This window comes from Nocardioides luteus, assembly GCF_014648595.1.
Classification (GTDB): Bacteria; Actinomycetota; Actinomycetes; order Propionibacteriales; family Nocardioidaceae; genus Nocardioides; species Nocardioides luteus.
The window spans coordinates 16,019-72,617 of sequence record NZ_BMRK01000016.1; the positions used below are offsets into that span (position 1 = coordinate 16,019).

The 56,599-nt window shown below is 71.0% G+C and carries 51 protein-coding genes and 1 tRNA gene (1 of these 52 only partly in view); 18 read left to right on the plus strand and 34 right to left on the minus strand.

Translation table 11 applies throughout. The features are described from left to right. From IEY81_RS18090 to IEY81_RS18110, 5 genes are all read left to right on the plus strand, one after another. Positions 1-1,008: polyamine ABC transporter substrate-binding protein (locus IEY81_RS18090; RefSeq protein WP_229787973.1), on the plus strand; the 1,008-nt coding region annotated here is incomplete at its 5' end. Beyond that, a complete protein-coding gene (locus IEY81_RS18095; RefSeq protein ID WP_229787974.1) occupies positions 1,001-1,960 on the plus strand; it encodes an ABC transporter permease in 960 nt (319 codons plus the stop codon). The genes IEY81_RS18090 and IEY81_RS18095, both read left to right, overlap by 8 nt. Then, positions 1,957-2,790, plus strand: a complete 834-nt coding sequence (locus IEY81_RS18100) for an ABC transporter permease (protein WP_189119893.1) — start codon at positions 1,957-1,959, stop codon at positions 2,788-2,790. Before IEY81_RS18095 ends, IEY81_RS18100 begins: the two co-directional genes overlap by 4 nt. A 166-nt stretch (positions 2,791-2,956) precedes the next feature. Next, positions 2,957-3,619 (plus strand): TetR/AcrR family transcriptional regulator, encoded by a 663-nt coding sequence (locus IEY81_RS18105; protein ID WP_189119894.1) that lies wholly within the window; start codon positions 2,957-2,959, stop codon positions 3,617-3,619. A gap of 95 nt (positions 3,620-3,714) precedes the next feature. Continuing rightward, complete coding sequence (locus IEY81_RS18110) at positions 3,715-5,412, plus strand: phytoene desaturase family protein (RefSeq protein WP_189119895.1); 1,698 nt, start codon at positions 3,715-3,717, stop codon at positions 5,410-5,412. Positions 5,413-5,484: 72 nt separating this feature from the next. Here IEY81_RS18110 and IEY81_RS18115 read toward each other — a convergent pair whose 3' ends face one another. Further along, positions 5,485-7,023 (minus strand): AMP-binding protein, encoded by a 1,539-nt coding sequence (locus IEY81_RS18115; protein ID WP_189119896.1) that lies wholly within the window; start codon positions 7,021-7,023, stop codon positions 5,485-5,487. 117 nt (positions 7,024-7,140) lie between these two features. Here IEY81_RS18115 and IEY81_RS18120 point away from each other — a divergent pair, with 117 nt between their 5' ends. Genes IEY81_RS18120 through IEY81_RS18130 form a run of 3 tightly spaced genes read left to right on the plus strand, consistent with a single transcriptional unit; the run spans position 7,141 to position 9,531 of the window. Continuing rightward, positions 7,141-7,425, plus strand: coding sequence for a hypothetical protein (locus IEY81_RS18120; RefSeq protein WP_189119897.1), 285 nt, complete (start codon positions 7,141-7,143; stop codon positions 7,423-7,425). Continuing rightward, positions 7,412-8,881 (plus strand): sensor histidine kinase, encoded by a 1,470-nt coding sequence (locus IEY81_RS18125; protein WP_229787975.1) that lies wholly within the window; start codon positions 7,412-7,414, stop codon positions 8,879-8,881. The genes IEY81_RS18120 and IEY81_RS18125 overlap by 14 nt, the downstream gene beginning before the upstream one ends. Further along, positions 8,866-9,531, plus strand: a complete 666-nt coding sequence (locus IEY81_RS18130) for a response regulator transcription factor (protein ID WP_189119899.1) — start codon at positions 8,866-8,868, stop codon at positions 9,529-9,531. The genes IEY81_RS18125 and IEY81_RS18130 overlap by 16 nt, the downstream gene beginning before the upstream one ends. Before the next feature lie 46 nt (positions 9,532-9,577). On the opposite strand, the gene IEY81_RS18135 is transcribed toward IEY81_RS18130, so the two are convergent. Beyond that, the gene (locus IEY81_RS18135) at positions 9,578-10,450 is read right to left on the minus strand and encodes a serine/threonine-protein kinase (protein ID WP_189119900.1); all 873 of its coding nucleotides are present in this window, start codon (positions 10,448-10,450) and stop codon (positions 9,578-9,580) included. A gap of 8 nt (positions 10,451-10,458) precedes the next feature. Further along, the gene (locus IEY81_RS18140; protein ID WP_189119901.1) at positions 10,459-10,839 is read right to left on the minus strand and encodes a hypothetical protein; all 381 of its coding nucleotides are present in this window, start codon (positions 10,837-10,839) and stop codon (positions 10,459-10,461) included. Positions 10,840-10,989: 150 nt separating this feature from the next. Here IEY81_RS18140 and IEY81_RS18145 point away from each other — a divergent pair, with 150 nt between their 5' ends. Continuing rightward, positions 10,990-11,424, plus strand: a complete 435-nt coding sequence (locus IEY81_RS18145) for a hypothetical protein (protein ID WP_189119902.1) — start codon at positions 10,990-10,992, stop codon at positions 11,422-11,424. Here the strand turns inward: IEY81_RS18145 and IEY81_RS18150 are convergent. The 14 genes from IEY81_RS18150 to IEY81_RS18215 all read right to left on the minus strand — a co-directional run bounded on the left by IEY81_RS18150 (position 11,405) and on the right by IEY81_RS18215 (position 26,851). Beyond that, positions 11,405-12,337 (minus strand): lysophospholipid acyltransferase family protein, encoded by a 933-nt coding sequence (locus IEY81_RS18150; protein WP_229787976.1) that lies wholly within the window; start codon positions 12,335-12,337, stop codon positions 11,405-11,407. The genes IEY81_RS18145 and IEY81_RS18150 overlap by 20 nt on opposite strands. A gap of 232 nt (positions 12,338-12,569) precedes the next feature. Continuing rightward, the gene (gene larAH / locus IEY81_RS18155; RefSeq protein WP_189119904.1) at positions 12,570-14,150 is read right to left on the minus strand and encodes an NPN-dependent hydroxyacid isomerase, LarAH14/15/16 family; all 1,581 of its coding nucleotides are present in this window, start codon (positions 14,148-14,150) and stop codon (positions 12,570-12,572) included. 24 nt (positions 14,151-14,174) lie between these two features. Further along, on the minus strand, positions 14,175-15,365 hold the full coding sequence (locus IEY81_RS18160) for a zinc-dependent alcohol dehydrogenase (protein WP_189119905.1): 1,191 nt from the start codon (positions 15,363-15,365) through the stop codon (positions 14,175-14,177). Between the two features lie 216 nt (positions 15,366-15,581). Next, positions 15,582-17,864 carry an HAD-IB family hydrolase gene (locus tag IEY81_RS18165; RefSeq protein WP_229787977.1) on the minus strand — a complete coding sequence of 761 codons (2,283 nt, stop codon included), beginning with the start codon at positions 17,862-17,864 and terminating at the stop codon, positions 15,582-15,584. A 90-nt stretch (positions 17,865-17,954) separates the two neighbouring features. Beyond that, positions 17,955-18,584, minus strand: coding sequence for an isopentenyl-diphosphate Delta-isomerase (idi, locus tag IEY81_RS18170; protein WP_189119906.1), 630 nt, complete (start codon positions 18,582-18,584; stop codon positions 17,955-17,957). Further along, positions 18,581-19,480, minus strand: coding sequence for a phosphatase PAP2 family protein (locus IEY81_RS18175; protein ID WP_189119907.1), 900 nt, complete (start codon positions 19,478-19,480; stop codon positions 18,581-18,583). The genes idi and IEY81_RS18175 overlap by 4 nt, the downstream gene beginning before the upstream one ends. After that, a complete protein-coding gene (locus tag IEY81_RS18180; RefSeq protein ID WP_189119908.1) occupies positions 19,477-19,977 on the minus strand; it encodes a glycosyl-4,4'-diaponeurosporenoate acyltransferase CrtO family protein in 501 nt (166 codons plus the stop codon). Before IEY81_RS18180 ends, IEY81_RS18175 begins: the two co-directional genes overlap by 4 nt. Further along, positions 19,977-21,161 carry a glycosyltransferase family 2 protein gene (locus IEY81_RS18185; RefSeq protein ID WP_189119909.1) on the minus strand — a complete coding sequence of 395 codons (1,185 nt, stop codon included), beginning with the start codon at positions 21,159-21,161 and terminating at the stop codon, positions 19,977-19,979. Before IEY81_RS18185 ends, IEY81_RS18180 begins: the two co-directional genes overlap by 1 nt. Continuing rightward, positions 21,158-22,570: a cytochrome P450 gene (locus IEY81_RS18190; protein ID WP_189119910.1), complete on the minus strand. Its 1,413-nt coding sequence runs from the start codon at positions 22,568-22,570 to the stop codon at positions 21,158-21,160. The genes IEY81_RS18185 and IEY81_RS18190 overlap by 4 nt, the downstream gene beginning before the upstream one ends. After that, positions 22,567-22,932 carry a lycopene cyclase domain-containing protein gene (locus IEY81_RS18195; RefSeq protein ID WP_189119911.1) on the minus strand — a complete coding sequence of 122 codons (366 nt, stop codon included), beginning with the start codon at positions 22,930-22,932 and terminating at the stop codon, positions 22,567-22,569. The genes IEY81_RS18190 and IEY81_RS18195 overlap by 4 nt, the downstream gene beginning before the upstream one ends. Positions 22,933-22,939: 7 nt before the next feature. Further along, positions 22,940-23,293, minus strand: coding sequence for a lycopene cyclase domain-containing protein (locus IEY81_RS18200; RefSeq protein ID WP_189119912.1), 354 nt, complete (start codon positions 23,291-23,293; stop codon positions 22,940-22,942). Positions 23,294-23,301: 8 nt separating this feature from the next. Further along, positions 23,302-24,918 carry a phytoene desaturase family protein gene (crtI, locus tag IEY81_RS18205; protein WP_189119913.1) on the minus strand — a complete coding sequence of 539 codons (1,617 nt, stop codon included), beginning with the start codon at positions 24,916-24,918 and terminating at the stop codon, positions 23,302-23,304. Then, entirely contained in the window at positions 24,915-25,811 is an 897-nt protein-coding gene (locus tag IEY81_RS18210; RefSeq protein WP_189119914.1) for a phytoene/squalene synthase family protein, read from the minus strand. Before IEY81_RS18210 ends, crtI begins: the two co-directional genes overlap by 4 nt. Beyond that, positions 25,808-26,851, minus strand: coding sequence for a polyprenyl synthetase family protein (locus IEY81_RS18215; protein WP_189119915.1), 1,044 nt, complete (start codon positions 26,849-26,851; stop codon positions 25,808-25,810). The genes IEY81_RS18210 and IEY81_RS18215 overlap by 4 nt, the downstream gene beginning before the upstream one ends. A gap of 40 nt (positions 26,852-26,891) precedes the next feature. On the opposite strand from IEY81_RS18215, the gene IEY81_RS18220 reads away from it, so the two are divergent. Continuing rightward, on the plus strand, positions 26,892-27,809 hold the full coding sequence (locus IEY81_RS18220) for a DICT sensory domain-containing protein (protein ID WP_189119916.1): 918 nt from the start codon (positions 26,892-26,894) through the stop codon (positions 27,807-27,809). 70 nt (positions 27,810-27,879) lie between these two features. Beyond that, positions 27,880-28,380 carry a hypothetical protein gene (locus IEY81_RS18225; RefSeq protein ID WP_189119917.1) on the plus strand — a complete coding sequence of 167 codons (501 nt, stop codon included), beginning with the start codon at positions 27,880-27,882 and terminating at the stop codon, positions 28,378-28,380. A 205-nt stretch (positions 28,381-28,585) separates the two neighbouring features. Here IEY81_RS18225 and IEY81_RS18230 read toward each other — a convergent pair whose 3' ends face one another. From IEY81_RS18230 to IEY81_RS18250, 5 genes are read right to left on the minus strand one after another with little or no spacing between them, the layout of a single operon-like run. Further along, on the minus strand, positions 28,586-29,080 hold the full coding sequence (locus tag IEY81_RS18230) for a GNAT family N-acetyltransferase (RefSeq protein WP_189119918.1): 495 nt from the start codon (positions 29,078-29,080) through the stop codon (positions 28,586-28,588). Continuing rightward, entirely contained in the window at positions 29,077-31,146 is a 2,070-nt protein-coding gene (locus tag IEY81_RS18235; protein WP_189119919.1) for a penicillin acylase family protein, read from the minus strand. Before IEY81_RS18235 ends, IEY81_RS18230 begins: the two co-directional genes overlap by 4 nt. Continuing rightward, positions 31,143-33,419: a GNAT family N-acetyltransferase gene (locus IEY81_RS18240; RefSeq protein ID WP_189119920.1), complete on the minus strand. Its 2,277-nt coding sequence runs from the start codon at positions 33,417-33,419 to the stop codon at positions 31,143-31,145. Before IEY81_RS18240 ends, IEY81_RS18235 begins: the two co-directional genes overlap by 4 nt. Beyond that, positions 33,416-34,768 carry a lysine N(6)-hydroxylase/L-ornithine N(5)-oxygenase family protein gene (locus IEY81_RS18245; protein WP_189119921.1) on the minus strand — a complete coding sequence of 451 codons (1,353 nt, stop codon included), beginning with the start codon at positions 34,766-34,768 and terminating at the stop codon, positions 33,416-33,418. Before IEY81_RS18245 ends, IEY81_RS18240 begins: the two co-directional genes overlap by 4 nt. Next, on the minus strand, positions 34,765-36,216 hold the full coding sequence (locus IEY81_RS18250) for a pyridoxal phosphate-dependent decarboxylase family protein (RefSeq protein ID WP_189119922.1): 1,452 nt from the start codon (positions 36,214-36,216) through the stop codon (positions 34,765-34,767). The genes IEY81_RS18245 and IEY81_RS18250 overlap by 4 nt, the downstream gene beginning before the upstream one ends. A 106-nt stretch (positions 36,217-36,322) precedes the next feature. On the opposite strand from IEY81_RS18250, the gene IEY81_RS18255 reads away from it, so the two are divergent. Continuing rightward, positions 36,323-37,630, plus strand: coding sequence for an MFS transporter (locus IEY81_RS18255; RefSeq protein ID WP_189119923.1), 1,308 nt, complete (start codon positions 36,323-36,325; stop codon positions 37,628-37,630). Here the strand turns inward: IEY81_RS18255 and IEY81_RS18260 are convergent. Further along, the gene (locus IEY81_RS18260) at positions 37,620-38,225 is read right to left on the minus strand and encodes a DUF4232 domain-containing protein (protein ID WP_189119924.1); all 606 of its coding nucleotides are present in this window, start codon (positions 38,223-38,225) and stop codon (positions 37,620-37,622) included. The genes IEY81_RS18255 and IEY81_RS18260 overlap by 11 nt on opposite strands. A gap of 58 nt (positions 38,226-38,283) precedes the next feature. Further along, complete coding sequence (locus tag IEY81_RS18265; RefSeq protein ID WP_189119925.1) at positions 38,284-39,198, minus strand: type II CAAX endopeptidase family protein; 915 nt, start codon at positions 39,196-39,198, stop codon at positions 38,284-38,286. 144 nt (positions 39,199-39,342) lie between these two features. Here IEY81_RS18265 and IEY81_RS18270 point away from each other — a divergent pair, with 144 nt between their 5' ends. Together IEY81_RS18270 and IEY81_RS18275 are read left to right on the plus strand one after the other, a co-directional pair. Next, positions 39,343-40,596, plus strand: a complete 1,254-nt coding sequence (locus IEY81_RS18270; protein ID WP_189119926.1) for a sensor histidine kinase — start codon at positions 39,343-39,345, stop codon at positions 40,594-40,596. Next, on the plus strand, positions 40,593-41,252 hold the full coding sequence (locus IEY81_RS18275; RefSeq protein WP_189119927.1) for a response regulator: 660 nt from the start codon (positions 40,593-40,595) through the stop codon (positions 41,250-41,252). The genes IEY81_RS18270 and IEY81_RS18275 overlap by 4 nt, the downstream gene beginning before the upstream one ends. Before the next feature lie 37 nt (positions 41,253-41,289). Here IEY81_RS18275 and IEY81_RS18280 read toward each other — a convergent pair whose 3' ends face one another. Next, positions 41,290-42,213 (minus strand): LysR family transcriptional regulator, encoded by a 924-nt coding sequence (locus IEY81_RS18280; protein ID WP_229787978.1) that lies wholly within the window; start codon positions 42,211-42,213, stop codon positions 41,290-41,292. A gap of 84 nt (positions 42,214-42,297) precedes the next feature. On the opposite strand from IEY81_RS18280, the gene IEY81_RS18285 reads away from it, so the two are divergent. After that, the gene (locus IEY81_RS18285) at positions 42,298-43,521 is read left to right on the plus strand and encodes an MFS transporter (protein WP_229787979.1); all 1,224 of its coding nucleotides are present in this window, start codon (positions 42,298-42,300) and stop codon (positions 43,519-43,521) included. Here IEY81_RS18285 and IEY81_RS18290 read toward each other — a convergent pair. Together IEY81_RS18290 and IEY81_RS18295 are read right to left on the minus strand one after the other, a co-directional pair. Next, positions 43,478-45,565, minus strand: coding sequence for an MMPL family transporter (locus tag IEY81_RS18290; protein ID WP_189119929.1), 2,088 nt, complete (start codon positions 45,563-45,565; stop codon positions 43,478-43,480). The genes IEY81_RS18285 and IEY81_RS18290 overlap by 44 nt on opposite strands. 181 nt (positions 45,566-45,746) lie before the next feature. Further along, complete coding sequence (locus tag IEY81_RS18295) at positions 45,747-46,997, minus strand: PucR family transcriptional regulator (protein ID WP_189119930.1); 1,251 nt, start codon at positions 46,995-46,997, stop codon at positions 45,747-45,749. 173 nt (positions 46,998-47,170) lie between these two features. Between IEY81_RS18295 and IEY81_RS18300 the strand changes: the two genes are divergently transcribed. Both IEY81_RS18300 and IEY81_RS24535 read left to right on the plus strand, forming a co-directional pair. Beyond that, positions 47,171-48,040 (plus strand): hypothetical protein, encoded by an 870-nt coding sequence (locus IEY81_RS18300; protein WP_189119931.1) that lies wholly within the window; start codon positions 47,171-47,173, stop codon positions 48,038-48,040. Continuing rightward, a complete protein-coding gene (locus tag IEY81_RS24535) occupies positions 48,033-49,808 on the plus strand; it encodes a GMC family oxidoreductase N-terminal domain-containing protein (RefSeq protein WP_189119932.1) in 1,776 nt (591 codons plus the stop codon). Before IEY81_RS18300 ends, IEY81_RS24535 begins: the two co-directional genes overlap by 8 nt. Before the next feature lie 94 nt (positions 49,809-49,902). Here IEY81_RS24535 and IEY81_RS18310 read toward each other — a convergent pair whose 3' ends face one another. After that, the gene (locus tag IEY81_RS18310) at positions 49,903-50,487 is read right to left on the minus strand and encodes a hypothetical protein (protein ID WP_189119933.1); all 585 of its coding nucleotides are present in this window, start codon (positions 50,485-50,487) and stop codon (positions 49,903-49,905) included. 178 nt (positions 50,488-50,665) lie between these two features. Between IEY81_RS18310 and kilB the strand changes: the two genes are divergently transcribed. Then, positions 50,666-51,070 (plus strand): plasmid transfer protein KilB, encoded by a 405-nt coding sequence (kilB, locus tag IEY81_RS18315; protein ID WP_189119934.1) that lies wholly within the window; start codon positions 50,666-50,668, stop codon positions 51,068-51,070. Between the two features lie 123 nt (positions 51,071-51,193). On the opposite strand, the gene IEY81_RS18320 is transcribed toward kilB, so the two are convergent. From IEY81_RS18320 to IEY81_RS18345, 6 genes are all read right to left on the minus strand, one after another. Then, positions 51,194-51,266 (minus strand) — tRNA-Val (locus IEY81_RS18320). Between the two features lie 185 nt (positions 51,267-51,451). Beyond that, entirely contained in the window at positions 51,452-51,916 is a 465-nt protein-coding gene (locus tag IEY81_RS18325) for a redoxin domain-containing protein (protein ID WP_189119935.1), read from the minus strand. Beyond that, on the minus strand, positions 51,913-53,586 hold the full coding sequence (locus IEY81_RS18330; RefSeq protein WP_189119936.1) for an AMP-binding protein: 1,674 nt from the start codon (positions 53,584-53,586) through the stop codon (positions 51,913-51,915). Before IEY81_RS18330 ends, IEY81_RS18325 begins: the two co-directional genes overlap by 4 nt. A 90-nt stretch (positions 53,587-53,676) precedes the next feature. Next, the gene (locus IEY81_RS18335) at positions 53,677-54,090 is read right to left on the minus strand and encodes a DUF3052 domain-containing protein (RefSeq protein ID WP_189119937.1); all 414 of its coding nucleotides are present in this window, start codon (positions 54,088-54,090) and stop codon (positions 53,677-53,679) included. Positions 54,091-54,219: 129 nt separating this feature from the next. Further along, positions 54,220-55,779: a TIGR03767 family metallophosphoesterase gene (locus tag IEY81_RS18340; RefSeq protein WP_189119938.1), complete on the minus strand. Its 1,560-nt coding sequence runs from the start codon at positions 55,777-55,779 to the stop codon at positions 54,220-54,222. Between the two features lie 111 nt (positions 55,780-55,890). After that, a protein-coding gene (locus tag IEY81_RS18345) for an alpha-mannosidase (RefSeq protein WP_189119939.1) crosses the window boundary here: on the minus strand, positions 55,891-56,599 show its 3' portion. Its footprint extends 2,270 nt past the window's final position; 709 of the gene's 2,979 nt are visible here — the last part of the coding sequence; the start codon falls outside the window, past its right edge; it ends in the stop codon at positions 55,891-55,893.

Here is a 56,599-nt window from a genome sequence, read left to right on the forward strand (position 1 = left end):
GGCGGTGCGGTCGAGAAGTCGCTCTCGATCTACACCTGGGGCGACTACGACGCCCCCGAGGTGATCGACGCCTTCGCCAAGACCGGCCCCAAGGTGACGCTGGACTCCTACGGCTCCAACGAGGAGCTGATCTCGAAGCTGGTCGCGGCCAAGGGCACCAGCGGCTACGACATCGTGGTGCCGACCGGCGTCTACATCCCTCAGCTGATCGAGAACGAGATCATCGTCCCGTTCAACAAGGACCTGATCCCCAACATGGCCAAGGTCGACCCGCAGTTCCTCGGCCAGGACTGGGACCCGGACAACGAGTTCTCGGTCTGCAAGTGCTGGGGCACCACCGGCTTCGTCTACGACACCACCGTCATCAAGCGCGACCTGGCCACCTGGAACGACTTCATCGACGCCATGCAGAGGGAGGCCTCGGGCAAGACCTCGCTCCTCGACGACCCGCAGGGCGTCGCGGGCCTCTACTTCTGGGCCAACGACATGGACTGGAACACCGAGGACATGGCCGACTACGACGCCTTCGAGGCCGAGGCGGTCGAGAGCTGGGCACCCCACATCGCCGGCTTCGACTCCTACCCGTCCACCGGCGCCATGCAGCAGAACACCTTCGCACTGATGCAGAACTGGAACGGCGACGCCCGGCTCGGCATCCTCGAGCACAAGCAGCCCGACCGCTGGAAGTGGGTCCTGCCCGGACCGAGGACCGAGCTGTGGATGGACAACTGGTGCATCCCGACCGGCGCGCCCCACCCCGAGGCCGCGCACGCGTTCCTCGACTTCGTGCTGGAGCCGGAGAACTCCTTCCTGGAGATGGACTACATCGGCTACCACACCGGCACGCTCGGCATCGAGGAGATGGCCAGGAAGCGCAAGGTCGAGCTGCCCGAGATGATCTTCTTCACCGATGAGCAGCTCGCCACGATGGAGAACGGCGCCGTCAACGAGGCCCAGGACCGGCGTACGGAGGTCTACGACAAGCTGAAGGCGGCCGCCAGTGCGTGAGCGGCCAGTGCGGGAGCGAGCCGCCAGGAGGCTGCCGGGATGGGTCCTGGCGGTCCCCGCCTGGCTGTGGCTGACGGTCTTCTTCGTGGTGCCGTTCCTGCAGGTCGCCTGGTTCAGCCTCGGCGAGAAGCCCGGCATGTTCGGCACCCACAGCAACGAGGTGATGTCGTTCGACCGCTACGCGGAGGCGTTCAGCTCGACCTTCTTCACCATCTTCCGGGCGACACTGTGGATGAGCCTGATCGGCACGCTCGCCTGCCTGCTGGTCGCATTGCCCGCTGCGTACTTCATGGCATCGAAAGTGCCCGCCCATCGTCGCGGGCTGCTGGTCGCGCTGGTGATGGTCCCCTACTGGACCTCGTTCCTGATCCGGACGATCGGCTGGAAGGTGATCCTCTCCTCCGAGGGCGCCCTGGCCGGCTTCCTCACCGAGGTCGGTCTCGTCTCCGACCCGCACGCCCTGCTCAACACCCGCGGGGCGGTGCTGCTGGGCCTGATCTACAACTACCTGCCGCTGATGATCCTGCCGCTGTACGTCGCGTTCGACCGCGTCGACGGCGCGCTCGGTGAGGCGTCGAAGGATCTCGGCGCCGGCCGGGTGCGGACGTTCTTCCAGGTCACGCTGCCGCTCGCGCGTCCAGGGATCATCGCCGGCATCGTGCTGGTCTTCATCCCGATGATGGGCGACTACGTCACCCCGGCCGTCCTCGGTGGCGCCAAGGGCACGATGGTCGGCTCGCTGATCGCCAGCCAGTTCCTCACCGCTCAGAACTGGGCGCTCGGCTCCGCCATGGCGGTGGTGCTCATCCTGCTCACCATGGTCGTCGTCGTGCTCGCCATCTCGCTGCTGTGGGGCGTGGGATGGCTCGTCCACCGCCGTAGTCGGCTCGTCATCGGCCTCGCTCCGCCGCCGGAGACACGGGTGCGGGCGAAGGAGGTGGCGACCGCATGAGCAGACCCTCCGGCACCAACATCGCGCTCGGCGCCTGGACGGCGCTGGTCTTCCTCTTCCTGTTCGCACCGATCCTCGTGATCGGCATCTACTCCTTCAACGGCGGCCGGCTGCTCAGCACCTGGGGCGGCTTCAGCCTGGAGCCGTTCACCGCGATCGTGGACCGGCCGACGGTACGCCACGCCGTGGTCGTCTCGCTGCAGACCGCGGTCGTCGCGGCCGTCCTGGCCAGCGCGCTCGGCACCCTCGCGGGGATGGCGATGGCCCGCTTCCCCGGACGCTGGACGGGGCCGTTCACGGTGCTTTTGCTGCTGGTCTCGGTGACACCGGAGATCGTCGACGGCATCGCGCTGCTCCCCTGGTTCGTGACGCTCGGCCAGGACTGGTCGCTGCTGCCGTTCAGCAACGGCTACGTACGTCTCGTCATCGGTCACTCGCTCTTCGCGACCGCGGTCGTCACCTACATCGTGCGTGCCCGGCTGGTCGGGCTGGACTCCTCGCTGGAAGAGGCCTCGGCGGACCTCTACGCCCGCCCGGTCGCGACCTTCTTCAAGGTGACGCTGCCGCTGGTCGCGCCCGCGGTGCTGGCCGGCGGGCTGCTGGCGTTCACGCTGAGCCTGGACAACACCGTGATCTCGTCCTTCATCAACGTCTCCGGCACGACCTCGTGGCCCGTCTACGTCTTCTCCGCGGTGCGCTCCGGTCTCCGGCCCGAGATCGCCGCCGTCTCCACCCTCCTGCTGGTCGTCACGCTGCTCGCCCTCGGCGTGGTAGCGCGGGTGCTGAAGCGTTCTGGCGCCTCGGTCACCGACACGATGGCCGCCGCCTGATGGCTGCCCCCGGTGGTCGAACCGGTCGAGACCCCAGCCCCACACCGGAGGTCGAGACGGTCGAGACCCCACCCCCACACCGGAGGTCGGGACGGTCGAGACCCCACCCCCACACCGGAGGTCGAGCCTGTCGAGACCCCCACGCCCCAAGCCCTACGCTGACCGGATGAACGACGCCCGAAAGCCGAAGGACACGGCCGGTGACGCCGCGGCCCGCGGGTCCCGTCGACGCGAGCGCACCCGCGCCCGGCTGCTCGACGCCGCCGAGCAGCTGCTCTCGCAGCACGCCCCCGAGGAGATCCGGATCGAGGACGTCGCCGCCCTGGCGGGGATCTCTCCGGCCTCGGTCTACGTGCACTTCGGCACCAAGGACGGGCTGATGGCAGCCGTCACCGAGCGAGTGCTGACCGTGGCCACCGAGACCCTCCGGGCCGCGTACGCCGCGCAGACGACGCCGCTCGAGCGGTTCGCAGGCGTGGGGTCCGCCTACCTCAAGCTGCTGCTGGAGCACCCGACGGTGGTGAAGTACCTGTCGGTCACCGGCGAGCGCGGCCCCCGCTCAGCGGTGGAGGATCAGGTCGTCGAGCGCTTCAGCGAGCTGCGGGGCGAGTTCGAGCAGAGCATCCGCGAGGCGGTCGACTCCGGCGCGATCCGGAAGGTCGATCCGGAGCTGCTGTCCTACTTCCTCTTCGGCTCCTGGAACGGCGTAGCCGCGCTGGCGCTGCGCCGGGACGCCCTGGCCGTGGCGCCGGAGCGCGTCGAGATGGCTGTGATCGAAGCCGGCCTGGTGCTGCTCGAGGGTCTGATCCAGGCTCCGCCTCCTGCCTGACGGGCGACAGATTCCGGCAGCGGGTCTTGGCGGGACCGGTCGGAGGGAGTTAACTGGAGTCCGACTCCAAATCACTGCTCCGAAAGCGACCGTTGATGACGCAGACCGCGACTCCCCCCACTCAGGGCCACGAGGCCGCCGACGAAACCTGGGACGCCGTGGTGGTGGGCGCCGGGCCGGGCGGCCTCACCTGCGGCGCCTACCTGGCCGCCAACGGCAAGCGGGTCCTGGTGCTCGAGGCCAACCAGGTCGTCGGCGGCAGCACCCAGGTCTTCCGGCGAGCGGGCAACAAGTTCGAGTTCGACGTCGGCACCCACTACGTCGGCGAGTGCGGCCCCGGCGGCCGGATGCAGACCGCGCTGACCGGCCTCGCGCTGACCGAGCGGATCAAGTGGCTGCGCCAGCGCCCCGAGGGCCACTGCCAGGTGATGATCCCCGGCACCACCTTCCAGACGCCGACCGGCTGGGACACCTACCTCGACCGGCTCGTCGCGGCCTTCCCCGGCGAAGAGGCCGGGCTGCGCCGCTGCGTACGCATCATGCGGATCATCGCCGCCGGGGAGCGGCCGCGGCTGCGCCCCTATCATCTGCTGCGCTGGGGCATCCGGCCGATCACGAAGCTGATGGACGCCTGCGGCCTGAGCGCAGACGCGCAGGCCGTGATCCTCGCCGAGAACGGCGACTACACCTGGCCGCCCTACCGCACGCCCACCGCGATGCACGCCGGCTTCCTCCACCACTACCTCCAGGCCGGCGCCTACTACCCGCGCGGCGGCGGGCAGGTCATCGGCGCCCACCTCACCGACGTCATCACCACTCACGGTGGCCGGGTGCGCACCAAGGCCCGCGTCGAGCGCATCCTCATCGAGGACGGACGAGCGGTCGGCGTACGCCTGGCCGACGGTGAGGAGATCCGTGCCGAGGCCGTCGTCTCCGCCGCCGACTTCAAGAAGACCTGGGCCGACCTGGTCGGCGACGAGCACCTGACCCGGCGCCTGCGCCGCCGGCTCCGGGACCTCGAGATGACGCTGCCGATGTTCGCGGTCTACGTCGCCCTCGACGTAGACCTGCGCGAGCGCGGCACGCCGCCGCTGGCGTGGGTGTGGCCCACCAACGACGTCGACGGCTACTACCGCGAGGTCGAGGCGGGCCGCGCGCCCGAGCAGATGCCCGTCGGGATCAGCTGCCCCACCGCCAAGGACCCAGAAGGTACGCACTCGGCGCCGCCGGGGTACTCCACGCTCGAGCTGGTCAGCTGGGCACCGAAGGGTCACGAGTTCTGGAACGTCTCGGGGGACCCCACCGAGGGTGCCGCGTACGGCCGTGACGAGCGCTACCTCGAGCTCAAGGAGCAGCTCACCCAGCGGGTGCTCGACACCGCCGAGCTGATGATCCCGGACATCCGCGAGCGGATGGTGTTCTGCGAGGCCTCCACGCCGATCACCCAGGAGCGCTTCACGATGACCAGCGACGGCTCCTGCTACGGCATCGCGCCGCTCATCAAGAACCTCGGCCCCTTCCGGCCGCGGGTCACCACCCACATCCCCGGCCTGTTCCTCGCCGGCGGCAGCACCGAGCACATGTTCGGCATCAACGCCACGATCTGGGGCGGCATGGGCACCGCGGGCGCCGTGCTCGGTCGCGACCTCGTCGCCGAGGTACGCGACGGCGCGGTCTTCGTCGACGAGGCCGACCTGACCCCGATCACCGACGGCTTCGACCCGCTCCTCGCCTCGAAGCCGGGCTCGGTGATCCGTCGCGCCGCCCGGCGTCGCCCGAAGGCGACCGCCTGAGCGACATCTCGGGGCAGATGCGCCGACTCGGCGTTGCCTGCTGGGGCAGATGCGCCGAGTCGGCGAGGGGGGTCAGTTGACCTTGCGCACGCGGTCGCCCCAGTAGGGCTCGCGGAGCTTGAACTTCTGCAGCTTGCCGGTGGCGGTGCGGGCGAGGGTCTCGCGGAACTCGACGACGGTGGGCGCCTTGTAGCCCGCCGCGCGCTCCTTGCACCAGGCGATCAGCTCGGCCTCGGTCGCGGTCGCGCCCTCGGCGAGCACGACGAGGGCGAGGATGGTCTCGCCCCACTTCTCGCTGGGGATGCCGATGACGGCGACCTCGGCTACGGCGGGGTGGAGGAAGAGGACGTCCTCGACCTCGGCGCTCGCGACGTTCTCGCCGCCGGTGATGATGACGTCCTTGATGCGGTCGGAGATGGTGAGGTAGCCGTCGTCGCCGAGGCTGCCGCCGTCGCCGGTGTGGAACCAGCCCTCGGCGAGCGCCTTCTCGGTCTCCTCGGGCTTCTCCCAGTAGCCCTCGAGCACCACGTTGGAGCGGGCCAGCACCTCGTTGTTGGGCGAGACGTCGAGGCTCACCCCGATCGCGGGCGCACCGGCCCGGGTGAGCTTCGCGGCGCGCTCCATCGGGTCGAGGTCGTCCCACTCCGCACGGGTGCGGTTGATGGTCAGCAGCGGGGAGGTCTCGGTGAGGCCGTAGATCTGGATGAACTCCCAGCCGAGCTCCTCCTGGACCCGGACGACGGTCTTCGTCGGCGGCGGGGCGCCGGCCATGATGATCCGCACCTTGTCCCGCCCGGGAACCTCGCCCTCGGTCTCCTGCCACTGCGGCAGCGCGTCGAGCACGGCGGCCGCCACCGCGGGAGCGGCACACATGTAGGTGACTCCGTGGTCGCGTACGCGGCGCAGGATCTCCATCCCGTCGACCTTGCGCAGCACGATGTGCTGGATGCCGAGACCGGTCGCGGCGAACGGCATGCCCCAGCCGTTGGCGTGGAACATCGGCAGCGTGTGCAGGTAGACGTCCCGGTCGGTCAGACCGGCGTGGAGCCCGAAGGTCATCGCGTTGGTCCAGATGTTGCGGTGGGTGATCTGCACACCCTTGGGCCGCGCGGTGGTGCCGGAGGTGTAGTTGATCGTCGCGGTCGCGTTCTCGTCGGGCTCCCACGGCGTCGGCTCGACACCCTCCGCGTAGAGGTTGGCGTCGTCACCGAGCACGAAGCGGTGCTTGGCGGTCACCTCGGCGAGCGCCTCGTCGACCTCGGGGTCGACCCACAGCACCGAGGCGCCGGACTGCTCGACGATGTAGGAGACCTCGTCGGGCCGGAGCCGGAAGTTGACCGGGACCAGGATGCGCCCGTAGCCGGAGACGCCGTAGAACGCGGTCAGCAGCCGCGCGGAGTTGTGGGAGACGATCGCGACCCGCTCCCCCACGCCGACGCCGAGCTCGTCGAGCTTCGCCGCCATCCGCTTGGCGAGCGACTTCATCTCGGCGTACGTCACCTCCCCGAGGGAGGCGGCCGGCTGGTCGGGCTCGTCGACGACGCCCACCCGATCGCCGTAGACGGATGCGGCACGGTCGATGAAGTCGTTGACGCTGAACGGAACGAACACGGGCTACCTCCAGTTGCATGTCGTGACCAGCATCACTGTAGCCATGTGCGCGGCATCGATGAGAGGTCTCTCATGAACCCCCGCACCCGCCTGCCGATCGGGCATCATCGAAGCGTCATGACCCGCATCCTGAAGCTCCTCGTCCCGCTCGCCGTCCTGGTGGTCGTCGGCATCTATCTGGCCGACTCCTTCGCCGGCGCGTCGGAGAACGACCCGCCGCCCCGGGAGCCGGTCGTGCTGCCCTCGCAGAGCGGTTCGCCGTCCGCGCCACCGTCCTCGAGCCCGGGATCCTCGACGAGCACGGATCCCTCGGGTGTCCCGGTCGTCACTCCCGATCCCGTCGACGATGATGATGACGACGGCGACGATGACGACCACGACGACCTCGATGACAACGACTGACCCCGAGCCTCCGGTGACCACGAAGCCCCCGCTGCGGCGGGGGCTGTCCGTGCGTGCCCGGATCACGGCCTCGGTCGCGCTGCTGGTCACCCTCGCCCTGGCGGGCGCGGGTCTCATCGTCTACGCCGTCGAGCTCAGCCGGGTCGATGCCGCGACCATCCGGGAGATGGAGCAGGAGCTCGACGAGTTCTCCCGGCTGCGCGACGAGGGCGTGAACCCGGAGACCCGGGCGCCGTACGACGTGGAGACCCTGCTGCTGACGTTCCTGCGCCGCAACGTCCCCGACGACGACGAGCTCCTCGTCGCCTGGGTCGACGGGCGGCCGCGGGCGCACTTCCCCGAGGACCCGCTGGTCGGCACGCAACGGTTCAGCCGAGCCGTCGCCGACGTGGTCGCCGAGGGTGGGACCACCTACCTCGACACCGCCGACGGCGAGGTACGCATCACCAGCCAGCCCGTGCGGCAGGACACCGATCGCGGCACCACCGAGGGTGCCCTGCTCGTCGTCTCCTACCTGGAGGAGGACCGGGCCGAGCTGCGCAGCACCATGCGCACCTACACGATCGTGGCGGTCCTCCTCGCGCTGCTCGTCACCCTGGTCGCGGCCTGGCAGTCGGGGCGGCTGCTGGCACCGCTGACCCGGCTGCGGCAGGCCACCGGCGCGGTCAGCGCCAGCGACCTCTCCGCCCGGCTGCCGGAGTCGGGCAACGACGACATCTCCGCGCTGACCAGGAACTTCAACGACATGCTGGCCCGGCTGGAGCAGGCCTTCTCCGACCAGCGGCAGTTCCTCGACGACGCCGGCCACGAGCTGCGTACGCCGCTGACGATCATCGGCGGTCACCTCGAGCTCCTCGACGAGTCCGACCCGGCCGAGGTCGAGCAGACCCGGCGCCTGGCGCTCGACGAGGTCGACCGGATGAGCCGGCTGGTCGGCGACCTGATCCTGCTGGCCAAGCACGACCGCCCCGACTTCCTCACCCTGGAGGAGGTCGACGTCGACATGCTCACCGAGGACATCGTGGCCAAGGCGAGCGCGCTCGGTGACCGCGACTGGCACCTCGACGAGGCCGTCCACGCCACCTGGCGCCTGGACCCGCAGCGGGTGACCCAGGCGATGCTGCAGCTGTGCGACAACGCCGCCGGCCACACCGCGCCCGGCGACCGGATCGCGGTCGGCTCGGCGATCGTCGACGGCATGCTGCGGCTGTGGGTGCGCGACACCGGCGCCGGCGTACCCGTCGAGGAGCGCGGCCGCATCTTCGAGCGGTTCGCCCGCGGCAGCGAGACCGGGTCGGGCGACCGCCCGGGGCTCGGCCTCGGCCTGGCCATCGTCTCGGCCATCGCCGGCGCCCACGGCGGCACCGTCGGGGTCGAGGACGCGCAGCCGACCGGCGCATGCTTCACGATCACCCTGCCCGCACGTCACGGAGGAGAGGCATGGCCCGCATCCTGATCGTCGAGGACGAGGACCGCATCGCGGCCTTCCTCGCCAAGGGCCTGAGCGCCGACGGCCACCAGGTCAGCACCGTCGGCGACGGGCTGCAGGGGCTGGAGGAAGCGCTCAGCGGTGCGTTCGACCTGATGGTGCTCGACATCGGCTTGCCGACGATCGACGGCTTCGAGGTGCTCGACCAGCTCCGCGCGCAGGGCTCGCGGATGCCGGTGGTCGTGCTGACCGCGCGCGACTCGGTCCACGACACCGTCTCCGCGCTCGAGGGCGGCGCCGACGACTACCTCGCCAAGCCGTTCCGCTTCGCCGAGCTGCGAGCCCGGATCAACGTACGCCTGCGGCAGCAGGACCGCACCGACGCCGAGGTGGGCGAGCTGCGCTCGGGCTCGGTGGCCCTCGATCTGCGTACGCGGCGGCTGCGGGTCGACGGCCGCGAGACCGACCTCTCCGCGCGGGAGTTCGCGCTGGCCGAGGTGCTGCTGCGCAACCCCGGGCAGGTGCTCTCCCGCGCGCAGCTGCTCGACCTGGCCTGGGACATGGACTTCGACCCCGGCTCCAACGTCGTGGACGTCTACGTCGGCTACCTGCGGAAGAAGCTGGGCTCGGCCCGGGTGGAGACCGTCCGCGGGATGGGCTATCGCTTTCAGCCCTGAGGGGTACGACGGGGAGTTCGACAGAACTCCCCGTCGTACCCCGGTATCAGTGGATCCGGAGGCCGCCGAGGGAGGCTCTGGGGAGGCGGTCCACGGCTGGGGAGACGGTCTCGGCCACCTCGGCCGGGGTCGGGCGGTCGTCCGGGGCCGGGGCCAGGCAGGCGTCGATGATCTTCGTGACCTCGGGCGGGGTACGTCTGGGGAGTGCCGCTGCCCGCTCGACCAGCTGTGGGTAGCGCTCGGTGCGGTCGGCGGCGGCCGGGTCTCCGTGCGGGAACGGCCGCTCGCCGGCGACGGCGTGGAAGAGGGTCGCGCCCAGTGCCCACACGTCGCTGGCGGGGCCGACCTCGCCGCGATCGCCGGGCAGGCACTGCTCCGGCGACATGTACGCGTCGGTGCCGATCTCGTGGCGCAGTGCGGCCGCCGCAGCGACCGACCGGGCGACGGAGAGGTCGATCAGGCGGGCCGGGGAGCCCATGATCAGGTTGCTCGGCTTGATGTCGAGGTGGACCCAGCCCGAGCGCCGCAGGTAGTGCAGCGCCGAGGCGAGGTCGAGCGCGAGCGGCAGGTACTGCTGCTCCGGGAGGCGCCCGTGCCGGCGGATCAGCGTGGAGAGCCGCGGGCCCTCGACGTGCTCCATCACCACGTAGGGCCGCTCGGCGTCGAGGTCCTCGCGCAGCCCGCGAACGAGGACCGGGTGACGCAGCCGCGTCAGCGCGTCGGTCTCCCGGCGCAGCGCGTTGCGGCTGGTCTCGCTCTCGACCAGGTGCGGTCGCAGCACCTTGGCCACGACCGGGCCGTAGGTGATCTCGTCGAAGGCCAGGAACGCCTCGTACGACGACCCGCCCCCGAGCAGCCGCATCGCGGTCAGCTCGGGGGTGATCGCGTCACCCTGGACCAGGCCCCAGGTGTCGGTCATCGCTCTGTTCAGCCCCTGGTGTCGTCGCGCGTGTTGTCGCGGGTGTTCTTGGTGCTGTCCCGCGTGTTGTCCCGGGTGTTCTTGGTGTTGTCGCGCGTGTTGTCGCGCGTGTTGTCGCGCGTGTTGTCGCGCGTGTTGTCCTTGGTCGCCCGGGAGACGCCGGTGCCGTTGGTGGCGGTATCGGCGGTGGCGTCGTCGCGCGTGACATCGGCAGCGTCGTCGGCGTCGTCATCGTCCACGTCGTCGACGGTGGTCACCAGCGTGCTCGACTTCTCCTCGCGCTTGGCGTAGCCGTCGTCGTCGACAGCGGCAGCGCTCTGGTAGGTGAGCACGCCCGCGGCGAGCACACCGACCAGGCCGGTCCCCAGCAGCATCGGAAGCTTCTTCATCATTCGTCCTCTCGCTTCTGCCCCGGGCGTTCCCGGGGCCGTGCAAGAACCATCCCGCCCGCCGGTGAGGTGATCGTGAGACGACCATGAGAGCTCTCTCATGAGCGAGCCGGTTCGGGCCCTGGGGCCGGTGGTGGTAGGAACGTCCCCGTGCAGAGCAGGGAATGGCGCGAGATCGCGCTCAAGGTCGGTGTGCTCCTGCTGATCGGTGTGCTGATCTCGGTCGCGGGATACGGTTACTCCCGTTCACGCTTCCGCGAGCACGCCGTCGAGTCGGCGGAGAAGGCCGCCGGCGGGTTCGTGAAGACGACCAGCTGGACGAAGGTCGAGGCCGAGCCGGAGCTGGTGGACCAGTGGGAGCAGGCCTGCCCCTCCGTCCAGACCGCGCCCGCCGAGGAGACGGCCGACGCCCGCGGTCATCTGGAGAAGGTACGCATCAGCTCGACCGAGCTCACCGAGACCGGTGCCACCGTCGAGCTGACCCCCGACGGCGGCCGGTCCGTGTTCACGCTGGTGGTGAAGCGATCCGGTGAGGGCAAGGACGAGGAGTGGCACGTGACCGAGGTCAGCTGCGCCACGCCCTGAGTCTGTCCGGCTCGGTGTCGGGCGACTCGGTGGCGGCCCAGACCTTGCGCCACTCGGCGATCTCCTCACCGGCCGGGTCGGGCGTCCGCGCCTCCGCGGCCCGGCGCATCGAGGCGTACCAGTCGGTCGCGTCCTCGTCGAGCAGCCTGGCCACGGCGGCCCGGATCCTGGGCGCGAACTCGCGCATCGACTCACCCTCTGCCGGACGGAGCGGCTCGCCGAAACGTACGGTCAGCTGGCGGCGGCCACCGGACCGGTCCTTGCCGGGCCAGCTCACCCCGCGCGGCATCGCGGCGTAGGTGCCGCGGTGGGCGATCGGGACGACGGGGACGCCGTACTCGATCGCCAGGTAGGCCGCGCCGGAGCGGAACCGGCCGACGGTACCGTCCTTGGAGCGGGTGCCCTCGGGGAAGACGACCAGCGACCAACCCTCGGCCAGCACATCGCCCGGCGCGTTCGCGAGCGCTCCGCCGCGGCGGTCGATCGGCAGCGTGTTGAAGACCAGCGAGGAGCCGACCGCGCGCCACCAGGTGTCGAAGAAGTAGTCGGCTGCGGCCGCCACAGCCGTACGCCGCCGCCACTGGTCCGGCAGGCTCAGCAGGATCAGCGGGGTGTCCAGGTGGGAGGCGTGGTTGGCCACGAAGATCACCGGACCGTCGAGCTTGTCGAGCACGTCGAGCCCCTCGACCTGGGTCTTCACCTGCGAGCGGAAGACCGCCTCCAGCCCGGCCTGCGCGACCTCTCGGACCGCCCGCGCGGGTGGCCTGCGCGACCACTCGTTGTCGAAGACCGTCGTCGTCGCCGGAGGTACGAACGGCTCCGCCGACCGCGGCACCTGCGCTCGGCGCCCCCACCGCCAGCCCCGCTTGAACAGGCGTACGTCGCGGACGGTGTCCTTCCAGAAGCTGCTCACTCTGCGCACCTCCCGTGCACCGGTGGTCGAGCTTGTCGAGACCTCCCATGTGCCGGACCGACCACGCGAACCGCCCCCGCTGGTCGAGCCGGATTCGTGAGGAACGAACGGATCCGTGTCGAGACCAACACGGTCCTCTCGGCGCTCGAATCGACCGTGTTGGTCTCGACACGCTCGCTGGCGCTCGCGGCTCGACCGACGACAGCACCCCCGGCTCGACCGACGACGGCGCTCATCGGACGTCCGCCAGCAGGTGCGGAGGGTTGCGCAGGTAGGTGATCGACGGCGACGGTCCGACGGTGGACGAGGCCATCTCCAGCGCGTCGCGCAGAGTGGTGGCCGAGCGGAACCCCATCCGCGCCGCGGCCTTCGGGTTGCCGCCGACCCAGATGACGTCGCCGAGGTGATCGAGGGCGTGCGCGATCCAGTACCACATGTAGAAGGGGTGGACGCCGTGGTAGGCGTTCGAGGTGCGGTAGAGGTGGACGTACCAGGGATCGGTGGCGAACTGCTCCTCGAACTTCGGCCCGATCAGGGCCGGGTCGGTCGTGTCGGCCAGCACCTCCTCGTAGAAGTCGACGTAGGAGGGATGGGTGAGGGTGTTGAAGCCCTCGTCGAGCGGGTGATAGAGGATCGCGACGCCGCCCTCGCGCACGACCGGCTGGCGCAGGTAGGAGTTGAAGTAGTAGCCCAGGCCCATGCAGGCGGCCAGGATCGGGTTCATGGTCGAGTTGACGTTGTAGGGGCCCAGGTAGGGCACGCCCATCACCATCACGTCCGACTGGCCCTCGACCTTGACCCGTTGCTGCTGGTGGACGCGCTGCACGGTCAGCTCGTGGACCGGCTCGACAGCACCCGCGGTGATGCCGGTCAGGCCGTAGTTGGAGCGCAGGTCGTGGAACATCTTGTGGCGCAGCTTCTGCGGCGCGACCGCCAGCCCCCGACGCAGGCCGAGCACGGTCGCCTGGTCGCGCAGCGACCACTCCCACTCGCGCTTGAGCAGCGTGTCGTACGGCTTCCCGAAGACCTCGTTGTCGAGCGTCGTCTCGATCTGGAAGACCTTGACGTGCTCGCCGATCAGGCGGCCCATCCGCCAGGCCGAGGAGTGCATCTCGGAATGCTTGTGGTCCATGAACGAGCGCGAGTGGACCATCGTCTTGGCGTTGTGGTGGTGCTTGATCGACTTGTAGGAGGCCAGCCCGATGCCGACGGACTTGTGGCCACCGTCCATCGCGACCAGGTTGACGTTGACGTAGACGAGCAGGTCGGAGGTGGCCGCCCGCTTGTTGATCTCGACGTCCTCGCCCTTGTCGGTCATCCCCATGTGCTCGAGGTTGGAGCGGTCCTCGGCGTCGTGGTTGTAGAGCAGCCCCTGCGGTGCGAAGGAGCGGAAGACCCGCTCCCCCACGATGTGCTTCATCTCGGCGTCGGTCATCCGGCGGTGCAGTGCGAGCGCGGCGATGATCTCGACGTCGTCGACGCCCTTCTCGGCCGCGATGGTGAGCACCTGCTCGATGATTCGGCCGCGGATGTCGGGCGCCTTCATGGTCGGCAGCGGCAGGGAGAGGTCGTCGAAGGCGATCGTCAGCCGCATCCCCGGGAACATCAGCTCGCGCAGCGGCTCGGCGTCGACCGGGTTGTCGAGCGCCTCCCGGATCGCCTCGTCGACGTCGGGCACCGTCGGCAGCGACTCGGGCGGGTAGACCACCCGGGTGCCCTGCGGGAACTCCTCCAGACGGAACCCGAGCCCCTCGTGGACGAGCAGGGGCGGCGTACGGTCATCGACCTCGAGCACAAAGCCTGGCCGTGTCATCGTGTCACTCCTTCTGGAAGGGCTTCAGTTCGTCCGGCGGGGGTCGAAGGCCACCTTCACGGTGCCGAGCCGGCCGGCTGATTGGGCATGGTCGAGGGCCTCGCGCCAGCGGTGGAGCGGGTAGGGCGCGACGGTCTTGGCGAGACGGCACATCCCGTCGTGGCCGACGAGGTCGAGCGCGGTGGCGAAGTCGCCCGACCCCCGGGAGGAGGCGTACGTCCCCACCACCTCGAGCTCGCGGAACCAGGCCGCGGAGAGATCGGCGGAGGCGGGCATCCCGGAGAGCACCACGCGACCACCTGCGCGGGTGGCGTGCAGGCAGGTCTGCAGCGACTCCTTCGAGCCGACGGCGTCGAGCGCGACGTCCACGCCGCCGAGGAGATAGGGCGAGGCCATCATCTCGGGCTCGAGCATGAAGGCGCTGGTCGCGCGGCGGATCCGGCGCAGCGTCTCGCTCGGCGCGACGACTTCCGTGGCGCCGAACTCGAGCGCCAGCTCGCGCTGGTGGGCGTGCTTGGCGACGACCACGATCTCGCCGGCGTCGGTGAGCTCGCGCAGGGCGAGCGTGGCGAGCAGGCCGACGGCTCCGGCGCCGGAGACGAGCACGCGATCGCCGGGCTCGACCGCAGCCCGGCGGGCGGTGTGCACGGCGCAGGCGACCGGCTCGACGAGCAGCGCCTGCTCGTCGGAGTAGCCCTCGGGCACGACGTGGAGCTGGGAGCGGTGCACCGAGAGCTGCTGCGACCAGCCGCCACCGGTGTCGTGGCAGAAGCCGGTCTGCAGCCCCGCGGAGATGTCGCCCACGGTGATCCGCGAGCACCGGTTGGTCTCTCCCCGCGCACACGCCTCACACGCCTCCAGCCCGCGCGCTGCGCAGGTCAGCACGGGGTCGACGACCACCCGCGTACCTGCCGCCAGGTCGCCGCACGGGTCGACCAGCTCGCCGACGATCTCGTGGCCGGGGACGAACGGCAGGCTCACCAGCGGCTGGAAGTAGAGGCTGGTGCGTCCCGACAGCATCCCCAGGTCGGACCCGCAGATCCCCGACAGCGAGACCCGCAGCCGCGCCCACCCCCCGTGCTCGACCTTCGGCGGGTCCAGCGTCACCATCCGCAACGGCGCCGCCGCCCCGGTCAGCAGCATCGGCAGCCGCCCACCGGCCACCTTCCCCAGCGCCGTCTTCGCGACGCTGCGATACATCTCCAGCGCCAGCACGTCAGCACCCCACCTTCGCCGACTCGGCGCAACTGCCCCAGAATCCATCGCCGAGTCGGCGCAACTGCCTCAGCTCAGAGCGTCGAGTCGGCGCATCTGCCCCGAGTGGTCGGACCGGTCTGGGGCAGATGCGCCGACTCGGCGTCTCTACGTGGGGCAGACGCGCCGACTCGGCGTCCGTACGTGGGGCAGATGCGCCGGCTCGGCGGGGTGGGGTCATCGGGCGCTCCGTCCGACGGGGTCGAGGGTGCGGGTCGTGTGGGCCGGCGAGCCCCAGTCGGCGATGGGCCAGTGGGACCGCTTGGCGTGCCGGAAGAGAGGTACGTCGGGGCGGACCGCGACGGGGTGGCCGACCGCGGCGAGCAGCGGGAGGTCGGAGTGGGAGTCGGCGTAGGCGAAGCAGTCGGCCGGCGAGATGCTTTCGCGGCGCGACCACTCCCGCACGAACGCACCACGGGACTCCCCCACGAGCGGCGAGGAGGCCAGGTGGCCGGTGCAGAAGCCGCGGTCGTCGACGGCGAGATCGGCCGCCTCGATGTGGTCGAAGAGCGGCAGCAGCGGCCGGGTCAGCGGCCGGATCGCGCCGGTGACCAGCACCGTCACGTGCCCGGCGGCGCGGTGCTCGCGGATCCGCCGCACCGCGTCCGGCGCCAGCCGTCCGAGGATGTGGGCGGTCAGGTGCTCGTCGACGATCGCGTCGAGCTCGGACAGGCGCGCGCCGGCGTACTCCTTGTAGACCGTACGCAGCAGCGAGCTGCGCTCGGCACGGTCCGACCACACATAGCCGGGCACCTTGCCCGCCATCCGGGCGATCTCGGCTGCCTTCCTGGTGCCGGAGAGCTCGCCGAGGCGGAGCCAGAGGTAGGTCTCGATGACGTTGGAGGACATCAGGGTGCCGTCGAGGTCGAAGAAGGCCGCGACCCGGCTCTTCTCGGCCTCTGCCCCGGTCGAGCCCTCCGAGCCCGCGGCGATCCGCGGCAGCCGCCCAGGAACCGGCTTCTTCCGCAGCTTGCGCAGCTCGTCGAGCTCGCGGACCGGCTTGGTCACCGACGGCACGTGGATGCCGTAGAGGTAGTCGTGCCAGTCGATGACGCCGGTGTCGAAGGCGAAGGTCTCCTGGTCGGCGGGCGATAGCGAGCGGTAGAGCGCGAGCGTGTTGGCGTCGACGAAGCGCAGGTCGGCCTGGGCGTACTCCTTGTAGAGGTCCAGGTAGCGCCGCAGGAACTTGAGCCGCCGCCCTTGGCGGTCGAGGGCGCGGGCCCAGCTGCGGGTGCGGTCGCTGCGCGGCGCCAGGCCGAGCAGCGTGTCGGCGATCTTGTGGACCTTCTCGCCGGTCGCCATCATCCGCTCGACGCTCGCCCCGCCGGGGAACGTCCACTCCGGCAGCCGGGCCGCGCCGCGGTCGCCGGCCGCGAACGGCTCCTTGGAGAAGTAGGCCCGGACGTTCTCGTAGAGCATCCCGAACGTGACCGGGTTGCGGTCGCCGGAGGCGAGGTGGAAGTAGGCCGGCTCGCCGTGGGCCGGCGGGTGGGCGAGGCAGGCGACGATCGAGGCGACGACGTGGTCGACGGGGACGATGTCGATCGCGGTGTCGGCGGCCGCCGGGAAGAGCGGCAGCTCGCCGCGGCCGTAGGCGAGGATCAGCGGCTCGGCCATCTTGAAGCCCTCGATCCAGCCCGGATGGGGGCGGGAGATCGCCGACTCGATGATCGCCGGGCGGTAGATCGTGGCGCGGTGGCCCGTGGCGGCGTAGGCCTCCACCACCCGCTCCCCCAGCGCCTTGGTGAAGGTGTAGCAGTCGGTCCAGCCCAGCGACCGCGCCCGCTCGGCGCCGAGGCGGACGAGCTCGTCCTTCACCCACTTCTTCCGCGCCTCCTCGGTGGCTGCAGCCGCGGTGATCAACCCGGCCCGGCCGTGCTCGCGCTCTGCCTGCTTGCGCAGCCTCGAGATCACCTCGACGCTGCGCGAGCGCTCCTCGGCGGCGGCACGCTGGGCGAGTCCCCAGGCGAGCTCGGTGTCCACGTCGACCGCGTGCTCGACCGGCCCCTCCGGGATGTGGCCGCGGCGGCGGCCGGAGACGTAGGCCGTCGAGACGTGCAGATAGTGGATGTCGCGTCCGGTCTCCTCGATCCGCCTGAGCAGCTCGCGCACGCCGACGACGTTGGTCGTGAAGCCCTCGTCGACCGGCGGGTCGAAGGAGACGTCGCCCGCAGAGTGCACGACCGCGTCCAGGTCGCCGGGGAGCGGCGGCGGGTCGGACAGGTCACCCTCGACCACGCCGACCTGCGCGTCGGCAACCGTCTCGAAGATCGGCTTGGCCAGCAGTTTCGCGATCCGGTCCGCTCCCGAGATCGACCCCTTGGGCCGGACGAGGACGCTGAGGCGTACACCGGGAACCTCGGTCAGCAGCAGGTGCAGCAGCGCCTCGCCGACGAAGCCGGTCACCCCGGTGAGCAGCACGTGCTGCCTTGCGAGCCGTTCTCTGATGTCAGAGGTCACGCCCGCGATTCTGCCAATCCGCCCAAGACCTCGCGGGGGTTCTGTTCAAATCGACACCCAACCTTCGGCACGGCTCGACGCGAGCCAGCGTCAGGGCGCGTCAGCGGTGAGCCGAGCCGCAGGCGGGAGATCGCGTACGTCCGCGGCCGCCGCCGAGACCGGGTCGGCCGGCAGCTGGTCGACCTGCTCGCGACACCACACCGACACCTGACGGCTGCCGTCGAGGACCGCGGCACGGAACGGCGCCCACGGCTCCCAGCGGGCCTCCCCCACCTCGTCGGGGTCGGCGGAGATCGTCCCGGGGGCGGTGCCGGGGACGCGGGCGACGAAGACCGGGCACATCTCGTTCTCCACGGTGCCGTCCTGCTCGGCGCGGTATCGGAACCGCGGCAGCACCAGCCGCAGCTCGGTCACGGTGGTGCCGAGCTCCTGCTCGACGCGGCGGCGGACGGCGTCCTCGAGCGGCTCGCCGGGCGCGGGGTGGCCGCAGCAGCTGTTGGTCCACACGCCGGGGAAGGTGCGCTTGTGAAGGGCGCGCTGGGTCACCAGCACGTTGCCGGCGTCGTCGAAGAGGTAGCACGAGAAGGCGAGGTGGAGCGGGGTGGCGGCGTGGTGCACGCCGGCCTTGTCGGCGGTGCCGACGGCACGGCCGCCCTCGTCGAGGAGCACCACCAGCTCAGGCGTCACGGTGTCGGTCGGGCTGCTGTCGGTCGCGGTCATGCGGACTCCCTCTCGGGGTCGATGGAGCTGGTCGGTGACGGGGTCGAGGAGCCTCGGCGGCCACGCCGGGCCACCACGAGCGAGAGGCCGACGCCGACGACCGCGACGAGCCAGCCGACGAGCACGTCGACGACGTAGTGCTCGCCGGTGTAGACGAGGGTCAACGCCATCGCCAGGGCGTACGCCGCGAGCAGGACGCGCGCGAGCCACGGCACCGACGGCCACAGGAAGAGCGCCACCAGCAGCGCGGCGCCTGCGTGCAGCGACGGCATCGCAGCCACCGGGTTGCTGCCGGACTGGCCCATCTGGACGAGCCCTCCGGCCGCGTCGAGCCCGAGGGCGTCCCAGCCGATGTGGGAGATGCGGTCGATGGCGCCGATGTCGCCGCGCTCGGCGGCCAGCCAGGGCGGCGCGGCCGGGTAGGCGACGTAGCCGGCGATGCCGAGCAGCGACATGGTGAGCACGGCGGTGAGCCACTGCCCGAACCGGTCGCGCAGCCAGAACCACGCGACCGCGGTGATCAGCGGGATGGTCACGAAATGGGTGATGTAGACGAGCGCTCCCGCGATGTCGTACCAGTGCGGGGAGCCGTCGACGAGGCGGGCCTGCAGCCAGACGCTTGGCACTGCCCCGAACAGGGCCTCGTCGGCGCGCGCCGGCCCGAGCACGTGCAGGCTCGCGCTGAGGCGGTTGGTGTCGGCGCCGTCGCCCACCCCGAGCGGGGCGGTGATCCACTGCGCCAGCCAGTAGGCGACCAGGATCGCGCTGAGCGGAGACCAGGCGATCAGCAGCTGGGCGATCGGCCCGTGACGGGAGTCGGGGGCGTCCGCGCTCTTCTTCCGCGGTGGCGCCGTGGCCGCGCCGGAGCGGGGTCGGGCGGTGGCGGGGATCGTCATGGCGTGCTCCGTCGGCGTGAGATGCGCCCCAGCAGGGCCTGGGTGCGAAAGCGGTTGTAGCGCTGGATGGCGATGAACGGCAGGTTGACCAGCACGCCGTAGGCCACGAGCAGGAACGCGGCCAGGGGCGGGTTCCAGAGGACGAAGAGCGGGCCGCACCACAGCGCCCACCAGTGGGCGAGCTCGGCACGACGGGTCTCGCGCACAAAGAGCTCGAGGCCCTCGGCGTCGAGCGCGGGCAGCTCACGCTTGCTGACTCCACCCTCGAACATGGCGCCCGCTTCGGGCAGCCGGTCCTTCCAGCGGTGGATGCGCAGGCGTCGGCGGTACCAGCGGCCGCGGTCCTCGAAGCGGCGCTCTCGCAGCCCCCAGCCGTCGCGCGACAACCGCTCGTCGCTCAGCCGGTAGGCGGCGTAGCCGGTGGCGGCGTGGAAGGCTCCCCACGCGACGATGTCGACCACGATCGTGAGGGTCTGCGGCATGACGAGCTGGAGCATCAGGCCACCTTCTCCCCGGACCGGCGCCCCGCGACGGAGACCTCGCGGCCCCGCCAGGGCACGGAACGGCGGACCGCGGTGAGGGCCAGCGAGCGAGCGAAGACGAGGTCGAAGGCCAGCAGGGTCACCGGGAACAGCGCCCACGTCCACCACCGGAACGAGCCGGCCCGGCGAAACACCCAGCGCAGCTGCAGCGCGATGACGAGGTACGCCGCGGCCCAGAGCAGAGGGCTGCCGGTGACCAGCGACCCGCCTCGTCCGGTGAGCGCGACGAGGAGCGACAGGACTGCGCCCACGGAGACAGCGTGGTGGGCGCAGATCCAGGCCACGGTCGCGGCGGTCGCCGACGGCGAGGCGTCGGCAGCGCCGGATGCGATGTTCTTGGTCCACCCGGCCACGAGCTGGTCCAGACCGCCGGGATAGCTGCGCATTCGCACCGCGTCGCCGCCGACGGCGCACCAGACCGGCAGCCCCGCCCGGTGGTACGCAGCGGCGAGGGCGGCGTCGTCGAGGATGTCGGCGCAGACCGCTTCGTGCCCGCCCGCGCGCTCGTAGTCCTCGCGGGAGGTCAGCAGGCACGGACCGAACGCCATCGGCGCACGTCTCGCGGGCTCCCCTCGGCCGCGCCGGGTGAAGGCCGCACTGGCCATCAGCGCGACGACGTTGAAGTAGGCCGAGAGCTGCTCGTAGGGACGTACGACCTCGTGGTGCGGCTGCACCGAGACGAGCCCTCCGTGGCGAGCGTGCGCGGCGAGCAGGCCCGCGAGAGCGCCCGGCCGGAGCACGGTGTCGGCGTCGAGGAAGAGCAGCAGGTCGCCCGTCGCCGCGGCGGCACCGGTGTGGCAGGCCCAGGCCTTGCCGGTCCACCCGGGTGGTGGGGTGCCCGTCTGCACCACCCGCGCGCCGCCGGCTCGAGCCACCTCTGCGGTGGCGTCGTGGGAGGCGTCGTCGACCACGACCACCTCGCGGACCCCGGGCAGCTGCTCGGCCACCGACCACAGCAGCGCCGGCAGGGTCTTCTCCTCGTCGCGCGCTGGGACCACCACCGACACCGAAGCGACGGCATTCGTCGCGTCGTCGGTGTTCGGCAGGGTGCGGAGGTCCGCCAGCAGCCGCTGCGCCCAGACCGCCGCGCCGACGAGCAGCGCCGCGAGCGCGAGGTCGAGGAGCAGGGCAGGCGTCACGGCGTACCCGTCCGCCGGACGAGGAGCGGCATGCCGCCACGGGGATGGACGGCGACCTTGGTCTCCGCCGCCGGGCGCGTCCAGCCGTCCGGGCCGCCGGGCACGTCGATGCGGTGCTCGCGCAGCAGCTCGGCGAGGACGAGGACCATCTCGCCGAGCGCGAACTCCCGTCCGATGCACAGTCGCGGTCCCTGACCGAACGGGAGGTAGCCGGTGCGGGCGGTGCCGTCGAGGAAACGCTCGGGACGGAAGGCCTCGGGCTCGGGCCAGATGTCGGGGCGCCGGTGGACCAGCCACGGGCTGATGATCGCGAGGGTGCCCGCCGGGACGTGCCGCCCGGCGAGCTCGTCGTCGCGGTGGGCGCGGCGGGAGATGGCCCAGGCCGGCGGGAAGAGGCGGAGTGCCTCGTCGACGACCGCACGCGTCCACGGCAGGCTCTCGCGGTGACCCACGAGCGGGACCGGACCGGGGTGGGCCTCGAGCTCGGCGCGCACCCGGTCCTGTGCCTGCGGATTCTCCGCCAGGAGCATCAGCGTCCATGCGAGCGCGGCCGCTACGGTCTCGTGGCCGGCGATGACCATCGTGACGAGCTCGTCACGGATCTCGCCGTCGGTCATGCCGCTGTCGAGCAGCAGCCCGAGGAGGTCGTCGCCGTGGTGGGTCGTCCGGCCCGGTCCACCGGCACGCGCGTTACGAGCCCGCCGCTCGGCGATGATCGCGGCGGTGGCGGCGTCGAGACGACGACGGGCCGAGCGCAGCCGGAGGTTGGTGCGGGTCGGCGTCCACTCGGCGCGAGGAAGGATCGAGCGGCCGAGCCGGACCACCAGGTCGGCGGAGTCGCTGGTGGCCGTCAGCAGGTCTTGGGCGTGCTCGGACAGGTCGGTGCTGAAGAGCGCACGGCCGACCGCGTCGAGGCCGATGGTGTGGGTCAGCTCGGCGACGTCCACGACGGCACCGTCCGCGATCGCGGCGGCGTGGCACCCGCCCAGGCGCGCCGAGATGGCACTGCGTGCGGCGGCGCGCACCTCGTCGCCCACCGCCTCCAGGCGCTGGTGGTGGAAGGCCGGGGCGGCGAGCCGCCGGTGCTCGATCCAGTTCGGCTCGGCCGAGGCGAGCAGCCCGGGACCGGTGACGCGCGCCAGCGCGGCGTACTGGATCGTGTCCTTGCTCCAAGAACGCGCCGAGGTCTGGAGCACGTGGCGGACGTCGGCCGGGTCGTTGAGCAGCAGCGCCGGCGCGCCGGGCACCGGGAAGGAGACGGTGTCGCCGTAGCGCTGCGAGACCTCGCCGAGGAAGGCGAGCGGGTCGGCGCGGATCGACAGAAAGCCTCGGGCCATGTCCAGCGACGTGGGCCCCGGCACCCCGATGTCGGTCGGCTGCATCGCCTGCAGGCGTGTGGTGACGCTCATCGGTGGGTCTCCTCAGCGGCGCGGTCGACACGGTCCGTCCGGGCGTGGTGGCGGCCCAGCCAGGTCCAGACGATGCAGCTCCACAGCACCAGCCCGAAGCCGAACATCAGGTCCTCGACCGGCGCGTAGAACAGGCGGCCGTCCCCGAAAGCCGTGATCCGGCCGCTGCCGATGATCACGTCGCCGGAGTAGCGCACGATGCCGCGGCCGGTCAGCCAACCGTTGGTGAGCAGCTGGAAGAAGACGATGATCGCGTAGGCGAGCCACCAGTCGCGGGTCGAGGTCAGCCGGGTGCGGAAGACCCAGCGGTCCAGCACGACGGCGAGCGGCACGCAGAGAAGCGCGATGGCGGTGTAGGTCATCGGGCGGTCACCTCGCCCGCTCGCGGGATCGCAGAACCGCAGGACGTACGCCGCGGCGGGCCGCGCGGACACCCTCGATCGTCAGCACCGACACCACCGGGATCACCACGAAGAAGCCGATCTCCTCGAGCGGCAGGCCGGCGACACGTGGCGGCAGCGTCTGGCCATCGTCGAACCACCAGTGCCCGACGTGGGTGGCCCACAGATCCCACACCAGGAACGGCGTCCCGGCCAGGCCGATGGTGAGGAGCAGTCGCCCGGGCTGCCTGAGCACCTGCAGCCGGAAGGCGGGCACGAGGGGAAGGGTGCCGGCGAGGCAGAACGCCAGCATCGCGACGTACGCCCAGTGCGGAAGGCTCATGACAGCGATCATGCCTCCATCGGCAGGCTCGAACGGTCACCGCTGAGGCGCTTCAGCACCAGCTCGGCGCTGATCAGGCACATCGGCAGGCCGACGCCCGGGACGGTGCTCGCCCCGGCGTAGAGCAGTCCGTCGACCCTGGCGGACGCGTTGCGCGGCCGCAGGAAGGCGCTCTGGCGCAGGGTGTGCTCCAGCCCGAGCGCTCCCCCGCGCCACGAGTGGTAGCGGGTGGCGAAGTCCTCCGGGCCGACCGTGTGGCGCACCCGGATCCGGTCGCGCAGGTCGGGGACACCCGCCCACGAGGCGATCTGGTCGATGGCCGCGTCGGCCGTACGCTCGACGGTCTCGGACCCGGCGCCGTCGTCGCCGCCGCTGCCGATCGAGGTGTCGGAGGGCACGGGGACGAGCACGAACAGGTTCTCGCAGCCCTCCGGAGCGACGGTGGAGTCGGTCTCGGAGGGCTTGCAGACGTAGATGGAGGCCGGGTCGGGCACTCGTGCGTCCTTGCCGAAGATGTCACCGAAGTTCTGTCCCCAGTCGCGGGTGAAGAACAGCGAATGGTGCGGCAGCTGCGGCAGCCGCCCCTCCACGCCCAGCATCGCCAGCACCGCGCCGGGGCCGGCGGACCGGCCGCGCCATGCCCGCTCGGGGTGCGTCTGCAGCCGGGCGGGCAGCAGCGCGGTCTCGAGGTGGTGCAGGTCGGCGGCTCCGACGACGACGTCGGCCTCGACGGTGCGCGACCCCTCGGGTGAGTCGTGCTCGACGCCCGCGACGACGGGTCGTCCGCCGGCGGCGTCGGTGGTGAGGATGCGGGTGACCGCCGCGCCGGTGTGCAGGCGCGCGCCGTGCTTCTCGGCGAGGTTGGCGATGACCTGGATCAGCCGGGTGAAGCCGCCCTGCGGGTAGAGCACGCGGTCGCCGAGGTCGAGCCGGCTCATCAGGTGATACATGCTCGGCGTACGGCTCGGGGAGGAGCCGAGGAAGACCGCGGGATAGCCCAGCACCTGACGGAGCCGGTGGTCGGCGAACGCGCCGGCGACATGGCTCTCCAGCGACCGCGTCAGAAGCCGGCCGAGGGCGGGCGTACGTCGGAGCACGTCGGGGTGCGCGAAGGCCGTCGGCGAGTCGAAGCTGGTGTAGAGGAACCGGCGCAGCGCCATGTCGTAGGTGTCGTCGGCCGAACGGAGGTACGCGTCGAAGCGGTCCCCCGCACCCGGCTCGAGGCGCTCGAACAGCGCGCGGTTGTGCGCGCGGTCGGGTCGCAGGTCCACCGGCTCGGAGTGGCCCTCGAAGAAGACGCGGTAGCTGGGGTCGAGCACGGTCAGGTCGAACTCGGTCTCGGCCGTGGTGCCGAGCAGCGAGAAGAAGTGCTCGAAGACCTCCGGCATCAGGTACCACGAGGCGCCGGTGTCGAACCTGAAGCCGTCCCGCTCGACGCTGCCGACGCGGCCGCCGAGGTCGCCGTTCTTCTCCAGCAGGTCGACCGAGTGGCCGCGCGAAGCGAGGAGCGCCGCGGTGGCCAGGCCGGCGATGCCGCCGCCGACGACCACCACGCGCTGCGGCGACCCGTCACCGGCCCGGCGGGACGTCGCGGTCAGCCGGCTGAGTCGTCCGGGCAGGCTCATGACCGGCCTCCGCGCAGCGAGCTCACGGCGAGGCGCAGCTTGACCGGTGCCGGGACGCGGACGCGCGTGTGACGGATCTCGTCCGCGGATGCGGCACGCAGCCGCTTGGCCAGCTCGGCGAAGGTCGCGTGGGCCGCACGGACCGCACGGCAGCTGCTCGGCGGCAGCTCGGGCACGACCGCCGCAGCCGTCCGCAGGTCCTCGTCGACATCATCGAGGATGCGGTCGCGATCTGCCTCGCAGAACTGCTCGACGTCCAGGCCGGGGAAATAGTCGCGGCGCAGCACGTCGTGGTCGTCGGACAGGTCGCGTACGAAGTTGAGCTTCTGGAAGGCGGCGCCGAGGCTCCGTGCGCCCGGGGTGAGCCGCTCGTACTGCGCGTCCCGGTCGGGCGGCGCGTCGGGCGCGGCCAGGAACGCCCTCAGGCACATCAGCCCGACGACCTCGGCCGAGCCGTAGACGTAGCGGTCGAAGCTCTCCTGGGTGTGGGTCGCGGTGTCGAGGTCGGTGCGCATCGAGGCGAAGAACGGCGCGACGATCTCGGGCTCGATCCCGACGGCGATGGCGGTGCGCGCGAAGGCGTGCACCACCAGGTTGCCGCTGTAGCCGACGCGCATCGCGTGCTCGACGTCGTTCTCGAGCCAGTCGAGCATGGTGGCGCGCGCGGTCCGGTCGAGGCTCGGGTCGGGGTTGTCGACGATCTCGTCGGCGACGCGCACGAGTGCGTAGATGTTGCGGACCTGGGTGCGTACCGGACCACCCAGCAGGCGGGATGCCAGACCGAAGGAGCTGGAGTACTCACGGATCACCACGGCCGCGCTCGACTCGGAGACGGAGTCGTAGAGGCTGGTCGGAGTGCGCGGAGGGGCGCTGCGGCCCACCAGGAGCGTCATGCCGCGACCTCGCTGTCGTCGGCCAGCACGGCCGGTCGGACCGGCACACCGTCGATCAGGTCGACCGGGATGCCCATGCCGTCGAGCACGGCGTGCGCCTGGTCGACGTGCTGCTGGGCGAGGTCCTCGACGAAGCTCCGCGAGCCGGAGGCGACCAGGAGCGCTCGCACCTCGTCGAGCTCGTCGTCGGTGAGCTCCCGGCCGAGGTAGCCACTGATCTGCGGCCACGCCGAGGTCGTACGGGCGTGGACGAGGAGCGGCGTCTGCTTGCGGGTGCGCAGGTCGCAGGTGGTGCTCTTGCCCGAGCGGGCCGGGTCGCCGAAGACGCCGATGAGGTCGTCGGCGAGCTGGAAGGCGACCCCCATCACCCGGCCGACGTGACCGAGCCGGCTGATCGTCTCCTCCTCGGCGCCGGCCAGCACCGCACCCGCCTGCAGCGGCAGGGCGAAGGAGTAGGCGCTGGTCTTCTGCGCCTCCATCGTCAGGCTCTGGGCGAGTGTCGCGGGCGCCAGGTCCAGCGAGTGGCGGACGTCGGCGAGCTCGCCGGACGCCGTCCGATGCATCGCGGTGTCGAAGAGGTCGAGCAGCCGCTCGACGACCTCGGCCGGAGCCGCGCTCAGCGCGACGGTGCGCACCGCGGCGGCGAGCGCCAGGTCGCCGGCCAGGATCGCGGCGGTGAGGCCGTACTCACCGGCCTGCTCGGCATCGGCTCCGTCGATCCCAGCCAGGGCGCGGAAGGTGCCGCTGACGTTCGGCCGCCCCCGACGTACGTGGTCGTCGTCGATGACGTCGTCGTGGATGACGAACGCGGTGTGCAGCAGCTCGACCGCCGCACCGACCTCGGCGGCCACCTCGGAGGCGTCGCCACCCAGCGCGTCGTGGGTCGCGACCACCAACGCGGGCCGGAACCGTTTCCCTCCCTCGGTGGCGGCGCAGAGCGCCTCCCACAGCAGCGCATGGTGCGCGTCGATCGCGGCTGCGCGCCGTCGACCCGCGTCGAGAATCCGTGCAAGTGCCGCATCAGTGCCGGTGCCGATCATCTGTGCCTCCCCCAGTCGCCATTCCCTGAAATCTAAATCTATGCAATACTTTGAACTAAATCTAGACAAAACGCAAAGGATCGGAGGAGGTTTGGACATCCAAGGCCGCGCATCCCTCACCATCGGCGATCTGGCACATAGGACTGGGGTACCCATTTCGACGCTGCGCAGTTGGGAGAGGCGCTACGGGTTTCCCGAGCCGCACCGTCAGCCCGGGGGCCATCGCCGCTACAGCGAAGCGGATGTCGAGGCGGTCTTGGACGTGCTGGCACGACGGCGCGGGGGCCTCTCGCTCGCCGCCGCCGTCACGCGTGCCGACGCCCCGCAGCTGCGGTCGAGGTCCGTCTTCGCCGATCTCCGGCGGCTCTACCCGCTGCTCAGGCCGCAGGTGCTCTCGCGAGGCACGCTCGTGTCGATGAGTCACGCGATCGAGGACGAGTGCGCAGCGCGCGCGGCCGATCCGATCCTCTTCGGCGGGTTCCAGCGCGAACGGTTCCTGCGTGCGTCCTACGACCGCTGGCGCGAGCTCGCGCGCACGGCCCGCTCCGCCGTGGTGTTCGCCGACTTCCCGCACGGGCCCGACCCGGCGCCGCCGGCGCAGGGACGCCTCCTGGAGATCGCGCTCGCGCCGGACTCGCCGCTCCAGCGCGAGTGGGTGGTCGTGTGCGATGCCGTCGACCTGCCGGCGTGCCTGGTCGCGGTCGAGCGTCCCGGCCAGGGTCCCGACGGAGCGGGCCAGCGTACGTTCGAGGCGATCTGGTCCGTCGACCCGCAGGTGGTCCGCGAGGCCAGCCGGATCGCCGGCGACCTCGCCGACGAGCTGCGGCCGGACTGGCGCCGCGACGACCTCCCCGCCCAGGCCGACCCGCCGGGCGCGTCCGAGGACCTCCACCGGGCCACACTGCTCTTCGACCGGATGGTCGCCTACATCGACGCCCGCCACGGACCGTCGACCTGAGGATCGCCGGTTGCGGCCTCCCGTGGGTGACCTGCGAAACTGGCCGCACCACGATCTTGAGGAGCCGTACGTGTCGAGGATGCTGCTGAGCGCCGCAGCCCTCCTCTCGGCGACCGCTCTCGCGGGCTGCGGGTCCGGCGAGCCGACCAGCAGCAGCCCCGCCCCCGGCCCCTCCACGGCCGCCACCGCCATCGAGCCCTCCGGCCCTTGCCTCTTCGACCCTGGCCAGGTCGCCAGCGCCATTCCCGGCACCTGGGAGCACACCGCCGACGCCGACGTCTGCACCTACACCAGCGACCGCGGCGCCATCTTCGTGACCACCCTGGTCGACACCTCCGTCGAGGCGGGCCTCGACGCCAGCCGCGCCGACTGCCTCCCCTCCCCCTCCCCGGTGGAGATCGGCGACCGTGCCTTCGTATGCATCGAGAAGCACACCGACGGTGACCTCGTCGTCGGCAACGTCGCCCTCGGCAGCAACCTGTGGTCCCTGGTGATAGTCCCGGACGAAGGCGTACACGACGCCGAACTAGGCGCCATGGGCCGCCTGGTAGAAATGGTCACCACCCCCTGACCCCCCGCCGAGTGGTCAGAAATCGACGCCGAGTGGTCGAAAAATGAGCTCGAGAGGTCGGAAATCGAGCGCGAGTGGTCGATTCTCCTACGCGGAGAATCGACCACTCGGCATCAATTTTCGACGTTTCGTCGCCGTTTTCTGACGCTTTCGGCGTCGATTTCTGACCACTCGGCGTCGATTTCTGACTACTCGGCGGGGTGGCTCAGAGGTCGAGGAAGGCGTACTGGGCTTGTTTGTGGGGGAGGTCGACTACCGGGCCGCGGGTGAAGCCGTAGGCGTCGAGGCGGGCGAGGGAGGGTTCGTTGGTGGCGTCGGGTTCCACGACTACGCGGCGGATGCCGGGCTTGGCGACCACCGACTCGAGGAAGAAGCTCAGGATCGTCTCCGTGCTGCCCTTGCGGGCGGGGGTGTCGGCGAGGAAGAGGTGTACGCCGAGGTCGCCGGGACGGCGGTCGTAGTAGGTGCCGAGCTCGTCGACCTCGGGGTCCCAGGTCTGGAAGAGAGCGACGGGGTCGCCGTCGAGGAAGACGAGGTACGCAGCCAGGTGCGGTTGCTCCTGGATCCAGGTGTAGATCTCCTCGATCTCCTCGCGCGGCTTGTCGACCATGCCCCAGAAGCGGGCGCGATCCTTCTGCAGCCAGCTGCACAGCAGGTCGATGTCGGCCGCGGGATCCAGGTCGCGGATGGTCAGGGTCATTGCTGCTCCTCGGTGAGCACGGACCAGTCGGTGACGACGCGGACGGCGCCGCCCCGGGCCCATGCCTCGTGCTGGTCGGTGTGGTGGGGGTCGTCGGGGGCTCCGCTGGCGCCGAGGGGTACGACCCAGCGGCTGTTGTCGCGGTCGGCGAGGTCCCAGGCGTAGCGGGCCACGGATCCTCGGACGGTCACGGTCGTGCCCGGGGACCAGGCGTTGCAGCGGACCGTGTCGGTGTCGCCGGGCAGCGGGGTCGCGGGGGCGGTGCGGGTGTGCGGGAGGTCGAACTGCTCGAGTGCGTGCAGCGGCCAGAAGCGATGCGCCTCCGGCCACGATGCGGGCTCCGTGCCAGCGTCAGGGACAGTGTCACGGACAGTGTCGTGGGCAGTGTCGTGGGCAGTGTCGCGGGCAGCGTCGCGGACGGCGACGGCTGCCGCGGTGACGACCTCATGCGGGTCGAGCCCGAAGGGCCTCTCGGCGGCCAGGATGACGTGCAACGCGGAGGCCACCCGGGCCGGCAGGGCCGACCACGGCTCGTAGAGCGGCCCGTGCTCGGAGGGCTCGCGCAGCGGCGCGAGCACGGGGGCGGCGCAGATCCGGTCGACGACCTCGGCGCGCAGCGCGGCGTACCAGGCAGCGCCGGACGAGGCGTCCATGGTGCCGTCCCACTCCGAGAGCTCCCCCGGAAGCAGGTCGGCGGGGACCAGCTCCAGCAGCCGCTCCCCCGCGGTCTGGGTGGTGTCGGCGAGCACCGCCACGGCCTGCTCCACGTCGAGCGGGCCGGCGTCGTCGAGCAGCGCGCGGATCCGCTGCGCCCGGAACGGCGGGGCGAACCCGTCGGCGAGCGCGTCGAACTCCGGCATGCACCGGTCGTTGGCCGTCACGAGCGCCCCCGAGGCCGGGGAAGTACGTCGCGGCAGCGGCGAGACCCAGCCGACCCACTCCCCCGTCTCGTCGCGTTGCGGCACCCGGCCGCCGACGGTGTGGACGACGTCGCCGTTCACGTCGGCGACCACCCAGTTGTTGACCGGCTCGACCCAGCGTGAGACCGCGGCCTCGACGTCGGCGACGGAGCGCGCCCGCAGCAGCGGCAACAACGTCCCGAAGCCCAGGTCGTCGAGCTCGTGACCGGGCGTGCGGAGCACCAGCGCCGAGCCCACCTCAGGCCCGCCGAGGACCACCGGCCCACGATCGGTCTCGAGCACCTCGACCTCGACCGGCTCCTGGCCGCGGACGCGCACGGTCTCCACCGAGCGCCGCACGGCCCCGCTCGACGACGACACGGAGCCATCGGCGGACCGCTCGAGGTCGATGCTCACCAGATCCTGATAGTCGGCCATCGCGTTGGTGATCCCCCATGCGACCCGGCCGGCGTGGGCGAAGTGCTGCACGCCCGGCACCCCCGGGAAGGTCATCCCGACCACGTCGAACTCGTCGGCAGGATCCGTGCATGCCAGCCGCACCTGGAGGTAGACGTTGGGCGCCTCGAAGAGCCGGTGCGGGTCACCGGCCACCAGCGGCAGCCCGGACGCGGTGCGGCCGCCGCCGACCGCGTACGCGTTGGACCCTCCGGCCAGCCCCTCCGTCCGGAAGAGCGCGGCCTCCTCGCCGAGCACCCGCGCGGCCCGCTCACCGAAGAGCTTCGAGGGGAACGACCCGAAGAGGATCTGCTGCACCCAGAAGACCGCGAACGGGGTCCATGGCTGCCACGTCCCGGGTGCTGGACCGAGTTCGTCCAGCTCGATGCACGACGTCTCCGCGAGCCCGGCCCGCACCCCGTCGACGTACGCCGCCAGGAACCCCTGCGTCTCCGCATCGAGCCGGCGAAAAGCCGTCTGCGCGACCGCAGCCAGCCGCACCCGACGCGCGAACCGGTCCCACTCCAGACCGGCCGGACCGAGCAGCTCGGCGGTGCGCCCCTCGCCGCGCAGCCGCTCGATCTCCAGCTGCCAGGCCCGGTCCCGCGCGGTGGCCAGGCCCTGCAGCCGGGCCACCTCGGTCAGCGAGGCGCCGCGTACGTGCGGGATGCCCCACTCGTCGCGGAAGAGACCGCTCGCTGAAACAGTCATGCGACCGGGTTGGCCAGCGTGCCGGCGAACATGAGCGACTCGGCCTGGTCGGTGATGTCGACCATCTGCAGGGTGTTGCGCAGCTGGAGCCGGTTGAGGCAGGAATGGCGGAAGCGCGGCCGGAGGAAGTCATAGCGCGCGACCGCGTCGGCCAGCTCGGGGTGGTCGGCGGCGTGGTCGACGATGCAGGCCCGCGCCTCGGCCCAGAACTCGCTCTCCGGCAGCACCCCCTCATCATCGAGGATCGCGGCGACGTAGCGCAGCACCCCGTCGAAGACGTCGGTGTGGATCGCCAGCGCCTTCACGTCGTCGGGGAACGAGCCACGGATCCGAGAGACCTCCTCGGGCAGCGGCAGGTCGCCCATGACGGCCACCTCCTCGCCGATGTCCTTCATGAACATCCGCACCGGGACGTGGTCGCGCAGCACCATCACCAGGTTCTCGCCGTGCGGCATGAACGCCAGGTCGTACGCGAGCAGGCAGTGCACCAGCGGCCGCAGGTAGGCGTCGAGGTAGCTGCGCACCCACTCCCGGGCGGGCAGGCCCGAGGCGCGGACCAGCTCGGCGGCGTAGGAGGCGCCGGCGGCGTCGCGGTGGAGCAGCGCCGCCATCGTGGCGCACCGCTCCCCCTCGGCCAGCCGCGGCACCGGCGACTCGCGCCACAGCGCGGCGATCATCTTCCGGTAGGGCGAGGGGGCGGGCAGCGCGTGGAAGACGTCGCCGGTCCAGCCGATCGAGGCCAGCTCGCGCAGCACCCCGAAGCCACGCTCCTTCAGCTCAGCGTCACCCTCGACCAGGTCGGCGACCCAGTCGTTGATGACCGGGGTCGCCCTCATGTAGGCCGGCGAGAGCCCCCGCATGAAGCCCATGTTCTGGATCGACAGCGCGGTCTTGACGTAGTGGCGCTCGGGCCGCGAGGTGTTGAAGTACGTCCGGATCGACTGCTGCGGGCGGTGGACGTCCTCACCCTCGCCGACGAGCACGATCCGGCGCGCGGCGACGTCGGCGGCGAAGGTGACCGCCAGCTTGTGGCGCCACTGCCACGGGTGGACGGGCAGGTAGCGGAAATCGTCCGGGTCGAGGCCGAGCCCGCGCAGCCTCGCCGCGAACCTGGCCAGCGTCGCCTCGCCGAGCTCGGCGGCGTACAGCGCCTCCTCGGTCTCGCCTCGGCCCAGCGCCAGGTGGGACTGCTCGCGGGAGACGGCGACCCACAGCAGACTCAGGTCGTTGCTGGTCTCCGGGGCCCAGCGGGCGTGGTCGTCGATGTCGAAGCCGATGCGGCCGTTGTTGGCGACGAAGGCCGGGTGGCCCTCGCTCATCGCGCCCTCGACGCTCTGGTGGTCGGCGTCGACGAGGTCGGCCGCGGTCAGCGTCTGGTGCTCGAGCTTCCAGCAGGCCGAGGCGATCGTGGCCGACAGCTCCTCCAGGTAGGTCGGCAGCAGCTTGTCGGGGATACCCAGGTCGGGCGCGAACTCGGCGACGAACACCTGCGCGTCCACCTCGCTCTCCTCGACGTCGCGCGCATCGCCGGTGCGGCGCACGATCGAGTCCGGGTCCACCACCCAGTGGTCGAGCTGGAAGCGCCGCGCGGTGAAGGCGTACGTCGAGGTCGGCCCGGCGAGCTCCCAGCCGCCCTCGGTGCCCTCATCGGTGGCAGTCGGCGCGATCATCCGCTCGTGGCTGAACTCCGCGATCGCCTTGGCGACCAGATGGCGGTGGGCGACGCGGATGTTCTCCGGGCGCAGGTGGGCCGCGGCGTGCATCTCGCGGGTGCAGACCGAGAGCATCGCGGTCTTCTCGCCGAGGTCGACCTCGCGCAGCTCGACGAAGCCCGCCTCGGTGTTCTTGCGGCGGATCGCCTCGTTGCGTACGTCGGGCTCGACCACCACGCGACGCACGCCGGGGCGGGCGAAGCAGTGGCGCATCACCGCCCGGAAGATCCGGGTCGTGAAGCCCGAGACCGGATCACCGGAGGTCGGCGCGACCAGCACGTGCATGCCGAGATCACCGGGCGCGAGCTCGGGGACGTCCATGATCCCGCCGAGCTCGCTGCGCGCGGGGTCATAGGTCTCGACCAGGAACGCCGGCGCGCCGTCGACCCGGCCCAGCCAGGCGTCGTGGTGGGGGTGCTCGGCGATCCGCGCGTACTCCGCGGCCACGTCGGCCGGGGTCGAGTCGGACATCATCCAGAAGGTCGAGCGCGGGTTGGTGACCCAGGCGTGGACGGTGGCGAGGTGGTGCTCGATCTCGAGGGGTTCGATCGTGATCCTCATCGGCTCTCCGTAACTGCGGTGGTCGAGCTTGTCGAGACCCGGGGCTGGATCCTGAAGCGGTCCGGCACCCCGAACTCCTGGAAGGCGACCCGCTTCTCGACCGGGTAGGGCTCCCGGCCCAGGATGGCGGCCAGGATCACCGAGCTGCGATAGGCCCCCATGCCGAGGTCGGGGGCGACGAAGCCGTGGGTGTGCTCCTCGCCGTTCTGCACCCAGATCTCGCGGTCTGCGGTGTCGACCGAGAACGTCGCGCTGGCGGCGTAGCGGCCCTGGTCGTCGAGACGTAGGCGGTCGCGGATCGGCTCGAGGAAGCCGGGCAGGCCGGCACGGTAGCCGGTGGCGAGCACCAGCGCCTCGGTCTCCATCTCGTAGTCCTCCTCCTGCTCGACGTGGTGCAGCGCGAGGTGGTAGCCGCCCTCGGTGCGGGTCACGCCGCGCACCTCGGTGTTGGTCAGCAGCGTGGTGCCGGTGACGCCACCGCCCGACTGGCCGACCGACCGGGTGTAGAGCGCCTCGTGGATCGCGTCGATGGTGTCGCCGGAGATCCCCTTGTAGAGGCTCTGCTGCGACTTCAGCAGCCGCTCGCGCTTCTGGGAGGGGAGCGACTGGAAGTAGGCGGAGTACTCCGGCGAGGTCAGCTCGAGGGTGAGCTTGGTGTATTCCATCGAGAAGAACCGCGGGCTGCGGGTCAGCCAGGCGAGCTGGTAGTCGTGGTCGGGCTGGGCGCTGAGCAGGTCGAGGTAGACCTCGGCCGCCGACTGGCCGCTGCCGACCACGGTGATGCTGCCCCGCGAGACGAGCTCGTCACGGCGGGTCAGGTAGTCGGCGCTGTGCAGCGCCGGACCGTTCTCGGCGACAGCCGCGGCCGCGCACTCGGGGACCCGTGGGCTCGTCCCGGTCCCGAGCACCAGCCGCCGAGTCAGGTGGGTCTCGCCGGAGGCGGTGGTCACGACGTACGTCTCGCCGTCGTGCTCCACCGAGACGACCTGCTGCCCGAACCGGACGGAGTCGAGCCGCTCGGCGACCCACTGGCAGTAGTGGTTGTACTCGCGGCGGTGGGGCAGGAAGTTCTCGCGGATGTAGAACGGGTAGATCCGGCCGGTCTGCTTGAGGAAGTTGAGGAAGCTGAACCGCGAGGTCGGGTCGGCCATCGTCACCAGGTCGGCGAGGAACGGCACCTGCAGCGTGGCCTCGTCGAGCATCATCCCGGGGTGCCAGTCGAACTTCTCGCGACCCTCCAGGAAGAGGCAGTCGAGCTCGTCGATCGGGTCGGCGAGGGCGGCCAGGCCCAGGTTGAACGGGCCGAGCCCGATGCCGATCAGGTCGTGGACGTGGGTGGCTGTGGTCATCGGACGGCCTCCGGGAGGGCAGGACCCAACGAGTGGCCGAGCGTACGGACCTGTTCGACGATGTCGAGCACGTCCTGCACGGAGGCCATCGGGTTGAGCAGGGTGAGCTTGAGGAACTGTCGGCCGCCGACCTTGGTCGCGGCGACGACGCTGCGGCCGCCGTTCCACATTTCCGCGCGGATGCGGCGGTTGAGGTCGCCGACGGCGTCCTCGTCCAGGTGCGGGTCGACGTAGCGGAAGACGACGGTGGAGAGCTGGGAGGGCGTGATCACCTCGATGTCGGGCTGGACGCTGAGGGCGTCGTAGACCTCGCGCGCCAGGTCGATCACGGTCTCGAGGTAGCTGCCGATCTCGTCGGCGCCCATCGTGCGCAGCGTCAGCCACAGCTTGAGCGCGTCGAAACGGCGGGTGGTCTGCAGGGACTTGTCGACCTGGTTGGGGTTCTGCGACTCCCGCGGGTTGAGGTAGTCGGCGTACCAGGAGGCGTGCTGCATGGTCGCCAGGTCGCGGACCAGCAGGGCGCTGGAGGAGACCGGCTGGAACCAGGTCTTGTGGTAGTCGATCGTGACCGAGTCGGACCGCTCGATGCCGTCGAGCAGGTGACGGTATCTCGGCGAGGCGAGCAGCCCGCCGCCGTACGCCGCGTCGACGTGGAACCAGACGTTGAAGTCCTGGCACGCGTCGGCGATGGCGTGCAGCGGGTCGATCATGCCGAAGTCGGTGGTGCCGGCGGTGGCCACGACCGCGGCCGGGACGAGCCCGTCGACGACGCACTCGTCGAGCGCCGCACGCAGCGCGCCGACGTCCATCCGGTGCTCGGCGTCGGTCGGCACGGCGATCGCCGCGTCATCCCCCATGCCGAGCAGCCGCGCGGACTTCGCGATGGAGAAGTGGCTGTCGGCGGAGGTCAGGAAGCGCAGCCGGTCGAGAGGTACGCCGCGGCGCTCCGCCTCACCGCGGGCCAGGAGCAGCGCCTGCAGGTTCGACTGGCTGCCGCCGCTGGTGAAGATGCCGTCGCGGGTCTCCTCCGGATATCCGGCGCGGTTCGCGGTCCAGTCGATGAGACGGCGCTCCATGAAGGTGCCGCCGGCGGACTGGTCGAAGGTGTCCATCGAGGTGTTGACCGCCGCGATCAGCAGCTCGCCCACGAGGGAGGGGATCACCACCGGGCAGTTCAGGTGGGCGGCATAGGAGGGGTCGTGGAACCAGACGGCATCATCGAGCCAGAGCCGCTTGACCTCTGCGAGCGCGGCGGTACCGTCGGCCAGAGGGCTGTCCAGGTCGACCTCGGCGACCGGCGCCGCGGCCTCCTCCGGCGAGATGCCGGTGGTGGGCCCGGCGAGGGAGTCGAGCTGATCGAGCAGCAGCCTGACCGCATCGGCGATTCCGCGGGTGTAGCCACGAGCATTGTCGGGGTGGAACAGATGCTCTAGTCGTGGTGCGCTCACGGGTCTCCTTCGACTGACTGATTAGGTTAGGTTAGGCAAGCCTCAGTGAGGCTACCCTAATCACACGCTCGCCGGACGACCGGCCACAGAGAGGACGATCACACCCGTGCCCCACCCGCCGACCCAGGCTCGTCGCGTCCTCATCGGCTTCGCGTTCGCCTCTCTCGGGAACGGCCTGACCCTGCCGTTCCTCTACGTGTACATGGCGCAGGTGCAGGAGCTCGGCTCCTCGACCGCCGGCTGGATGTTCGCCTGGATGGGCCTGGTCGGGCTGGCCGCGGCGCCCGGCGTCGGTGCGCTGCTCGACCGCTTCGGGCCCCGCCCGGTGCTGGTCGGTGCGCTCGTCCTGGAGGCCGTCTCCATCGGGTCGCTCGGCTTCGTCGACGGTCTGGGCCCGACGATGCTGGTGCTCGCCGGCGTCGTCGTCGGTGCCTCGCCGCTCTGGCCGGGGACCACCACCATGCTCGCCGCGATGGTGACTGCGGCCGACCGCGAGCGCGCCTACGGCTTCGCCTTCCTCGGCCTCAACGCCGGCATCGGCGTCGGCGGACTGGTCAGCGCGTTCCTCATCGACGTCGAGCGCGCGGAGTCCTTCCAGGTGCTCTACCTGTGCGACGCCCTCGCCTACCTGACCTACGCGGTGGTGCTGCTCCTGCTGGTCCGCTCCCCTGCCCGCGCCCGCGACGAGCAGGACGCGGCAGCGGCCGCCGGTTCCTGGGGCGAGGTGCTGCGCGACCGGCGGGCGGTGGCGCTGGTCGGGTGCGGTGTGCTCGCGGTGACCTTCGGCTACGGGCAGCTCGAGGCCGGCGCGACCGCCTATGCGGTCGACGTGGCCGGCGTGCCGGCGACCGCCCTCGGTTGGGCCTTCGCCGCCAACGCCGCCGTGATCGTGTGTGGGCAGGTCGTCCTGCTCCGGCTCACCTCGGGGTGGCGGCGTACGACCGCACTGGCCTGTGCGGTGCTGACCTGGTCGCTGGCCTGGACCGTGCTCGCCTCGGCAGACCTGATGCCGACCGCGGGCGCGGTGGCCGCCGTCGTGATCGGCCTGGCGATCTTCGGCCTCGGCGAGACGCTGTGGGCGCCGATCGTGACCGGGCTGGCCAACACCATCGCCCCCGACCACCTGCGCGGGCGCTACAACGCGTCCCTCGGCGCCACTCTCACGCTCGGCCAGATCCTCGGCCCGGCACTCGCCGGGTCCCTCATCGGCAGCGGCCTCGGCCACCTGTGGGCGCTGGTCGTGATCGGCGGCACCCTCACCGCCGGGCTGGTCCTGACCAGGCTCCGGTTCATGCTCACCCCGGCCGAGGACCGGGCTCCGGATCTCGTCGGAGACACCCCGGAGATGGCCGACGCGGCCGCCGAGCAGGCGGCCGCGTCGGCGATGCATCCCGGTCCCGGGGTCAACCGGTGAACGGCACTGCCTGGGTGGCGTCGGTGTGCCAGTTGGTGCCGACCGGCTCGTCGACGACGGCGGTGCTGGGCAGCTTCAGGGAGACCGGGTCGCTGTCGCCCTCACGCGCGGAGACGATGATCTCCTCGAACTCCACGCCGCCCTCCTGCGGGCCGCTGTTGGGGTTCACCCCGGCGTACGCCTTGGTGGAACCGGTCATGGTGATCGACTCGCCCACCGCCTGCTCGCTCGGCTTCACGTCGCCGGAGACGTCCGAGCCGAAGCCGGCCTCGATCGTGCTGCCCTCGAGCGTGCAGGTCACGCCGGGCTCGGCCGCCGCGGTGACGAGGTAGTAGCCGCCCGCCTGGGACTCCTCCGAGACCGTGAACCTCAGATCGCCGGTGGCACAGGCGCCCTTGGCGCCGCCCGCCTCCGTCTCCGAGGTGTCGGTCGGCTCCGTCGAGGGCGACTCGGCCGCCGTGGTCTCCGCCGACGGGCTGGGGCTGCTCTGCTCACCCCCGCTGTCGTCGGAGTCGGAGGAGCACGCCGTCGCGCCGAGCGCGAGGACCGTGGTGGCGAGGACGAGCGGCGCGAGGCGCCGGATGCTGATGGCCATGTGTTCTCTTGTCAGGGTCGGGCGAACAGGATCCACGAGATGTTCGTGACAGGTGCATTCATACCCGATGAGTAAAGAGATCTCGCTCCGGGTCGTAACCCAGCCGACCGCGTGTCGCGGCGACCAGGGCGACCGCGACGATGCCCGAGCCGATCAGCAGCGCGAGCTGGAACTGGTCGGCGTCGACGCCGGGGAAGAGCTCGCTGAAGGCCACCGAGGCGAAGTTGTTGACGCTGACGTGCAGAAGCATCGCCAGCGGCAGGCTCTGCCCGGTGCGGTTGAAGACCCAGGTCATCACGATGCCGAAGGTGAAGCAGAAACCGGCGAAGACGAGCGGCGCGAACCAGCTGACCTCCGGCCAGCCGCCCCAGTCGGTCAGGAAGAGCGGCATGTGCCACAGCGCCCAGATCGGCCCGAGCACGAAGGCGGAGCCCAGCGGACCGACGCGTCGCTGCAGCCGGGGCAGGGCGAAGTCGCGCCAGCCCGGCTCCTCGGCGAGACCGGTGGTGATCATCTGCATCAGCAGCCCGGGGACGTACGCCACCAGCACGAAGAGCCACGCCTGAGACGGCTCCGCCATCTGTCCGCCGGTGATCTGGACCGAGACGATGATCGCGGCGGGGACGCCGAGCAGGATGCCGGCGTACCAGCGCCAGCTCGCCCGCCAGCGCCACATCCCCCGCACCCAGGCGCGCAACCCGGCGCGGCCACCGACGAGCCCGGTGACCAGGGCGGCGCTGCCGATCGGGCCGAGGTACGCGCCCGGGAGCATCCCGAGCAGCTGGCCGCCGATGACGCCACCGGGGAAGGTCAGGTCGATGACTCCGAGGCCGCTGTTGGAGAGCACATAGGGCGTCCACGCCAGCCAGCTCGCCGCGAGGGCGAGCACGAAGAACGTGGGGAGCTCGTGGCGGCGTACGAATCCTCGTAGGCCGTGGTCCGGTTCGGTCACCGGAAGGGTTGTGGTGGTCATGATCGTTTCCCTTCGCCGTGTCGTTTCCTGGCGGATCTGAACCTACGAACGCGGCGGCCCCGGTCGCGCCGGGCAAAAGTGCGAACCCGGAAGTTGCATCGAAAGATGCTGGTGACCGGGACCGGCAGCGGAAAGGATGAGGGCGTGAACGAGACGAGGAGCCGAATGCTGCCGAGACTGATCGCGCCTGTGGTGGTCTGGCTGATCACCACGACGCTGCTGGTGGTGACGCCGGTCGTCGAGGCCACGGAGGCGGAGGTCAACGGAAGCCCTGCTCTCGGCAGCGTCGGCTGGTGGGCCGCGCTGGTCGTGCTCACCGCTCAGGCTGGGTTGCTCTTCTGGCGGCGCTCGCGACCGTTGACGGTGCTGCTGTGCGTCGCCGCCGCCTCGGTCGTGCTGGCGCTGACCGGCGCAGGCGACGGCACCAGCCTCGCCGTGGCTGCCGTAGTGGTGGCGGTATGGGCGGCGGTGATCTCGGTGGCGCTCCCCCGCCGGGCTCGTGCACTGGCCGGTGCGTTGGTCGGAGCGGGACTGCTCGTCGCGCTCGGGACCTGCCTGAGCCAGACGGACATCGGCGTCTCGGTCCGCACGGCGGTCCTCGCCGGCCTCGTCCAGGGCGCGGGCGTGGTCGTCGCGCCCGCTCTCCTCGCGGTGACCGTGCGAGCGCGCCGTGATGCCCGGTCGGCGCGGAGCGACCTGGCGCTCGCCGTCGACCGCGAGGAGTCCGCGCAGATCGCGGCGGCGATCGCCGAGGAGCGCACCGCGATGGCGCGCGAGCTCCACGACATCGCCGCCCACCACCTGACCGGGATCGCGGTGATGACCGGTGCGGTGGAGCGGCAGATCGACACCGACCCGGCGGGTGCGAAGGAGTCCGTACGCCAGGTCCGCACCCAGAGCACCGCGATGCTGCGCGAGCTCCGCGGCCTCGTCTCCCTGCTGCGCAGCCCCGGGCAGACCGAGCAGGAGAGCGGCCACGAGCGGCTCTCCCATCTGGCCGATCTCGTCGAGGCGGCCCGCCGCACCGGCCTCGAGGTGGAGCTCTCCACCCTCGGTTCCGAGGCGGCGGCCCGCGTCGGTCCGCTCGCCCAGCTCTCGGCGTACCGCACGGTTCAGGAGTGCCTCGCCAACGCCGCCCGGCATGCCCCAGGTGCCCGCTGCGAGGTCGTCCTGGACGCCCGCGACCCGGCGGAGGTCGTGGTGACGGTGCGCAACGGCCCGCCTCCTCGCCCGGCCCCGCCCGCCGATGCGCCGAAGCGGCACGGGCTCGGGCTGGTCGGCATGCAGGAGCGCGCCGACCTGACCGACTCCGTCCTCGAGTCCGGTCCGACCGCCGACGGCGGCTGGCAGACGCTGCTGCGGATCCCCGTCGCCGCGACCGCGGAGGTGGCCGGATGATCCGGGTCGTCGTGGCCGACGACCAGCCGCTGGTGCGCGCCGGGCTGCGTACGCTGCTGGAGACCGAGCCCGACATCGAGGTCGTCGCGGTGGCCGAGGACGGTGCCGCCGCGGTCGAGCAGGCGCTCGCGCTGCGCCCCGACATGGTCTGCATGGACATCCGGATGCCCGGCCGCGACGGCATCAGCGCCACCCGCGAGCTCTGCGGCCCCGACGTCGCCGACCCGATCCCGGTGCTCGTGCTGACCACCTTCGACATCGACGACTACGTCTTCGGCGCCCTCGAGGCCGGAGCCTCCGGCTTCCTCCTCAAGGACGCCGACCCCGACGCGATCGTCGCCGCCGTCCGCTCCGTCGCGGCCGGCCACGGCACCCTCGACACCTCGCTGACCCGCCGGGTCCTGCGCGAGGTCGTCAACCGGAGGCGTACGCAGCCGGTCACCGCCGCCCGCGCCAGCGAGCTCCTCACCACCCGCGAGCTCGACATCCTCCTCCACCTGGCCGAGGGCATGTCCAACGAGGAGATCGCGCAGGCGCTCGTCCTGGAGATCTCGACGGTGAAGTCCCACCTCGCCCGGATGATGCCCAAGCTCGGGGTGAAGTCACGCCTCCAGGCCGCGGTCTGGGCCTACCAGTCGGGGCTCATCGAGCGCTGAGCCGGGCCTCAGGCCTGGTCGCCCTCCCGGACGAGGGTCACCCGGCCAGGGGACGCAGGCCGATCTCGGTGAGCCGGCGACCACGTCGACGGAGCAGGTCCTGGAAGTCGGCGGCGAGCGTGGACGGGCGGCGGTCGAGCCAGCAGGCGCCGATGTGGCGCACGGCCTGCGGGTCGGTCAGCGGCACCTCGACGCAGCCTGCGGCGCCGTGCGGGTCGCGGGGCGCCAGGCTCACGCCGAGCCCGGCCGAGACCAGCCCGCGGAGGGTGGCGAGGTCGTCGCCCTCGAAGCCGATGGTGGGCGTGACGCCGCTGGCGGTGGCGAGCTCCTCCAGCAGCGTACGCATGCCGTAGCCGCGCTTCATGCAGATGAAGGTCTCCTCGGCCGCCTCCTCGAAACCCACCCGGGTGCGCGTCGAGAGGCGGTGACCTCGCGGCACGACCAGGACGAGCGGCTCGGTGTGCAGCCGCCACTGCCGCATGCCCGAGGCCTCCTCGAGCGGGGAGATCAGCGCGACCTCGGCGGTGCCGTCGGTGACGGCGGCCAGGCAGCTGGGGCGGGAGGTCTGGATCAGGTCGACCGACGCACCGGGGTGCTCCTGGAGGAACGCCTTGACCAGCGCCGGGACGACCCGCTCGCCGAGGGTGCTCTGGAAGGCGAGCGCGATGCGGCCCCGGGCTCCCGACTCCTGGGCCTGGACCGCCTCGATGCCTGCCGTCGCGGCCGCCACCGCCGCGGCGGCGTGCGGGGCGAGCGCCTCCCCGGCACGGGTCAGGCGCAGTCCTCGCCCCTGCCGCTCGACCACGTCCACGCCGAGCTCGCGACCGAGGCGGGTGAGCATGCGGCTCACCGTCGGCTGCGGCATCTGCAGCAGGTCGGCGGCCGCGAGCGTCTGTCCGGTCTCGGCGAGCGCGGCGAGGGCGGGGAGCAGCGGGAGTACGTGACGTGCGGTGGTGTCCACGCCGTTGATCCTATGCGTATCAGCATTCTTCCACGCTCAAAGATGCATTGGACGCAAGGTTCTTCGCTCCTTAGCGTGATGAGCGTGGACGAACGGACGAGCCTCCCCGAGCACCGCCGCGTGCTCATCGCGCTGGTCGCGCTCGGCCTGACGACGTTCGTCCAGCTCTACTATCCGCAGGCGCTGATCCCGGCGCTGAGCCGCGACTTCGCGGTCGACGCCTCGCAGGCCGCGCTGACGATCTCCGGCGCGACGGTCGGTCTGGCCGTCGCGGCGCTCGCCTGGTCGTGGGTGGCCGACCGGATCGGCCGGGCCAGAGCGATGCGGATCGCGATCGTCTCCGCGGCGCTGATCGGGCTGCTCCTCCCGTTCGTGACCTCGTTCCCGCTGATCGTCGGGCTCCGGGTCGCGCAGGGGGTCGCGCTGGGCGGCACCCCGGCGCTCGCGCTCGCCTACCTGAACGAGCAGGTCGGGCGGCGCGCAGCCCTGACGGCGGGTGCGACCTACATCTCCGGCACGGTCGTCGGCGGCCTGGCCGGACGTCTGATCGCCGCGCCGATCGCCGATCTGGCCGACTGGCGGGTGGCGGCGCTCGTGGCCGGTGCCCTCAGTGCGCTCGGCGCGGCGGTCACCGTGATCGCGCTGCCGCGCGAGCGCCGTGCCGCCGGAGCCGAGCAGCCCCGCCACGGCATGTGGCAGGGGATGCTCGTCAACCTCGCCGACCCCCGCCAGTTCGCGCTCTACGCGCAGGGGTTCCTCCTGATGGGCGCCCAGGTCGCCGTCTTCAACTACCTCGGCTACCGGCTCGAGATGGAGCCCTTCGGCCTGCCTCCCGCGCTGACCGCGGTGATCTTCCTGGCCGGTCTCTCCGGTGCGGTCTCAGCCCGGCTGGCAGCCACCTTCGCAGCGCGGTTCGGTCGCCGCCGCGTACTCCTGGCCTCGTCGCTGACCATGGTGCTCGGTGCCGCGCTGACGGTCCCCGAGCGGCTGACGTCGGTGCTCGTCGGGCTGCTGCTGTTCACCACCGCGTACTTCTCGGCGCACTCGATCGCCTCGGGCTGGGTGGGGCCGATGGCGACGAGCGGCGTCACCCAGGCGACCTCGCTCTACACGCTCTTCTACTACGCCGGCTCCAGCCTCTTCGGCTGGCTCGGCGGCCTCGCCTTCGCAGCCGGGTGGGCAGGGACGGCGGCCATGGTGATCGCGATCGTGCTGATCGCTTTCACCATCGCCCGCGCGCTCCTCCCCGACCCGGCCGAGGAGGTCAGGACGCAGCCACCGACGAGGCCGTACGCCGCTCCTCGCTGACCCGCTTGGCCGGCCACCAGAACCGCTCCCCCAGCAGGAAGGCGAGCGCCGGGACCAGCAGGGTGCGCACGATCAGGGTGTCGAGCAGCACGCCGATGCAGACGATGGTGCCGATCTGGGCCAGGGCGACCACCGGGAGCACGCCGAGCACGACGAAGACGGCCGCCAGCACGATGCCGGCGCTGGTGATGACCCCGCCGGTGACGCTCAGCGCCTCCTGCATTCCGTCGCGGGTGCCGTGCCGGTCGCGTTCCTCGCGGGCGCGGGTGGTGAGGAAGATGTTGTAGTCCACACCGAGCGCGACCAGGAACAGGAACGAGTAGAGCACCACCCGGGTGTCGAACGCCGGGAACCCGAGCACGTTCTGGAAGAGGAAGTTGCCGGCCCCGAGGCTGGCGAAGAACGTCGCCAGCACCGTGAGGATCAGCAGCACCGGCGCGAGCAGCGAGCGCAGCAGCACGACCAGGACGAAGAAGACCACCAAGACGATGAGCGGGATGATCAGGAAGCGGTCGTCGGCGTCGGCATCGGCCTCGTCCAGCGCCAGCGCGTCCTGCCCGCCGACCAGCGTCTCCTTCAGATCGGCGTCGTCGGCGAAGGTCTCGCGCAGGTCGCGGATCGCCTGGAACGCGGCGTCGGACTGCGCCTCGGCCTCGAGGTCGACCATCAGCCGCGACCAGCCCTCTGCGCTGCCGGTGACGGTCGCCTTCTCGACACCCTCGACATCCTCGGCCGCGCTCACCGCGGCGTCGGCCTGGTCGGCAGGCGCGAGCACGGTCAGCGAGGTGCCGTAGTCGCTGCCGAAGGCGTCGGCCGCGACCCGCTCCCCCTGCACGGACTCCGGGTCGCCGATCAGCTGGTCGGTCTGGCTGAGCCCGATGCCGGCACCCAGGAGCCCCAAGGTGAGCACACCGAGCACCGCGACGGTCGCCGCCGCGACGACGGCCGGCCGCTTGCGTACGCGCTGGCCGACCCGGCCCCAGATGGACGGCTTGGCGACGCGGTCGGCGTCGGGGCGCGGGATGAACGGCCAGAACAGGCCGCGACCGCAGACCACGACGGCGGCGGGAAGGACGAGGAGAGACATGGCCAGCGCGATGCCGCTGCCGATCGCGCAGGCGAGCCCGAGCGCGCGGTTGCCCGAGAGGCTGGCGAAGAGCAGCATCAGCAGGCTGAGGATCACGGTGCTGCCGCTGGCGAGGATCGCCGGGCCGGCCCCGGTGACGGCCTGGCGCATCGCCTCACGCTTGTCGTCGTGGGTGAGCAGCCCCTCGCGGTAGCGGGCGATCAGCAGCAGCGCGTAGTTGGTGCCTGCCCCGAAGACCAGCACCGACAGGATGCCCATGATCGAGGCGTCGACGGGGATGTCGAACTCCTCGGCGATGGCGCTGACGACGAAGCGCGCCAGGCCGTCACCGGTCGCGACGACCAGCAGCGGCACCAGCCACAGCACCGGGCTGCGGTAGGTGAGGATCAGCAGCAGCGCGACCACGCTCGCGGTGACGACCAGCAGGCGTACGTCCGCGCCGGCGAAGGCGTTGACGGTGTCGGCCTGGAAGCCGACCGGCCCGGAGAGGTAGGCGTCGACGCCGGAGGGCTTGCCCTCGTCCGCCAGGTCTCGGAGCGCCTGCGCCTGGTCGACGATGGCGTCGGACTCCGTCTGGGAGGCCCCCTCGACCGGCACCGCGATGAGTGCGGCCGACTTCTCCTTGTTCAGCTGCGGGCGTACGGCCTGCGGCGCGATCGCCTCCTCGGCCAGCCGCGCGGTGACGCCCTCGACGTACTTCATCTGATCCGCGGAGAACTCCTGCTCGTCGGAGTTCGCGATGATCACCAGGGCCAGGCTCTGGTCGGCGTCGGGGAACTTCTGGAGCAGCTCCTCGACCTGCGAGGAGTCGGCGTCGTCAGGCGCCGCGGACGGCGGCACCGAGTCGCCCGACCCCTTCGGCAGCATCGCGAAGAGGGCGCCGAGGACGAGCGCTGCGACGGCCAGGACCACCCACGATGAGATGCGTCCGGTCTGCAGTCGAGCAAGGGTTTTCATGGGGCTCCATCGCCGATTCGTTCGTGGACGCGAAGGGATTCGGAACCCTGGCGCCATCGGATGGGTCGAATGTGGGAGCAGTACCCCCGACGCTCATTATTTAACCCGCTGGCGGTCCGGGAGACATGGCCCCACGAGTTCGCAGTGATTCCTCCTTGTGCAGGCCGCACAGGACATGGCGTCAGTGCGGCGCTGTCGAGTACGCGCTCGTCTGGGCGAGCACGCCCGAGGGGCTCGACCGGGGGTGGAGCGTACGGAGCCGGATGGCGCGCAGGGCGAGGGTCAGCTCGAGCGGGACCGGCCGGGTGAGCTCGCGGTCGAGCAGCGCCGACACCCGCCGAAGCCTGTTGATGACCGTGTTGCGGTGACAGTAGAGCTGCTCCGCGGCCCGCTGGGGCGAGCCCTCCGTGGCGGCCCACGCCTCGAGCGTGTCGAGAAGTGTCGAGCACTCCCACTCCGGCAGCTCGAGCAGCGGTGCTCCCCAGAGCGTGATCAACCGGTCGGCGATGTCGGGCATCGACAGCAGCAGGGCGTCGGGCAGATGTTGGTCGAAGCCGGCGACTCCCGGCCCGCCGCCGAGACTGGCGAGGGCCAGGGTGGCCTGTCGGTAGGCGGCCCCGATCTCCCGGATCGTGTCGACCCGGGGCGAGATGCCGACCCGCTGGCGGCTGCCGCCCAGCAGGTCCTCGGCTCGCGCCAGCTCCTCCGTGGACCCGCTGACCACTCCGACCACGTCGGTGGCACGACGTACGAAGCTGGCACTCGTCCTCGCCGGTGCCAAGCTCGCCTCCAGATCGGCTGCGACGTCGCCACCGCTCGGGTCGGCCACGACCACGCGATGACTCGCGTCGGCCCGGATGCCCAGCAGCCGAGCGGCCTCGAGGGCGAAGCCGGCGTCCTCCGCCCGACCGGTCAGCATGCCATCCCACAGAGCAGCTCGGTGCTGCTCGTGCGAACGAAGCATGTTGCGCTCGGTCGCGTGATAGGCCGAGGCGACCTGGGCCGAGCTCTCGTCGATCGAGACCCACAGCCGCGTGCCGAGCTCGCGCAGATCGGCCGCGTCGATCTCCGGCCCCAGCTCACGGTGCATGTTCTCCCACAGGATCCGCCCGCCGACCCGGAAGGACCGGAGCACGACATCGAGTGCCAACCCCTGCTCAGCGCGTCGGTGGCCGGTCGCGCGAGCAGCATCGAGAAGGGGAGGCTCGGACCTCGAATGCTCGTCCGGGCTGCTTTCCATGGCCTCGAGGACCTGGTCGACGTTGGTGCGGCAGGAATGAAGTAGATCGTCCCTGGGCACCTCGCGGTGGTAGCCGGGATAACAGAGCATCAGCGCCTCCACGGCCTCGTCGGCCAGCGCGTCCAGTCGTTCGAGACGGAAGCGCGAGAGGCGTTGGCGCGTCTGATCGTCCAGGTCGATCGGTGCGCTCATGCTCCGACTCTAGGCCAGCCCGGACCTCGGTGGTTGTGCGCGCCGCACACCGCCACGCCGAGGATCGTGGGTCGGCGGCTCATTGTGGCCGAGACGCGCATCGTTGTTTCATCTGGTTGGCCGGTGTGAGTCCGGTCACTCGGGTGACTCAACTCTGACGACCAGGAGGTCCCATGGAAGACCCTATGATCGCTCGCCGAAGTTTCCTCGCTCGGATCGGGCTTCTCGGCCTGGCGAGCAGCGGCCTGGCGAGCGGCATCCTCTCCGCCGGGCCGGCCACCGCGGCTCCGCTCGATCTGGGCGTTCTCCGCCAGCTGCTGCAGACGCTGTCGCTGGACACGTACAAGGGGCTGGCAGCATTCGTGGTTCCCGGTGACGACGCCTACTCCCACGCTCAGGGGACCGCGGACGGCACGCCCGGCGCGATCGCCGCCAAGGCCCCGCAGTTCCTGATGGACAGCCTCGACGACTTCGTCGGGCTGCCCGACACCACGGTCCGCTACGCCACCCAGGCTCTCGCGACCGGTCTCGCCGGCTCGAACGTCGACGTCCCCGGGCTCTCGCTCCTGCCCGGCCAGGTCCTCGCCCTGGACAACGCCCTCACCAAGCTGCTGGCCACCGACGAGACGATCCCGCTGTCGCTGCCGGTCGCAGGGCTGCTCAACCTGGTGGCCACCCAGGTCAACCCGGCGAGCGTCAACGGGCTCTTCGTCTCGCCGTTCGCCCGGCTGTCCTTCGCGGACAAGGCCAAGGCGTTCGAGATGATCGAGACGACCGAGAGCGGGCTGGTCGCCAAGCTCGACGTCAACCTGCCCGAGCCACTGGCGGAGACCGTCTCCGGCGTCCTCAAGTTCGTGGCCGGCGCGGTCATCGAGTTCACCGCGTGGGGCACCTACAGCGAGTACGCCGCCTTCGACCCGAAGTCGAAGACCCTCGACGGGCGGCCGGTCGGCTGGAAGCTCGCCCACTACGACCACCGAGCCGAGGGCTACGACAGCTTCCGCGGCTACTACCAGGGACGGAAGAAGGTGTCGCATGCGTGACGTCATCGTGATCGGCGCAGGCGCCGGTGGGCCTGTCGTGGCCAAGGAGCTCGCCGCCAAGGGCCTCGACGTGCTCGTGCTGGAGGCCGGACCGCGCCGCGCGGACCCGCGCAGCGAGTGGACGTCGTACGAGAACGACGCCAACAACCCGCTCACCGGCTTCCTCCGCTTCGGGCCCGCCGACCGCAGCAAGCCGGCATGGTTCCGGGAGACCCCGCAGAACTCGTTCCTCTGGCAGGTCTCCGGCGTCGGCGGCACCACCCAGCACTACTTCGGCAACTCGCCGCGGGCCTACCCGGGGGTGTTCGAAGGCTATGAGGGGCGCGACAAGTCGCGCTACGACGTCGACCATCTGTTCCCGTTCAGCTACGAAGAGATGCTGCCCTACTTCCAGCGGGTCGAGGACACCACTCCGATCTCCACCGCCGCGATGGGCCCCAACGAGGCACTCTTCCTGAAGGGCTGCGAGACCACCGGCCTCCCGGTGCAGACACAGCGCACGACCACCGGGCCGGCGTACCGTCCCCAGGAGAACGCGATCCTGCAGCCCGGTGGCCACGCCGGACGGACCCGCGACGAGAACCTGCTGGTCTACCCGGAGGCGACCGGCTGCACGATGTGCGGACACTGCTTCCAGGGGTGCATGCGACCGGCGCGGGCGCCGCGCAACAAGTTCGCCAAGCGCTCCACCGACAACAGCTACATGCCGATGGCACTCACCGCCGACGTGTGGGCCGAAGGCGGCAAGCCCGTCGACCTGATCACCGACGCGTTCGTGATGCAGATCCACACCGAGGAGGTCGGCGGCGAGACCACCGCGACGGGCGTCACCTGGCGCGACGGCGCCAGCGGCGACATCCATCGCGAGGACGCCAAGGTCGTGGTGATGTCGGCAGGCTGCACCGAGAACCCTCGGCTGTGGTTCAACAGCGGTCTCCCGAACCCGAACGACTGGGTCGGTCGCGGCTACACCGACCACTACTTCGACTGGGTGGTCGGCGTCTTCGACGAGGACACCGGTGCCAGCCGCGGCGTCGGCTCGGGAGCACGCCTGGACTTCCCGCCGCACGGCGCGATCATGCAGGTCGGCATCCCGCCGGCCATCGCCTCCTTCGCGGCGACGTTCTCCGACAGCGGCATCCGGGGCCACTACGGCAACGGCCGCGGCGGCACCGGTCCGTGGGACGGCGACGCCGGACGCTTCGTCGGACCCGAGCTCAAGGAGCTGATGGGCAACGGGATCGACCGGCTCATGTTCATCCTGGTGATGACCGACGACGACGTGGAGGCCCAGAACCGGGCGACCCTCTCGGCGCTGCCGGGCGACGAGCACGGCGCTGTGTCCAAGGTGGAGTTCCACCACCGCAACCGCTCCGGCCGCACCCGCAACAACCGCGAGGCGCTGGTACGCAAGGCGGTCGAGGTCCAGCGTGGCGCTGGTGCTCGCAAGGTCTTCCGGCTGGACTGGCCGCCGCTGATCCTGCACGTGCAGTCCTCGATGAGGATGGGACGCTCCGCCGAGAACTCGGTGCTCGACCCGACCGGTGAGGCGCGCTGGGTCAAGCGGCTCTTCATCGCCGACAACTCCGCGATGTCGAACTGCGCCGGTGGCCCCAACCCGACGCTGACCAGCCAGGCCCTCTCGACCCGCACCGCCGAGAAGCTCTACACGAAGTACTTCGACGGTGACCCGTTCGTCGGCCACGACGACCTGGTCGTCTCCACCGACGACCGCATCAGCAAGCGGTTGCAGGAGCTCGACCTCTGAGGTGAGCGAGCGTGGTGGGCCTGTCTCGAGTATGGGGGGGTGAGCCAGGCCCACCACGTGTCTCCCGGCGAGGACGTACGTCAGGGAAGGTCTCTCAGCCTGCGGAGAGGAGCCCGGCCGCTCTCAGCAGCGCCGGGGCGATGACGAGCACGCCGCCGAGCACGACCGGAGCGCCCAGCACACCGAGCGCGATCAGCCAGCGGGACATCCGGACCCGGCGTGCGTAGGAGACCGCGAGGATCCCGAAGCCGACGGAGGCGACGAGGAAGGCCAGGACGTACGCGGTCGACCGGGCGTCGACGCCCTCGCCGTCTCCGGCGATGCCGGTGAGGATCACGACCGCCTGGGTGAGGCTGCCGAGCACGTAGACGGTCACGGTGGAGAAGGCGCCCCACAGCACCAGGCCGGTGATCCGCGGCGCCACCGGACGGGCTCTGATCGCGAGGAGGGCGGCCGCCGCTCCGAGCACCTTGAGCACCACGACGACCCAGTTCATCACCGAGAGCGCGTCCGCCTCCGCTGCGTACGTGCCGGTCGCGAAGCGGTCGGTCGCCTCGAACCAGACGCTGATCGCGGCGAACCCGATGCACCACAGGGCGATGCCGAGCCCGACCACCACGACGAAACGCGTCGGCGCTGCGTACGGACGCTCCGAGACCCCCGCGGGCTCCCTCGTCATCTGTCGATCCGTCACGCCAGACCCCTTCGCGCTCCATCTGATGGGTTCATCGATGTCCCGACGAGACTAGGCCCGGGAATGTGAGGTCACCGAACGAATATCCGGGCACAGGTCAGCGAACCGTGATCCCCTAGCCGTGTCGCCCTGAGGGTGCTTGGGTAGGTCCGTGCAGGCCATCATGACCAGTTTGATCGCCATCCTCGGCACCCTGATCGGCTCCGCCGGGACGTACCTGATCCAGCGCAGCACCGTCCGCCAGCAGAGCTCGCTGGCCCAAGCCGAGACCCTCCGCCGAAACCGCCTCGAGGCCTTCGCCGCCTACGGCGGCGCACTGCACAGCTACCGCAAAGCGCGCATGGACCGCTGGCACGTGCTCAACGGCTCCCGCCGCGCCGACCCGGAGCCGAGTCGCGACGAGGTCTACGCGCTCCGCACCGTCGTCTTCGACCACCGCATCCGCCTCCGTCTTCTGATTCCCGGCGACGACCTGATCGAGGTCGGCACCCAGGTCATCGCAACCATCGACGCGATCGACCCGGACTGCTCCCACGAGGAGTACCTGGCGGCGTGCGAAGCCTCGTGAGAGGCGATCGAGCAGTTCATCGACCGCTCACGCGGTTATCTAGAGGCGGCGAGCAACACCGATCAACAGACGCGGTTCGAAAAGTGACTCGAACAGGGCCCCTGACCTGGCAAAACAAGGGGGTGGACGCAAAGGGACTCGAACCCCTGACATCCTCCTTGTAAGGGAGGCGCTCTACCAACTGAGCTATGCGTCCGAAGCGCCCCAAGAGTACGCGATCAGGGGCACGGCCCACCAACTGGGCCGTAAATGGAAGTTGAGCCGCTGACGTCTCGGGTCATCAGCGGCTCAACAGCTAGAACTCTAGATCCCGCCCAGGGCATCGGAAAAGGGATGTAACCACCCTGTTAACGGAACTTTGATGACTAGTAAACTACTTGCTCAGACAGCGGCGTGGAGCTGCTGGAGGTGCTCGTCGAGGTCGCGGCCGTCGGCGTTGTCGTTGTGGACCGACCAACGCACGAGGCCGGCCTTGTCGATGACGTACGAGGAGCGGCGCGGGGCGCCGTTGCGCTCGTTGAAGACGTCGTAGGCCTTGGACACCTCGCCGTGCGGCCAGAAGTCGGAGAGCACCGAGAAGTTGAGCCGGTCGGTGTCCGCGAACTGGCGCATGGCGTAGACCGCGTCGCACGAGATCGCCAGGACCTCGGTGTCGAAGGTGACGAACTCGTCGAGGCGGTCGCGCAGGCCGCTCATCTCGCCGGTGCACACACCGGAGAACGCGAACGGGAAGAAGAAGATCGCGATCGCCTTCTTGCCGTGGAAGTCGGAGAGGGTGATGTCGGCGCCGAACTGATCACGAAGCGTGAAGTCCGGAGCCGGCCCTCCGATCTGAAGTCCGCTCATTTCCCCGCTGCCCTCTCACCGTCGGATCCGTCCGATCCCTCGTCCCAGGTCGCCAACTCGCGCCGCAGCACCTTGCCCGTCGCGTTGCGCGGCAGGGCATCGGTCACCACGATCTCGCGCGGCACCTTGAAGCGGGCCAGGTTGTCCTTGACCCAGTCCTTCAGCTTCTGCTCGACCGTACCCTCGTCGACCTCGGCGCCGTCGACCAGCACCACGAAACCGCGCAGCCGCTTGCCGAAGTCGGCGTCGTCGACGCCGACGCAGGCGGCGTCGGCGACGAGCTCGTGACGCATCAGGCAGTCCTCGACCTCCTGCGGGAAGACGTTCTCACCGCCGGAGACGATCATGTCGTCGTCGCGACCCTCGATGTAGAGCCGACCGTCGGGCCCGAACCGACCTACGTCGCCGGTCGCCATCAGGCCCTCGACGACCTCCTTGCCGCCGCCGCTGGTGTAACCCTCGAAGAGCAGCCCGTTGCCGACGAAGATGCGCCCGACCTCGCCGTCGGGGACCGGGACACCGTCGTTGTCAAGGATCTTCATCTGGGTGCCCCACGGCACCTTGCCCGCCGAGGTCGGCGCCTCGCGCAGGTCGACGGGGTCGGCGATCGAGGCGTAGGAGACCTCGGTCGAGCCGTAGACGTTGTAGAGGGTGTCGCCGAAGCGGTCCATCCACTCCAGCGCCAGGTCGCCGGGGAGCGCGGAGCCCGAGGACGCCACGGCCTTGAGCTGGGAGGCGATCCCGTCCAGGTCGTACGCAGCCAGCTTCTCCTCCGGCAGCGCGAGGATGCGCTGCATCATCACCGGGATCACCACGAACGAGTCGGCCCGGCTCTCGGCGAGGGTGGCCAGCGCGTCCTCGGGGTCGAACCGGCGACGCAGGACCATGGTGGTGCCGAGCAGCTCGGCGAAGAGCAGGTGGGCGATCCCCCAGGTGTGGAAGAGCGGGGCGGCGATGAAGCAACGCCAGCCGTCCTTCATGGGCATCCGTGACATCAGCGCCACCGCCGCGTCGATCCCGGCCTCCTGGCGCGGTGCGGACTTCGGCGCCCCGGTGGTGCCGGAGGTGAGGATCACGATCCGGCCGTGCCGCTTCGGCGGCGGCACCGGCCGCGGGTCGCCGGAGACCAGCGACTCCAGGGTCGCCCCCGGATCCTCGGAATCCACCCACGCGACCAGGCGCTCCGCCGAGGTCGCGTCGGCCAGCAGGCCCGTGAACTCCTCGTCGTGGATGACCAGCGCGGGCTTGTCCCGCTCGAGCACGGAGACGAGCTGCGGCCCCGCGAACGCGGTGTTGAGGTAGAGCGCGTCGGCACCCAGCTTCGCCACCGCCAGGGTCGCGTCGATGAACCCGCGGTGGTTGCGGCACATGATCGCGACCCCGTCGCCCTCACCGATCCCCCGGGCAGCCAGGGCCCTGGCGATCGCGTTGGAGCGGCGGTCGAGGTCGGCGTACGTCAACGAGCCCAGCTCGTCGATCACCGCGGTGCGGCGCGGGTAACGGTGGGCGAGGCCGATGAACCCTCCGGCCGGACCGGTGCCCCAGCGTGCGAGCGTGAGGCCGGTGCGTGCCAGCCCGAGCGGGTTGACCGGCCGGACGATGCCGGAGCCGGCGAGGATCTTCACCGCGGAACCGGCGGTGCGTGCCTTGGCAGCCGTAGTCGAGATCACCGTCGGGAGTCTAGCGACGCTCATCCGAGGACCCCCGCGGGTGTCCACCGGCCCGACGGCCCGGACGGTCGGCCCCGAGAGACGCGACCATCAGGCAGGGGTCTTCGGCGCCAGCAGACGCGTCGCGGCCCAGTCCTTGCTCACAGTTGCGGTGGTGGTCTGGGACAGTCCGGCGATGGGTGCGGCCTCTGCGATGTCCGCCGGGTCGACGGCGCCGGGGCGCCCCACCTTCGGCGTCAGCAGCCAGATGACTCCGCCGCCGACGAGGTCGGTCAGCGCGTCGACGAGGCCGTCGACGAGGTCACCGTCGTCATCGCGCCACCAGAGCAGCACGGCGTCGACGACGTTGCCGTATTCGCCATCGACCAGGTCCGCGTCGACGGCATCTTCGATGGCGACCCGCAGCTCGTCATCAGTATCGTTGTCCCAGCCCAGTTCCTGGATGACCATGCCGGACTTGAGGCCCAGCCGGTCCGCAGGCCCTGTGGCTGCGGTCGAGCTCACGTGTCTTTCCTCCAAGTGGTCACGTCCATGCCGCTTGCACGAACTTGTGGTGGTAGTCCAGCGGAGAACGCTGGCCCACGCAACCCCAACCCCCTGTCGAGCGCTAGACAACGGCGTGTCGGAGGTGCCTCAGGCCCTCGGATCGAGGAGATGGAGGAGCACGTTCCGGTCCTGGGCGGTGCCTGCCCAGGGGTGCTCGGCGAGCGGTCCCTGGGGCCCCTGCCAGTCGTTCGCGGCGAGCTCGCGCGAGAGCGAGGCGAGGTGGCCGACCTCCTCGATCGACCCGCTCCAGCGCGCCGGGCCGGCGTGATCGAGCATCGTGGTCGCGATGGTGAGGACGTCGCCGTCGGAGATCAGCTCGATGACCCGGCCCTGCTGCGGCCAGTCGATCAGGGACGGCGCGGTGACCTCCCACCACGAGCCGCGGGGCTTCACCGACGTACGGTGGGTGTGACCGTTGAGCCAGAGCACAGCGCTCTCGTGACGTGAGACGGTCTGCTCGATCTCGTCGCCGAGCACGCGCCGGCTCGCGCCCTCGCCGCCCATGTCGTTGACCAGCGAGGCGACGTCGTGGTGGCTGGCGATGACCGCGAGCCGCTCGTCGTAGTCGGTGGAGGCGAGCACGGCGTCGAGCCACTCCAGCTGCTCGGCGTCGATCGATCCCTGGAAGCCGCCGGCCGGGTTGACGGTGTCGAGCACGACGAAGGTGACCTCGTCGTTTACGTCGTGACGGTAGTAGGACTCGCCGCCGGCCCGGAACCCGTGACCGGCCGGCTTCGCCTCGTCGTGCACGTGGGAGTCGATGAACTCCTGCAGCGTGGTCTGCCGGCGGCGCCGGTCTGCGGTCACCTCGTACGGCTCGAGCTCGGCCAGCATCCCGAACGCCGCCGGGTCGCCGGAGACCAGCCCGGCGATGAGCTTCGCCTTGGCCTCGTCGGTCCAGTGCTCGGGCATCGCGATCGCCTTCATGTCACCGACCGCGACCTCGCTGATCATCTCGTTGCCCGGCACGGTGCCCTGCAGCAGACCGTCGTGGTTGCCGTTCACCGCGAGCCACGGCACCTCGAGCCCGGGCGAGTCGATCGCCTTCCGCACCGCCTTCAGCAGCCCGGGGACGAGCGGGAAGCCGCGGTCGCCACGGCGCATGTCGTACGTCTCGCCCTGCGGGTGCCAGAAACGCTTGTCCGGCAGCGTGGCGACGCCCTCGTAGTGGAGCATGTCGCCGGAGTCGGGGACGAGACGGCCGCCGTCGAGCAGGGTCAGATACCAGTCGAGCTCGTTGTACTGCCCGTTGTCGGTGTTGTCGCCGGTCGCGATCGCCAGGTCGAGCGGCCCGCCGCCGATGGGGCCCTCGGTGATCTCGTTGATCGCCTCGACCATCGCGGCGCCGACCTGCGCGGTCAGCAGCTCCTGGGCGCGGTACGTCCCGACCTGGTCGATCAGGTCGCGCGCCGTGCTGTCGGCGTCCTTGAGCCGGTCCAGGACCTCGACGCGCGCCGGCGACTGGTGGTCGCAGATGTGCATGTCGGACAGGTGGGCGACGGTGAGGATCGGATCGCCGAGCTTCTCCGGCTTCCGAGCCAGCTCCGTGCGCGAGACGTGGCGCTCCTGCGGCCCCTCGGCCAGACGCACGTAGGGGCCCTTGCGGCCACCCGCGACGATCCGCCCGCTCTCGCTCGTCACACCCATCTACGCAGCCCTCTTCTCTCGTGGCCGGCCGCCGCCGTCCGAGCGCGAACGATACTCCCAGAACCCCAGCAGCGGACCCATCGGTCGGCCGGTGCGGACACCCGGTCCCGATCAGCCACGCCGGAACCTCAGGGTGCGGACCTCGAAGGCGCCGAGCGTCAGCGCGACGGCGCCCTCCTCCCCCGCGGAGACCTCGCCGATCGGATCCTCCAGGAGCGAGACCTCCTCGACCCGCTCGAACGGCTCCGAGACGCGCAGCTCTCCCTGCGTACGGGCGCCGAGCGAGTCGTAGACGCGCACGACGAGGTCGCCGGAGCGGTCGGCGGCGAGCTTCACACTCGAGAGCACGAGCCCTTCCCCGGCGACGGTGACCAACGGCTCGACCGCCCGGGCGCCGGCGAGCGACCGAGCAGGCGTGTTGAGCGCGGCTCCGGCCTCGGTCGCGGTCTCGGCGGAGGCCCCGATGACCAGGCCGTAGCGGTGGGTCTGCATCCCCTGGTCGGTCTCCGGGTCGGGGAACCGCGGTGCGCGCAGCAGCGAGAGCCGGAGCTCGGTCGTCAGCGCGGTCGGCCGGGTCACGTCGAACCCGTAGCTGGAGTCGTTGACCAGCGCGACCCCGAAGCCGGGCTCCTCGGCCAGCACCCAGCGGTGCATCGAGGTCTCGAACTTCGCCGCCTCCCAGCTGGTGTTGGTGTGGGTCGGGCGGCGGTGGTAGCCGAACTGGGTCTCGGCGAGCGTCTGCTCGGCACGGATGTCGAGCGGGAAGGCGACCTTGAGGAACTTCTCGGTCTCGTGCCAGTCGGTGGTCTGCGCGATGTCG

Coding starts and splice junctions, on each gene's coding strand:
- crtI (WP_189119913.1), bottom strand. CDS start 24,918: ATGAGCCTGCCCGGACGACTCAGCCGGCTGACCGCGACGTCCCGCCGG.
- IEY81_RS18290 (WP_189119929.1), bottom strand. CDS start 45,565: ATGAAAACCCTTGCTCGACTGCAGACCGGACGCATCTCATCGTGGGTG.
- IEY81_RS18260 (WP_189119924.1), bottom strand. CDS start 38,225: ATGGCCATCAGCATCCGGCGCCTCGCGCCGCTCGTCCTCGCCACCACG.
- IEY81_RS24535 (WP_189119932.1), top strand. CDS start 48,033: ATGCGTGACGTCATCGTGATCGGCGCAGGCGCCGGTGGGCCTGTCGTG.
- IEY81_RS18130 (WP_189119899.1), top strand. CDS start 8,866: ATGGCCCGCATCCTGATCGTCGAGGACGAGGACCGCATCGCGGCCTTC.
- IEY81_RS18125 (WP_229787975.1), top strand. CDS start 7,412: ATGACAACGACTGACCCCGAGCCTCCGGTGACCACGAAGCCCCCGCTG.
- IEY81_RS18275 (WP_189119927.1), top strand. CDS start 40,593: ATGATCCGGGTCGTCGTGGCCGACGACCAGCCGCTGGTGCGCGCCGGG.
- IEY81_RS18140 (WP_189119901.1), bottom strand. CDS start 10,839: ATGAAGAAGCTTCCGATGCTGCTGGGGACCGGCCTGGTCGGTGTGCTC.
- IEY81_RS18195 (WP_189119911.1), bottom strand. CDS start 22,932: ATGACCTACACCGCCATCGCGCTTCTCTGCGTGCCGCTCGCCGTCGTG.
- IEY81_RS18175 (WP_189119907.1), bottom strand. CDS start 19,480: ATGACGATCCCCGCCACCGCCCGACCCCGCTCCGGCGCGGCCACGGCG.
- IEY81_RS18240 (WP_189119920.1), bottom strand. CDS start 33,419: ATGAGGATCACGATCGAACCCCTCGAGATCGAGCACCACCTCGCCACC.
- IEY81_RS18190 (WP_189119910.1), bottom strand. CDS start 22,570: ATGAGCGTCACCACACGCCTGCAGGCGATGCAGCCGACCGACATCGGG.
- larAH (WP_189119904.1), bottom strand. CDS start 14,150: ATGACACGGCCAGGCTTTGTGCTCGAGGTCGATGACCGTACGCCGCCC.
- IEY81_RS18325 (WP_189119935.1), bottom strand. CDS start 51,916: ATGAGCGGACTTCAGATCGGAGGGCCGGCTCCGGACTTCACGCTTCGT.
- IEY81_RS18340 (WP_189119938.1), bottom strand. CDS start 55,779: ATGGGTGTGACGAGCGAGAGCGGGCGGATCGTCGCGGGTGGCCGCAAG.
- IEY81_RS18210 (WP_189119914.1), bottom strand. CDS start 25,811: ATGACGCTCCTGGTGGGCCGCAGCGCCCCTCCGCGCACTCCGACCAGC.
- IEY81_RS18180 (WP_189119908.1), bottom strand. CDS start 19,977: ATGCTCCAGCTCGTCATGCCGCAGACCCTCACGATCGTGGTCGACATC.
- IEY81_RS18135 (WP_189119900.1), bottom strand. CDS start 10,450: ATGACCGACACCTGGGGCCTGGTCCAGGGTGACGCGATCACCCCCGAG.
- idi (WP_189119906.1), bottom strand. CDS start 18,584: ATGACCGCGACCGACAGCAGCCCGACCGACACCGTGACGCCTGAGCTG.
- IEY81_RS18120 (WP_189119897.1), top strand. CDS start 7,141: ATGACCCGCATCCTGAAGCTCCTCGTCCCGCTCGCCGTCCTGGTGGTC.
- IEY81_RS18230 (WP_189119918.1), bottom strand. CDS start 29,080: ATGACCCTGACCATCCGCGACCTGGATCCCGCGGCCGACATCGACCTG.
- IEY81_RS18105 (WP_189119894.1), top strand. CDS start 2,957: ATGAACGACGCCCGAAAGCCGAAGGACACGGCCGGTGACGCCGCGGCC.
- IEY81_RS18235 (WP_189119919.1), bottom strand. CDS start 31,146: ATGACTGTTTCAGCGAGCGGTCTCTTCCGCGACGAGTGGGGCATCCCG.
- IEY81_RS18100 (WP_189119893.1), top strand. CDS start 1,957: ATGAGCAGACCCTCCGGCACCAACATCGCGCTCGGCGCCTGGACGGCG.
- IEY81_RS18220 (WP_189119916.1), top strand. CDS start 26,892: ATGCAATACTTTGAACTAAATCTAGACAAAACGCAAAGGATCGGAGGA.
- IEY81_RS18110 (WP_189119895.1), top strand. CDS start 3,715: ATGACGCAGACCGCGACTCCCCCCACTCAGGGCCACGAGGCCGCCGAC.
- IEY81_RS18245 (WP_189119921.1), bottom strand. CDS start 34,768: ATGACCACAGCCACCCACGTCCACGACCTGATCGGCATCGGGCTCGGC.
- kilB (WP_189119934.1), top strand. CDS start 50,666: ATGACCAGTTTGATCGCCATCCTCGGCACCCTGATCGGCTCCGCCGGG.
- IEY81_RS18310 (WP_189119933.1), bottom strand. CDS start 50,487: ATGACGAGGGAGCCCGCGGGGGTCTCGGAGCGTCCGTACGCAGCGCCG.
- IEY81_RS18200 (WP_189119912.1), bottom strand. CDS start 23,293: ATGAGCCTTCCGCACTGGGCGTACGTCGCGATGCTGGCGTTCTGCCTC.
- IEY81_RS18265 (WP_189119925.1), bottom strand. CDS start 39,198: ATGACCACCACAACCCTTCCGGTGACCGAACCGGACCACGGCCTACGA.
- IEY81_RS18215 (WP_189119915.1), bottom strand. CDS start 26,851: ATGATCGGCACCGGCACTGATGCGGCACTTGCACGGATTCTCGACGCG.
- IEY81_RS18295 (WP_189119930.1), bottom strand. CDS start 46,997: ATGAGCGCACCGATCGACCTGGACGATCAGACGCGCCAACGCCTCTCG.
- IEY81_RS18300 (WP_189119931.1), top strand. CDS start 47,171: ATGGAAGACCCTATGATCGCTCGCCGAAGTTTCCTCGCTCGGATCGGG.